Raw genomic sequence first — 57,671 nt, forward strand, 5'->3', positions numbered from 1 at the left:
GACGACTTAGATGTCGTGAGCTTTCGTTTTCAGCACGTTTAGCTAACTCAAGCTTGAACGCTCTATGATGTTTGGACATAAAAAGACCCCCAGTAATTGGAATGTCCAACTATTGGGGGTCACTTCACATTGCAGGGCTTTTAATTGGCGTATGAGGTTCTAAAGCAGCTCTCTGCCAAGAAACTTGTGCCGAGTTGGCATCAAACGCGGTTTTTCTCTCTGATTTCGTCCAGGGTTTTACAGTCTATGCAGAGTGTGGCGGTCGGACGGGCTTCCAGTCGACGGATACCGATTTCGGTACCGCAAGACTCACAAAAGCCGTAGTCACCTTTTTCCAGGTCAACCAGCGATTCGTCGATTTTCTTGATCAACTTGCGTTCACGGTCACGGGTACGCAGCTCCAGGGTAAATTCTTCTTCCTGAGTAGCACGGTCATTCGGATCCGGGAAATTGGCTGCCTCGTCCTGCATGTGATGAACAGTACGGTCAACTTCTTCACGCAGTTGGGCACGCCATGTCAGCAGAATGTGACGGAAATGCTCAACCTGAGCGTCGTTCATATATTCTTCGCCTTCTTGCTCCTGGTAAGGAGTGAACTTAGCGTCGACTTGAGTGTTTTCCATGTTAAAACCTCATACTTTCTAAAACCAAGGGCGAATCTATACCAGAACGCCCCCGCATGTGCAAAACTAAAATTTCATTTTATCTCATTTGGAACAGCAGAAATCATTAATAAGGCAATTAAAAGTGGTAATTTTTGATGGTGTTCTCATTCTGGCCGAGACTGGCCATGTCGGCTGCCAAAGCGCTCGCAACCGCGCATCAGAACAGCGCGTATAGAAGCCTGCTCGGAATGTATGCAGGTATGATAAATCGTTATCCATCACAGCCGCTAAATCAGGCATCGTTTCCTACCTCCTATGGTTCCATCATACGCCACAGAAAAAGGTTAAGATCAAGCCCGCTGGGAGCATGACTTTATCGGCTTAAAACTCAGCACTGGTGATTGCTGTTACCCAAAACGACAAACCGTAGATTTTTAAAGGAGACACATGAGCAGGCCAATCAGCAAACGGGCACAGGCGATATCGCCTTTTCATGTCATGGATATTCTGGCCCAGGCCAAAGCCCTGCAAGCGCAGGGACACGATATTATTCACATGGAAGTCGGCGAGCCTGATTTTGACACGCCTACGCCGATTATCGATGCCGGCATCAGGGCACTGCAACAGGCCAAAACCCATTACACGCCGGCGCTTGGCCTGCCTGAACTCAGACAAGCCATTGCTGATTGGTACCAGACGCATTACGACGTGACCGTCTCAGCCGAACGTATTGTCATTACCCCCGGCGCCTCCGGTGCCTTGCTGCTGGTTATGGGCGCTTTGCTGGAAAACGGCCAGAAAGTCATGCTGGCCGATCCGGGCTATCCCTGTAACCGCCATTTCGCCCGTTTTGTTGAGGGCGAGGTCAATGCCGTGCCGGTTACTGCCGAGAGCCGTTATCAACTGACCGCGCAACATGTTACTGAACACTGGGACGAGCAAACCAGCATCGCCCTGGTTGCTTCACCGTCAAACCCAACCGGCACCGTCTTAGATAAAACTGAACTTGCTGCCTTATCCGCCGCCGTAAAACAACAGCAGGGCAGTTTGATCGTCGATGAAATCTACCACGGTCTGACCTATGATGATTTCGAGGCCCCAACTGCATTAGCCGTCGATCAGGACGCTTTTGTTATCAACAGCTTCTCCAAGTTTTTCGGTATGACAGGCTGGCGACTGGGCTGGCTGGTCGTACCGGAAGGCTTTACCGAAATCATGGACCGGCTGGCACAAAACCTTTATCTCGCTGCCCCCACCATGTCGCAATATGCCGCACTGGCTGCATTTGAATCAGACACGCTGGAGATCCTCGAACATCGCCGCCAAACCCTGCAGCATCGTCGCGATGCATTATTGCCAGCGCTGGAGCAGGTGGGCTTTCGATTTGCCGTTAAACCCCAGGGGGCGTTTTACCTCTACGCCGATTGCTCAGCGCTGCTGAATGAAAAGGTCCCAGACAGTATGGCGCTGTCACGCTATCTGCTGAAAGAAGCGGGTGTGGCGGTAACACCGGGCCTGGACTTCGGCAACTTCGAAGCTGAAAAACACTGCCGGTTTGCCTACACCACTAATGAAGAACGGTTGCTGGAAGCAGCGGAGCGGATAGGGCGGGCATTACGATAATTTATTCCAATCCAGGGGACTCATGTCATTGCGAGGAGGTGCAACCGAAGCCGCAATCTATTCATATCAACCAACCAGGTCAGCCAGCTTAATTCTCCGATGCCTCATTGCTTTCTCTTAGACTACCTCCTGACCTGAATCAACATCGGACAGGTCACATCATCAGAACGGCAGGCCAGTTATGATCACGCCCTCATGCTAATCCATTCGTGTACGTTGAGCTGGGGCTGACCTTATGGCAGCCGATCGTCCCTGGCTTGACGAGTGTTAGGGGAAGAGGGTGTCTGAAAGAATTGCGTATTTTGATATTTTACGTGCGATTGCCATAGTTGGCGTGGTGGCAATCCATGCATCGGGTACAGGGCTCAGTTTCGATGTAGCCAGCATCAATTTTAATTTCACTGTGCTGTGGCGCAATTTGCTGAATTTTGCCGTGCCGTTGTTTCTAGCCATTTCCGGTTTTTTTCTGGTCAGGAAACAGTTTAAGTATACGGGCGAATATTTTGCCTTTCTAAAAAAGCAGATACCACGCGTTTATATTCCTACCCTCATCTGGTCTTTAGGCTGGTTCACTATCGCCATCGTGGTTTACAACAAGCCTGTGCTTGATGAGTTGTTTAAAGTGGTGACGTTTCAGTCAAGCGGTCCTTATTATTTTATTGCTTTAATCATTCAGTTTTACTTGCTGCTTCCTGTTCTTGGCCGTTTGGCTAATCGTAACGGTTTGCTGTTGAGCGTCTTCATCAGCATTGGCATCACCTTGGGCATATTTTATGTGCGTTATTTCACCAGAATGGAGATGCCGCTGATTTTCTATGCCGGCAATTTTCTCAGTTGGTTAATGTTTTTTGTTTTGGGCATGTATCTGGGCAGTTCGAGTATCAAATTCCCGAATCCAATATTGTTAGTGCTTATCATCACTTTCTACGTTTTATCGTGTATTGAGTCCTATGCACTGATAGCAGCTTTTCACCAGCCGGCGGAAGCAGCCACAGCAGTTAAACCCTCATCCTTTCTTTATTCGTTTTTCCTGATTATTTTCCTGTTCAGAAATCAGAACTGGATTCGGTCAACAGTGCTCAAACGGCTTGGTGATAGGTCGTTTGCGATTTATCTGATTCATCTGTTCGCGTTGCAGGCAGTTGTCATGCTGACTTCACGCCTTTATCCGCAGTTTCAGCAAATGACGGTGCTGTACCAGCTATTTTTGGTTATTGTCGTCATTGTGTCTTGTAGCCTCTACATCTCCATTTCCAATCAGCTGCTGAGCTTCAGACAAGCAAGGTTGCTGGGGTTTCGGTGATAGTCCCGCCAGGCATTCTGTCACCGCTATCTGGCAGCAACATCACCCAGAACGCAACCATTCACATCATCTTTTATAAGGCGTGATATACACATAACTGATGCGAGATGCATTTGGATTTGTGCTTCTTGCACGTTAAGTTGTGTGGATGGTTTTAAGAAACACCGACACATTACAACGCTCCTTACTGGCCATTTTTGGTATTACGATACTCAGCATCCTTGTCCTGACCTTGCTTGCATACCTTCAGGCTCGTACAGAAGAGCAGAATCGCGAGCTGGCATCACTGGGTAACCAACAGATAGTGCTGGTGCAGAGCGTTGTTCGATCTGTTGTGCAGGCCGAAGCCAGCCAGCGTGCCTATTTCCTGAGTGGTGACCCCATCTATCAGGAAGAGGTTCAGGCTACGGTGACCAAGCTCAATGATGAAATGGCCAGACTCGAACGGCTTGACTCGTTTTTACCTGTGACACCGTTCAATCACACTGCACGCCTGCTGGAACTGGTTAGCATGAGAGTCGCACAGCTGGAATCGAAACTGGCGATGAGTTTCGAGGAGGGGCTTCAGGCGGTGCGTCAATCTATTCAGAGCCAGGAAGGCAAGCAGATGATGGACGCTTTAAGGGATATTGCACAGCTTATCAATGAAGAAGAACGTCGCTTTATTGCTCAGCGGGCATCGATGGCAGAACAGAATTCGCGGCAGCGAATTCACTTGTTACTGGGCGCGGCGGTTCTCAATCTGTTGCTGTTAAGTGTGGCTTACCGCGTGGTGAGAAAAGCCACCGGGCGCAGTGCGCAATTACTGGATGAAGTACACAATAAGACCCACGAAATTGCCAGTATCAATGAGTTCAGTAGTAATCTTCAGTCCTGTTCCACTGTTTCGGAAGCGCATGAGCTTTTCCGTCACTACATGCAACGTTTGTTTCCAGAGTGCAGTGGCGCACTCTACATCATGCGTAGTTCCCGTAACCTGCTGCATATGGCCACCAGTTGGAACATTGGGGAGTCACCATTTGAAGACATGATGGAGCCCCGTGACTGCTGGGCTCTGCGGCGAGGTAAACCGCACGAAATCACTGATCTGGCCAATGAGTTGAGCTGTCGCCATCTAAACCAGGACTCAAGAGCCAGTCTGTGTATGCCGCTGGTGTCACAGAGCGAGACAATTGGCATGTTGCATCTGCGTATCGAAGACAGTGAGTTGCTGCCGGTCGTGCGCGAGCGTTCTGATGCTATGGTCCACCATATCAGTGCCGCGCTTTCAGGTATTTTCCTGCGTGAGGCATTACGCGAACACAGTATCCGTGATCCGATGACGCAGCTGTTTAATCGCCGTTATCTGGAAGAGAGCATTGCCAGAGAGCTTATTCGTGCCCGCCGATCCGGTGGGAGTTTCAGCGTGGTCATGACAGACATCGACCATTTCAAATCATTCAATGATAATTATGGTCATCAGGCTGGTGATGCGGTTATCAAAGCCTTTGCCAGCCACTTGCAGAGCCATGTCAGAGGTGAGGATGTGGTTTGTCGTTACGGTGGTGAAGAGTTTCTTATTCTGCTGACTGGTGCGACACATGAACAGGCTCTGGAGCGGGCTGAATTGCTGTGCCGCAGCACGCAAAAACTGGAAATCGATTCTGCAGTCACGTCGATTCCCTCTATCACGGCCTCCTGGGGCGTGGCGACTTTTCCAGAACATGGCGAGAGCTGGGAAGGTGTTATCAGCACGGCCGATGCAGCCCTCTATCTATCTAAACGCCATGGTCGTAATCGCGTCTCGTCTGCCATTGAACTGACGAAAGTCACAGAAAAAAACAATTCAGAAGTGGATAGTAATCAATAAGCTGATGGGTCCGGCGGAATTTTCTACCAGGCATCTGCAGCTATTGCGCGTAACGCGCTAGCCGGATCATTGCTGTCTTATTGCTGTTGCAGACAACAAACCTGACTGAGACGGGTTTAGTTCTGGATGCAAACAATCAAGCCAGTTAAGCGTAGGAAAGGTTTTCCGTCACAAGCTAAATTTCATACTTTCTTTTTGAGTTCCAGCCGGGGTGTGTGATCCCATTTACAACTGAAGAAAGGAGAAACCATTATGGAACATAATCAGCGCATGCACATGGGGTGGGGACGCTTCTCCGCCATGATTCTGACTTCAGTTGTCATCATGTTTTTCCTGATGTATCAACTGGTTTTCTCTTATGACCATGCCTTTCTGAGTCTCAACCGCCTGGTAGCATCGTTGGTGATCGGTTGTGTGATGACGATTGTCATGCTCAGTTTTATGTGGTCCATGTATCAGGGCTTGAGCAGCAAAATCCTGATTCTTGTTATTGCTGCGATTGCCGGTGCGGGCATGTTATGGGGAAACAGATCTCAACTGTTGATAGAGGATATCCACTTTATGAAATCGATGATTCCACACCATTCAATTGCCATTAACAATGCACGCAAAGCCGAGATAAGCGATCCCCGAGTACGTGAGCTGGCTGATGAAATTATCGAGGCTCAGGTAAGAGAAATTGAAGTTATGAAACGACTCATAGACGACATTGCTCAAAATGGCGAACGTGCTGGTAAGCCCCTTCCGCCACGCGCTGCGGAAGTGACCGAGGAGATGTTGCCAAAAATCAGAAAAGCGGTGGAGTAGGTATCTGAGCCTGAGACAAATTTTCCAGCTCCAGAGCTAAATCTGGCTTAACAAAAAAAGCAGCAAACAACAGGTATTGATGGTCAGTACAGACCTGGTTCAGTTAATTCAGGTTCTTTATGGGGGCGGCCACACTGGACACATCAAGATGTTGATACGCATTACCCTCGCTTGGAGTATAGTCAAACTTCAGTCATATAGACTTTGCTTGCAGGTCTTGGGTAGGGTTCAACATTGTGTGGCACATTAGTCGATACATATTATCTCCCGCCCTGGCCGTTAAGAAATTAAGCTGTTCGCAAGCTAAAATCGCAACTGTTGTGATGCTGCTGATCTTCCTGTCAGGATGCGGTACCGTAGCTCGTTCATTACCTCCTAAACATAGCTGCTGGTCTGATCAGGAGCAATTATCGGAAAGGACCCGGACATACTCTGAAATCAGTCAACAGCAACTACTGGATGTAGCAGAAAGTTTGCTAAAACTGAGCTGGAAGAGCGATGTGGAAGTCAGTAAGTCCAGGCATACACTCACAGCCAAAATTCGCAGTGATAGCTGGTTCTATCTTTTCCTTGTGGCATATTTCGGTGTTGTTGACGAATTTTGGCTAATCACTACTCGACCTGACGCCGCCGGTGTGAATGTTTGTGTGCAAATTCAGGGGCAGTATTTAACTGACACCTATGTCCTGGGGGCTGAGCCCGTTACTCATGTTGTTTATCCTGTTTCGGCGGTTAAACGGCCCCAGGGACCTTTTACGCCGCCTGCAGAGGCAATGGCGATCGACTTCGGCACAATCTGGGCGCGTATGGACTATCTTCTGGGGCTGCGATCAGATTGGTTAGCCTGTTCGTCTAACGGGCCGCATAAAAATCCGACCAGAGATCGCATGGAATTCGATCCATTTTGTCACAATTTAATAGCAAGCCCGGCGCGTCCATCACCTCCACCGCAGAGACAACCCGGTGGTAAGGAAGTAAATGACTGAAGCAATCTGCTAAATCTGTCAATAAGTGGTGTCGCTGCTTTAGACAAATTAAAAAGCTGCTGGCCGTCTGCCAGTTGAAAGCAGTATGACCAGCAGCGTATGAATAATGATAAACAACCGATCGTTTCGGTTCAGTTAACTCAGGTTCTCCACGGGTGGTCAGGTAAATCGCAAACCCCAATCGTTTCGACACCAGCGCGTGCCACCAGATTATCGTTTTCGACAGAACTGCCACTGACACCGATTGCACCCGACATGTAACCTTCTTCGTCAACAATCGGTACACCGCCGGGGAAGGTGATCAGACCGTTATTGGAATGTTCGATGCCATATAAAGGCTGACCGGGCTGCGACAGTTGACCAATTTCTCCACTTGGCATGCCGAAATACAATGCTGTCTGTGCTTTTTTTATAGCAATATCGATACTGCCAACCCAGGCATCATCCATACGATAGAAAGCTTTCAGGGCGCCGCCCGAGTCGACAATGGCAATACACATTCGGGTTTCCGTTGACTCGGCTTTCTCAAGCGCACCGTCGATCGCTTTTTTTGCTGCTTCTGATGTAACGTGCATAGAGACCTCCTTGATAAATGGCTGGATCGTTATGTCGATAACGCTGTCGAACCGGGTTAACGATCCAGCCAGGACGTACTGACTTCTGCTTCAAATCGTCAGTCTTTATCTTTTTCAGCGTTCGACACCACAGCTGACAACACACCAGTCGGTTTTGTTTTGATAGCGATCAAACTATGACAAAAACAGCTTGTCGTCAGGGCTTCACCAGGAGTCTTATGTCAAGTCACAGCCTAACGGAGGTATTGGATTTGTTTAGGCATAAGAAGACAGACACAATAAAACCAGGCTTCGCAGACTAGAGGAGGCATTGATGTTCTCGTCCTGTTGGCCCTTATTCGCACTGGTTATGCTGATTATTCTGGTCTGGCAGTTGTGCTGGTGGGGCGTGAAGATTTCATCGGCTTTGTATGCGCGCTCTGTGGTTTTGCTGACGGAGGTGAAACAGCAAAAAGGGGTTGCCGGGCTCTGGCTGAGATTCAGCGCCTCTTTTCCGGAAACCAGTCAACTTTTGCAGGCACGATTCACGACCCGGCGTTTTTCGGGGTTGATATTGACTTTGATTGTGCTGTTTATGCTCTATTTTCTGGCGCTGTTCGGTGGTTTGGTCGGAGAGTTGCTGGAAGCCGAGGAGCTGATTCAAGTTGATCACTGGATCAACGACCAACTCACGGTGATAAGAACTGATAGTGCTGTCACGACCTTTGCCTGGCTAACCGATCTGGGCGGTTCACCGGCGCTGCTGGCGGTGGCAATTGTCGCTACCGGCTTGCTCTGGGCGCATCAGCGTACCCGTCTGATCGCGCCGCTTTGGCTCACAGTGTTTGGCTCGCAATTAATGACTTATTCCGGTAAATTTTTGTTGCAGCGTCAGCGACCCGAATCAATCACCGGACTGGTCGAGGTGACGCCATCTTTTCCCAGCGGACACGCTACCAGCGCACTGGCAGTTTACGGGTTTATGGCCTACATCATCAGCAGAGATCTGAAAACAGTCCGTCAGCGGTTTGAACTGGTCTACTGGACAGCGGTATTAATAGGCCTGATAGGTTTCAGCCGCCTGTTATTGAGTGTGCATTATGCCAGTGATGTCGCGGCTGGCTTCCTGGTTGGGAGCTTCTGGTTACTGCTTGGGATAGCGGTTGCCGAGCAATCTCAAAGGGCCCGATAAAACCTGTCTCAGGCGATTTGTTTATTCGGTCAACGATAGAACTTATTAAAGACATAGGGTAAGCGTATGCAAACCAGCTCAGTTCCAGGCTGGCTGAAACCGGGCTACACACTGCTGGTCTGTATTATTGTGCCGGTGTACTGGCAGGCGTTGGGACCCAGCAATTTCCTGTGGTTTTCTGATATCGCACTCATCACGCTTGTTCCCGCTGTCTGGCTGGAAAACCGGCTGTTATCCAGCACCATGGCCGTCAGTGTTTTGTTTCTGGAGCTGGCCTGGGTGGTGGATTTTGTCAGTGGTGGTGAGTTGATAACGATCGCGGCGTATATGTTTGCTGAGGATGAGCCCTGGCTTATCAGGTTGTTGTCAGGCAGTTTTCACCTGGTTTTGCCGCCTTTATTGATTTTTTTGCTGTACCGGCTGGGCTATGACAGGCGGGCCTTGCCGTTACAGATTTTAATTGCCCTGATCGTGTTGCCGCTGACCTTTGTTCTGACAACGCCGTCAGACAATATCAACTGGGTTTACGGGCTGGGCCAGCCACAGCAATTGCTGCCACCACTGGTTTATTTATGTTTGTTTTTCCTGGCGCTTGTATTGCTGGTTTACCTGCCGTCTCACCTTGTATTAAAGCGTTTTTTCAGCGCTGATCATGTAGATAATTAGCGCCAATACCGCATCGGTTTTATCAGGCTGAAGGCTGCTTAAAGTTTCAGAGAGACGCTGGAACCCCCCTGAATTCACTGACATTATTTTCAAACCGGGAGGATGCAGGAAACCGCTGATTTCAGCTAACATCGGAAACGGTATGGGACAGCTGCTATTCAGACAGAAATCACCTGAAGTACCCAGTGCCTGGGCCAGATTGCGATGGTATGGCCCGGGTTTGTTGTGGATGCTTTCTGCTGTGGGGACCGGTTCGATTCTATTCACCCCACGTGTAGCTGCGGTTTATGAGTATCAGCTGTTTTGGCTGTTACTGCTCGTCGTTTTTTTCATGTGGATCATGATTCGCGAGATGGCGAGATTCTCTATTGCCAGCGGGAAAACCATGCTGGAGGGTATGTATACTCTGGGCGGCCCGAAGGGCTGGGCGGTCTGGTTTATTTTTGTGCCTCAGTTATTGGCAGCCAGTATCGGCATAGCCGGCCTTTCTGGCGTTGTGGGCAGCGCGCTGCAAAGTGTTTTACCGGGAAGCGGGAGTTTGTATGCTTGCCTGTTGATTGTTGTCAGTACGATCTTTGTAGCCTCAGGCAAGTATCTGATTATTGAGCGTTTCAGCCGGAGCATGGCGATTATGCTGATGGCGATGGTTATCCTGTCAGCTGTGGTGGTTTCACCGGACTTAGCCCAGCTTGCAAAGGGCCTGAAGCCTTCCTGGCCTGAGCAACCTGACCTCTATATTATTCTGCCCTGGGTGGGGACAATCCTGGCGGGTTCGATGGGCATTGTCTGGTTCGGTTACTGGACCGCTACCCGTGGATTCGGCGGTGGTCTTGAAACACTGGATCGTGATGACGAACAAGCAGACGGTTCCACCCAAACCGAGTTTGATCAAACCCGTCAGGCGAGAATTGACCGGGCCAAAAGCTGGGTTAGCGTGATGTCCGGTGCAGCGACATTGGGCGTTGTCGGCGGCTTGATTGTGATCAGTTCCTTTTTGATACTTGGCACCGAACTGCTGGCGCCGGATGGCACCGTTCCCAAGGGGGCTGATGTCGCAGTGGATTTAACCCGCCTTTTTTCAGATGTGTGGGGACAGGCCGGTGAGTATCTGTTACTGGCGGCGATTATTATTGCCCTGGGAGGCAGTGTGCTGGCCAACCAGGATGGCTGGGGGCGAAGTTTTGCCGATATCACCCTGATTCTTACCCGGCATCAGCGGGAAGCAGGGGAGCTTAACAAAGTCTTAAAAGCTATCCAGACTCTGGTTGCTAAAACAGGATTTTTATTATTTAAACGTCTGCACCTGAAAAGACTTTTCGTTGCTACCGTTACCGGGATCGTACCGATTGTGATTGTTATGTTGTTCAAAGACCCGGTCAAGGTGATGTCACTATCAGGCATTATCGCTGCGTTGCATACGCCGTTTATCGCGTTGACTGCTTTGTATGTCAACCGTACCCGACTACCGGAACAGATTAGACCCAATTTCTTCGAGACAAGCTGTATGTTCGCGGCCGGGCTGTTTTACCTGGGCTTTGCTGGGATTTTTGTCTGGGACTTGCTTGCTAACACAGGCGGAGGCAGTTAGTGATGTCAGAGCTAGCTTCAGCTAAGTCGCGCGGGCGAGGGTATTTATGACAGATGAAACAGGAATAACACTTTATGAGTGACTGGCTTCAGTTAAGCCTGTTAACGCTGATGGCGGGGATGATGATGCCTGCCGGTGCGGCGTTGGCGAGCATTGAACGTATCCAGCCGCGTTGGTTGGAGACTGAATTCAGGCATGCGGTGATTGCTTTTGGCGGCGGTGCCTTATTGGCAGCAGTGGCGCTGGTTCTTATTCCGGAAGGTATCAAGGATCTGCCTGTCATGGCTGTTTGTGTCTGTTTTGCCGGTGGTGGTCTGGCATTCATGATGCTCGACAGATTTCTGGCTGCAAAAGGCAGCTCTGCCAGTCAGTTAGCTGCGATGCTGGCCGACTTTATTCCTGAAGCAATGGCAATGGGGGCAACGTTTACTGTTTCTCCTGAGGCGGGCCTGTTGCTGGCATTGATTATCGCTTTGCAGAATCTGCCTGAAGGTTTTAATGCTTACCGGGAGTTGGCAGAATCAACGCGCAATCGACCTGTCTATCTGATCATCGCTTTTCTGTTAATGGCATTGCTTGGGCCGCTAGCCGGTCTCACCGGCCATTTTTTCCTGGCAGCGTATAAAACCGTCATTGCTGGCATTATGGTATTTGCTGCAGGCGGTATTCTTTATCTTATCTTTCAGGATATTGCACCGCAGGCCAGGTTGAAAAACCATTATGCGCCACCACTGGCTGCGCTTGGCGGTTTTCTACTGGGCTTGATTGGACATATGCTGTTAACACCCTAAAACAAACTCAGCCACAGGAGTAATCTGCGTCCTCTTCACATTGCACGTTGCCATGAATGAACGAAAGTGGTTAAAGCCTGTCACAAGCTTTTGATTAAGCTATTTATGCTGTGTTAGCTTAGTTAATTGTGTTGAAAACATGGCTGCAAGAGGTGAGGGGCCTGACAGTCGCAGCTTTCAGCCAAAGAGAGAGATAAATCCATCAATAACAACGAGAGGACAGGTGCTGTATGGTGTCTGAAGGATTAAATAACAATACCCCATCGTGGGCCAGCATCCTTGGTGTGGTGGCTATCATGCTGGGGGTTTTTCTAACTGCCGTTCATGGCAACGAAGCAATGAAACAGTCTGTAATCGTCAACAACATGCCCGCCAGCGGTGTGATGCCTGAAGCAGACTGTCCTGAAGAAGAGCTTGAAGAAGAAGGTATTACTGTCGCTGAATGTGAATATCTGATTGACCACGTCAAAGGTATTGCAATGGCCGCCCCTGACTGGTTCCCCACTGCACAAATAACACTCGCCGGTATCGGTGCTGTGCTGGCATTTCTCTCCATCATTATTGGTGGTGCACTGGTGAATTACACTCCCTGGGCTTCGAAAGCGGCTGTGGCCGTATTCAGTGGTCTGGCTGCCGTTGACCTGCTGCAGTTTGCAGCTGTGGTAAACACCGGCCCGACTCTTCGAGAAGTCTATCTGGGTGGCATTCTGCTCTGGTTTGTCCTGCATCTGATGCTAGTCGTCGGTGCACTGGCGGGCAGACACACAGAAGCTGAAGCTTAATTCTTCAATCATTGCAACGAACTATAAACGGAAGCTGTTATGCAAAGACAAGGTTTTAACAGAACGGCGGTAATCCTGCATTGGTTGCTGGCTGTTTCAATTTTCTTTTTATTCATTTCCAGTTGGTGGATGATGGGGCTACCGTTGCCATCACCGGAATTGCAGTTCCGGGCTTTCCCGTTCCAACTGCATAAAAATATCGGTATCACCCTGGTTATTATTATTCTGATGCTGCTGTATGTGCGTTTGTGCCATCGTCCGGCGCCGGTGGACTCGACGCATATGACCGGCTGGATGCATTGGCTTGCGATACTGGCACATGTGGCGATTTATGGTCTGGTGCTGGCCGTGTGTATCACTGGTTATATGTCATCAGCGCATACCCGCTGGGATACCGTGTGGTGGTGGACTATCGAGTTTCCACGTATTGCGGCACCGGATGAAGAAATGAACGAGTTCTGGGGTGAACTGCATACCTATGCAGCCTGGGCCTTGCTCGGTATCGTCGCGGTTCACGTCAGCGGAGCGATTTATCATGCTTTCCGCAACGACGGTATTGTGCGTCGTATGATGCGCTGGTAAATGTGCCAGAAATAAAGAAAAATGGGTCGCTTTGGCGGCCCATTTTTTTTGTCCGTCACAAACGCAACTGACAGCGTCGATGATGGCGAATGATAACCAGCTTTGCTGGCAATGATTTTTGGTTTCTTGCCCGGGTTTCTGGTGATGCTTGCCGGTCTGGAAGAAAAAACCGTATTCTGGTTCCAGGCAGTGGCTGATTTGTGCCGTTATCAGTGGTGTCTGATCGGTTAGAAAACGGTGAGGAACAGAATCCCGTCACATCGTCTCATACTGACACCGCCATTGAAGTACAGACGCAGCAAAGCCCGGAAAGTTGAACAGTCAGACTATCAGGAGAGCACTATATGGAGGACCCGAGAGTATTCTTCGCTGCTGAACGCACTTTGCTGGCCTGGCAGCGCACCGGCATGGTGTTGATGGCGTTTGGTTTTGTTGTCGAACGTGCCGGTTTATTGCTGAAAGTCCTGGGGAAGGTGAACCCAATTCACGATTTGACGCTGTTCTGGCTGGGTATGGTGTTTATGCTGCTCGGTGTACTGACTATTGTCATCGCGGTGTTTCAGTTCTCCCGGTTGCTACCTTCTTTCTCAGAGGTTGAGCGTCCTGCCGGCTACCGGGTGGGCATCAGTCTTGGTCTGAACCTGCTGGTCGCCATGGCCGGCCTGATTATGTTGTTGTTACTGTTATTCCTGCGTTTCTGATCGAGTCACTTGCATCGGCTGAGAGGAGAGAGGCATACTCAGTCACTCAAAATAAGACAAGGAGGAAAATATGACTATTTCTTTAACGCCGCTTATCTCGCTGATCGCCGGTATCCTGGTACTACTGATACCGCGTTTGCTCAATTATATCGTTGCTGTTTACCTGATTCTGATCGGGCTGGTTGGACTGTTTGGCGGTAACCTCAACATAACACCATAAATGTGAGATTAGTCACAAAAAGGAGCAATCAGCCTTAAGTTATGTCGAGACCGTTGACAGTGCTTGTGGCACTGAGGGTCACTTGCAAATCCAAATTATTTATAAGGAGGAAATGCATGAGACACGCCAAGCTTTTCGCTTTGATGATTCCTTTTCTGAGTCCAGCAGTCATCGTTGCCGACTCACCTTTCACTAAACCTGATGGTACCTGGGTGAACCTCAGTGGTACGGCGATAGAAACCGATGCTAACGGCTTTGTGACCGGCAATATGGAAAAAAATATTATTGATACTATGGAGCTGGAAGCTGACACGCTCGTCACTCTCGACGAACAGGCCTGATTAAAACACTTCAGTTGAATAAAAGCGCCCCGCGATCATGCCGGGGCGTTTTTTCTTTCATTCATTCCCCGCCCTTAGCAAAGGCAATATTTCACGAAGTGGCTGCTCCGGCAGACTGACCAGTGTTCTTTTGTTGTTGCCTTCTATCGCGAGCAGACTTATCAGACCGTTGAGCGCGTGACAAACAGCATCCGTTCTGACCGTCCAGGTATTAAAGTTGGTGATCATGCCGCCATGGGCGCGGTCCGGATTGGCAATATCGTAGCTGTTTTGTGGATTGTAGGCATTTTGTATCAGCCAGCGACTGGTTCGCCACATGGCTTCACGATAATGCTGACAGTCGGTGAGCTGTTGTTGTGAACAGAAGTTATACCATTCACCCATCACTTCATTAATCCAGCCGTTACCACTGGTCGTCATCGCATCCAGATAACGGCCATGGCTGAATAAATCGCTGTGACTGACAATCTGCCGCTGCAGCAAGACATCCGCGATTTCAATAATCGTTTTGCGGTAGACCGGTGCCGGATCAACTTTCGCCAGATCTATTAAAGACATCATGACCCAGCTGGATGATATCGAGTTGGCCGGGCGGTAGTCGTCGGCAACCAGCGGCCCCTGTTCAGCGACCTCGCTGAGTAACAACTCGGCAATCTTATGTGCACCATCAAGATAGTGGCTGTCGCCCGTGACCCCATAAAGCCGGGATAAAGCCGATAACACCTGACCGGTGTAAAGAAATGACTGCTTATCTTTGAGTGTCCACGCGCCATCTTTGCAGCGGGCAACCGGAATCACGTTGCCGTCATCTTTGATCATTGTCAGTAACCAGTTCCCGGCCGCTTTGGCAGCATCCAGATAAACCCGGTTTTGCGGTTCATGCTGATTCATCAGCAACAGGGTGAAAATGGTTTTAGACGTGGTGCCAACCACTATCCGGCAGGTACCTTTGCCGGTTTCGGGGTTGAATCCGTAGTCAAAACCACCGGCATGAGGCCCGGTTTTTAATTGCCGGGCCAGAAGAAAGTCGGCGATGTCAGCAAAGCGGGCTTCAATATCGGGATCAGGCTGTAATGCATTGAGTCGGATCAGTGTGTAGAGTGCGGTCGCGGAATAGGTGGTGCGCAGCAGATCTTCCGCTTCATCCTTATCAGCATTGTAGAATTTAAAAAATCCATGTAACGCCGGATCCTGCTGGCGCAGCAAATAGGCGAGGCTGGCATCAATCTGAGTTTGAATATCCTCGTTATTTAATGACCTCACCGCCACACGATGACCCAGTGATTCGACACCACGCCCTTTGTAGTCAATGATGCTGTAACGCCGTGACGGGTGATAATCGAACGCGATTTTGAAGCGGTAATTCTCGACAATGGCTGGATCAACTTTCCCACCGGCCTGCATTGTTTTCAAAGTGGCCTGTCGCAGGGTCGATGTCAGATCTTTGCCATTGGCGCTTGCTTTACCGACCAGATCGCCACGATGATAAGCGCTGACAGTAATTTGCCAGTTGGTACGTTGATAGTGGTTATCCCAGTCCCGTTCCAACTGGTTAAGCTCGGCCAGTGGTGCCTGCTGAATATGCTCTTGCGCGACGGCCCACACAAAATCGACAACCTGATCACGGAATACGTCGTGAGACACATCCGGTACAAATAACTTTCTATCAGCTAATGACGATGTTGATAACAGCAGCAGAACGCAGAACAAAAAAGGATACTTATTCATCGACGCCTCCTTGAGGAGATCAGATTCTAGCACCGCTTAAATCAGCTCATGACAGAATATTCAAAAGCGTTACAGAACCAAGTTAGCATGGGGGATTGAGGCAGCCTGTGGCTGACATCACAAAAGTCGCTATGATAGAGCCTGTCACAAGCTAGGGGTAAAAGGATGCATCCAATTGAACTACTGGGGCTATGCCTTGCTCTGATCTCTATGGCTGCGTTACCGGGATTGAGTGTGGTGATGGTCACGTCAGAAACACTGGCCAGGGGGTTACGTTCCGGTGTGTATACGGCTGCGGGCATTGTGGCCGGGGATGTTATCTGGCTCCTGCTGGCATTGTCAGGCCTGGTGACAATCTACCCATTATTGGAAAATCACTGGTTTATAGTGAGATCTATCGCCGCTGTTTTCCTTGCTTATCTCGGCATTCGGCTTATTTGGCCAAAGCAGAACAAAGCCGGTCAATCTGTATCGGCAGTTTACAGCAATGAATGGCAGGGATTTATAGCGGGACTGATGCTGACGCTGGCCGATGTTAAAGCCATTTTGTTTTATATGGCCATTTTGCCGGCTTTTGTTGAAGTGTCGAGCTTAGCCCTGTTCGATATGGTTATTCTGCTCATCATTACCATTCTCAGCGTAGCGATAAGCAAACTCGCTTATGTCGTGGCAGCAGTTAAACTGGGTGAAAAACTATCGTTCACATCACTGGACAAATTACGCTTTCTTTTTGCCATCATACTTTTTGTCATTGCTGCCTGGCTGTTGATACAAGCCTGAGCCGTAACTTTTGATTAATGTACACAGAATTGTTTATTCAATGAAACTGAAGATGAGAAAGCAGGTCAGTTAAGCGATAATATAGGTATTTATTGCAGTGTCAGTGACTATGACCGAAAATAATCAGGCCGAACTGGACGAAGTAATCTGCGATTGCAGCGGCACCACCCGCGGCAAGATTCTGAGTCTGGTTGAACAGGGCATCATCGACCCCGATACCATCTCCCGTAAAACCGGAGCGATCTCCGGTTGCGGCTCCTGTGAATGGGATATTGAATCCATTCTGGACCAGGCGATAGCCAGGCTCTAATCAGGCTTGTTTCAGATTTTCCAGATACAGTACCGTCGCACCGGCCACAGCAGCCGGAATCACCAGAAAATTCACGATCGGAATCATCGTCGCCAGCATCGTGGCACCGCCGAAACCCAGCGCCAGTCCCCGGTTGTTTCTGAGTATATTACGCTGCTGACGGAAATCCAGCTGATGGTTACCCATCGGATAATCATGATAATCCAGCGCTAAAGTCCAACTGGTGAACAACAGCCACAAGGCCGGGGCGAACAGATTAAGGCCCGGTATCCACGACAGAATAAATAAAGGAATAACCCACAGCAGCAGGTAGCTGGTCTTACGCAGCTCATTGAAGATCATTTTGGGACTGTCTTTGAGCATCTGTGACCAGGGCATATCCGGAGGGGGAGTGCCGGCCACATTCTTTTCCACCATCTCCGCCAGAATGCCGTTAAAGGGCGCAGCAAGAATATTAGCTACGACTGAAAAGGTGAAGAACACAATAATCACCAGCAACAATACAAACAGCGGCCAGATCAGCCAGGTCAGCACACTTTCCAGCCAGGTCGGCAGCCAGTCCGGCATCAGCGCATCCAGCCAGCTGCCGAAATTCGACATCCCGAACCAGATAGCAACGCTGAATAAGACTGTATTAATCAACATTGGCAGATAGGCGAACCGACGCACGCCGGGCTGATTAATAAGCGAAAATCCCTGGAGCAGATAGCGGGCGCCTCGGACAATATTCTGCATGATTACCTCTGAAATTTATGCGTGGTAAATTGCCATCAGTGCATTACAGGCCGGTGAAATGAGCCGGCCCTGTTAACAAGTCATTCCGAAAGTCTATGCCTAGTTTGCCACAGACAAATATAAGCGCCACAGGGGTTTGCGATGTTTGCTCATTAACGGAAGTCGAAAGCTTGAAAAAGTCATCATGGCTGTGAAAGCATGATGTAATCAGTTTATATCTGATCATTAGCTGTTCCGGCACCAACAGGTGCCGGAACAGCCATTAAGCGGTGTTTAGCTGGATATTAGGGCAGGTGAACCGGTGTGGGGGGGACCCAGCCTTCTTTACGGTGCTCAGCGACGACGGTCGTATAAACGCCACCACGTACATTGAAGATCCCGGTCACGCGCATAAAGCGTGGGTCGCAGGCCGCGACCAGATCGTTCAGAATTGTGTTGGTTACTTTTTCGTGGAAAGCCCCTTCATCACGATAAGACCACATATATAATTTGAATGATTTCAACTCGACGCATTTCTGATCGGGTACATAATCAAGCTTAATCGTGGCAAAATCAGGCTGGCCGGTTTTAGGGCAGAGACAGGTAAATTCAGGTGTCTCGATGTGAATGCTATAATCACGCTCGGGCGTGGCGTTATCAAAGGTTTCCAGATGTTTGCTTGGTTGAGTGGACATGGACAATCTCAAATTGAAGTTAAACGGCTATTATCTCTTAACTAAAAGATTAAATTAAGTGTTAGAAATCATCGTCCTCACTCTCATTGTCATCGTCGCCTTTATCGCGACCAGCTGGTATGCACATCAGCGCAGCCAGGAGCGGGCCAAAGCCTTCGAAAGAGAGTTGGAAATTGATGAGTCCCGCGAGGATGATTCTTTCCAGCAGCGCTTTGACGCACTTTTCGAGCAAGAGTTGCATGAAGATGACGACTCAAGCGCTGAAAAAGACAAACATCGCCTCAGCGATACCGCAGATCGCGAACCGGATTTGTTCGATGAGCCTCCGCCAACCATGGACGAGTCCGGCTCAGCGACGCAGGTCGATGAAACGCCTGAAGATAAACCCGACTGGGAAATGGTGGTGGCCTTTACTATCATGGCCCCTGAGGGGCGGGCATTCACTGGTCGTGCGGTGAAAGCAGCACTGGAAAAACATGATCTGCACTTTGGTGATATGCAGATTTTTCATAAACATGTTGCCGGTTCACGCAAACAGATCCTGTTCAGTGTCGCTAATATTCTTGACCCGGGCACCCTGTTGCCAGACAAATTTGTATCGATGACTACCCCGGGTCTGTTAATTTTCACCCGCCTTCCCGGTCCGGTGAACGGGCTGGCTCTGTTTGATGATTTGCTGGATACCGCCCGCGGCATCAATGACCAGCTTGGTGGCATTCTTTGTGATGAGTCCAGACAACCAGTCAGTGACGAAGCGCTGGAAGCCACCCGCAGCAAAATTCTCAATTATCAGATGTCAGCACAGGCAGAAAGCGACCAATTTTCGAATGACTACTTCAACTGAGAATGAGCAGCGCGCTGCAGAGTTGCGCGAGCTCATTAATCACTATAACTACCTCTATTACGTTGCTGATAACCCTGAAGTGCCGGATGCCGAATATGACCGGCTGTTTCGCGAACTGCAGGAGCTGGAACAAGCTTATCCGGAACTACTGACGGCTGATTCCCCAACCCAGCGCGTGGGCGGCGAGGTGCTGCAGAAATTTGCCGAGGTTGAGCATGCGATGCCGATGCTTTCCCTCGATAATGTTTTTGATCAGGATGAACTGACCGCCTTTGATAAACGGGTACGGGACTGGCTCAATACCGACGAACCGCAGACCTATGCGGCAGAGCCCAAACTGGATGGCCTCGCCATCAGTATCCGTTATGAAAATGGGTTACTGGTTCAGGCGGCGACGCGGGGTGATGGCAGTCGGGGAGAAGACGTCACTGCCAATGTCCGCACGATCAAGTCGGTGCCGTTGAAATTACTGGGCGATAATATCCCGGCGGTAATTGAAGTTCGTGGCGAGATTTTTATGCCTAAAGCGGGCTTTGAAAAACTTAACAAAAGCCAGCTGGAAAATAACAAAAAAGCTTTTGTGAATCCGAGAAATGCCGCAGCGGGTTCTTTGCGTCAGCTGGATTCACGCATTACCGCAAAACGTCCCCTCGATATTTATTGCTATGGCATTGGTTATCTTGAAGGTATGGAAAGACCGGAAAGCCACTCAGCGGCCATGCGCCTGATTGAAAAAATGGGTTGCCGTGTTTCACCTGAGCTCAGAACCCTGACCGGGTTGGATGCATGCCAGGATTATATCAACTGGCTGGGAGAGCGCCGCGCCTCGCTGCCGTACGATATTGATGGCGTGGTGTTCAAAGTCGACAGCACGGCATTACAGGAAAGACTGGGCTTTGTTTCCCGCGCTCCACGCTGGGCTATCGCCTATAAGTATCCGGCGCAGGAAGAAATGACGGTGGTCGAGGACATCGAAGTTCAGGTCGGCCGCACCGGCGCGTTAACACCAGTAGCAAGACTGAAGCCGGTGTTTGTGGGTGGCGTTACCGTCTCCAATGCGACCCTGCATAATGAAGATGAAATTCGCCGTAAAGATGTGCGAATCGGCGATACGGTAATTGTACGCCGCGCCGGTGATGTCATCCCGGAAATTGTGAAAGTCATTGAATCAAAACGACCCGCTAATGTCCGTGAGTTCATCATGCCGACGGCATGTCCGATTTGCGGCTCTGATGTTGAACGGGGAGATGGTGAAGCGGTATCGCGCTGTAGCGGCGGTCTGTTTTGCGCGGCACAGCGCAAAGAAGCGATCAAACATTTTGCTTCCCGCAAAGCGATGGATATTGACGGTCTCGGTGATAAGCTGGTCGAACAGATGGTCGACAGTGGCATGATTAAAAACCCGGCCGATCTGTTTCTGCTGACTGCTGAAGAAATTGCCGGTCTGGAAAGAATGGGGCAGAAGTCGGCTGAAAACCTGGTCAATGCACTGCAGAAAGCGAAGCAAACCCGTTTCCCGCGCTTTTTATATGCTTTGGGCATCCGTGAGGTCGGTGAAGCCACCGCACGTTCACTCGCGATGCATTTCAGTGATCTGGATTCATTAATGCAGGCCGATGAAGAATCCCTGGTCGAGATTGAAGATGTTGGTCCGGTCGTAGCTCATCATATCGAGACCTTTTTCCAGCAGGAACACAACCGTGAGGTCATCGAGCGTTTGCTGGAAGTTGGTGTGCAGTGGCCCCGGGAAGAACAGGCCGGTGCCAGCTCGGCGCTCAGTGGTAAAACCATTGTGCTGACCGGCACACTGGACAAAATGTCACGCAGTGAAGCAAAAGAAAAGCTGCTCGCGCTTGGGGCAAAAGTCGCCGGCAGCGTGTCGAAAAAAACCGATTATGTAGTGGCCGGGGCCGAAGCCGGTTCCAAGCTGACCAAGGCGGAATCGCTGGGTATTCCGGTTGTTGGTGAAGACACCCTGATTGAATGGTTAACACAGGAATAATTTATGACAGCTGTTGCTGATGCAATTAAGAAAGTCGCGACCGGTCCGCATTTGAGCAAGGATCTGAGCCGGGAGGAGGCCTATGCCGCCACCATGGAAATCCTGTCAGGTGAAGCCGATCCGGTAAGAGCGGCGATTTTCTTTATTGCCATGCGCATGAAACGTGAAACCAATGAGGAAAACCTCGGTATTCTGCAGGCGTTACAGGCCAAGACCGAGCAGCGGGAAGCCGAGGTTGAGGATTTATTGATTTTTGCCGATCCATTTAATGGCTTTAATCGTCATTGTCCGGTCACCGCATTTCTGCCCGCTGTGCTTGCAGCTTCTGGTCTGCCTGCTGTGTCGCAAGGGGTGTTTGAAATGGGACCCAAGTTCGGCGTGACCCATGCCCAGGTGCTGAAACTGGCCGGCTATAACAACATCATGCCGGTGCCGGAAGCGGCCAAAGCAGTGAATAATGCGGATATCGGCTGGGCATACCTCGATCAATCCGCTGCCAGCCCGCTGGTTTATGCCTTGCAGGCATTACGCACACAGATGATAAAACGGCCGAGTATCGCGACACTGGAAAAAATGGTCATGCCTGTTAAGGCCAAAACCAGAACACATCTCGCTATCGGCTTTGTGCACAAGGAATACCCCGCCATTCTGGGCTGGCTGGCGGCTGCTTTCGGTTATCATTCGGCGTTTATTGCCCGGGGGCTGGAAGGTGGTATCGTTCCGACCTTACGTGAAGCTTCCAATAATCATCGTATGCTCAATGCCGAGATGCAGGAGTGTCGCCTGGATCCCGCCGATTTTGGTATCGAGCAGGACACCCGCGGTGTTAAAGTGGATGATGATGACGTCACGGCAGAAAGAACGCTGGATGAGGGCATGCAGGCCTTGAAAGGGCAGCGCGGACCGGCCTACGACAGCCTGGTGTATGGTGCTGCAATTGCGCTGTGGCATACCGGGCTGCAGCCATCCCAGCGTCAAGCGGCAGACCATGTCCGCGACATCATTAATAGCGGTAAAGCCAAAGCACATTTTGAGGCTGCAATTCAATCATGATTTATCAACAGACTCTGACATACAACAACAGCGGTCGCGGTACCAGCAACATTAGCCGTGATGTTCAGCAACTGGTGGCTGAATCCGGTATCAAAACCGGCACCTGTCATATTTTTGTGCAGCACACCAGTGCATCCCTGATGCTCTGTGAAAATGCCGATCCTGACGTTCGCCATGACCTGGAAACTTTTATGCAACATATTGTGCCGGACGGCGATCCGATGTTTCGCCATCAGGATGAGGGCCCGGATGATATGAGTGCCCATGTCAGAACAGTACTGACCAATCCGGATCTGACAGTACCAGTCAGTGGTGGGCAGTGCGATCTTGGTGTCTGGCAGGGGATTTATCTGTGGGAGCACCGGACCCATCCCCAGCGCCGCCGCGTGATCGTCACGGTGCAGGGCGAATAATCATGAGTGAATTCGACAAGGGTGCTGATGATAATAACTGGCCGCAGGACTGGGATGATGAGAAAAGTAAAACCCAGGTCAAAAAGGAACTACAGGCTTTAAGAGATCTTGGCAAGGAATTGATATCATTGCCAAAAAAGGATATGGATAAGCTCGATTTACCGGAAGATCTGCGTGAGGCGATCCGGGATGCACAGTCAATGAGCAAGGGCGCGCTTAAACGCCAGACCGGTTTTATCGGTGGTCTGATTGCAGCTACGGATCATGAATCGATTGAAAGGCAACTGGCGCAGTTAAAACAGCCGCATCAGGGACAAGTGAAGCAGTTTCATCAGCTGGAAAGCTGGCGTGACCGTTTGCTGGCCGGCGATGATGATGTTTATGGCGAGCTGATCGCTGAGTTTGAGGCTTTTGATGTGCAGCATGTCAGACAGCTGGTCAGGAATGCGGTACGGGAAGCCAGGCAGGACAAGCCGCCGAAATCGGCCAGACAGGTGTTCCAGTATCTGCAGGAGCTACAGCAAAATCATTGACGCGGCAGTTCAATCACGAAGCTCGCGCCGCCAAGGCGTGAGCGTTCCAGATTGATATTGCCCTCATAAGCGACAATGATATCGCTGACAATGGCCAGTCCAAGACCCTGGCCCTCGGCCTGGGTATCAATTCGGTGGCCACGTTTAATCACAAACCCCTCGGCCCGAGCAGGGATGCCACTGCCATCGTCCTCGACACGGATCCGGACATTACCGTTCAATGTGGTGACAATGATATGTACCTGTTTTTTACAGTATTTGTAGGCGTTTTCCAGCAGGTTGCCGAGTAACTCATACATATCACCTTCATCGGCATGAATATAGGCATCCCGCTCAATTTCGCACTGAGCGCGGATCTGCTTGCTCTGATAGACTTTATCCAGGCTGCCGATGATTTTATAGATAATTTCGCCAAGCGATACCGGTGCCAGCAGGCTGCTCTTGCCTTCGGTCGACGCGCGCTGTAACTGGTAATCCACCAGGGTACTGATGCGATCCAGTTGTTCATAACCGGTTTTACGCAGTTGCTGCATGCTGTCACTGTTTTCCAGCTCACCACGAAATACCGATAGCGGTGTTTTGAGGCTATGTGCCAGATCGGCCAGTGAGTTTTTATAGCGTTGCCGGCGTGATTCCTCGTGGTCGAGCAGGGCATTGATTCGATAGGTGAGCTGTTGCAGCTCTTTGGGATATTCATCGTTGAGACGGCGGTGTTCACCGGTCTCAATTGCATGTAAATCTATTGCCACATCATGCAGTGGGCGCAAACTCCAGCGCAGGATAATCCACTGTGCGATCAGCAGCATCAGACCGGTACCGCCCAGCCAATACCAGAGACTGCGCTGAAAGCTGGCAGTCTGTTCCTGTAATGCCTGCATATCTTCAGCGACATTGATGGTATAGGCGATTTCCTCACCGTTGTCAGTCTCCCAGACAATGCCAAACGCCAGATTCAACAAAGTCATGCCGGTTTCCATTTCAACGATATGGTATTCCTCGTTGGACGGCCCCGGATTGAATGGCAGTGCCAGAAAATGTCCGATCGCGGAAGGTGATTGCCAGACAATGTCACCCTCATTGGTGATTTGTGCATACAGGCCCGAGTTGGGAATGGAAAACTTGGGTTCCGCCAGATCTGCTGACATCACCAGTTCACCCTGTTGATTCAGTTCGGCTGCGGTCAGCAGGGTGTAGACATAGTTTTTGAGGCGTTTCTTCTGCTCGTGTTCAGCGCTGCTTTCGAAAGCATTGTTAAGGCTTACCGCAGACAGGCCCAGAAAAGCGGTCAGCACCAGGCTGACCGCGATCAACAGCCGGTTGGATAAGGAGAGTTTATTGACCACGGGGCAGATTCAGCCGGTAGCCGCGACCACGCAGGGTCTCAATCGGGTTCAATTGTTTTTCCGGATCCAGTTTACTGCGCAGGCGTTTCACAAACACCTCAATCACATTACTGTCACGGTCCTGATCCAGTTCGTAAATATGATCGGTCAGTTCCGTTTTGGAAATAACTTCCCCGGCATGCAGCATGAGGTAATGCAACAGGCGATATTCGTAAGCAGTGAGGTCAATTGCTGCGTCGTTCTTGGTCACTTGCTGGGTGCCGGGATTGAGACAGATGGGGCCGCAGCAGATTGTTGAGTTGGCCCAGCCAGAAGCGCGTCTCGCCAGTGCATTCAGCCGGGCCAGCAGTTCTTCAAAATGGAAGGGTTTCACCAGGTAATCGTCGGCGCCGGATTCCAGCCCCTCAACCTTATCCTGCCAGCGGCCGCGGGCGGTAAGAATCAGTATCGGATAATCCAGCCCTTTCTGGCGGAGTTGCTGAATGACTTCGATACCGGAGAGTTTGGGCAGGCCCAGATCGATGATTGCAACATCGTAGGCATATTCACTACCCATAAACAGCCCCTCTTCACCGTCGGCTACGGCATCTACAGTCAGGTTCTGGTCATTAAGCTGACGCGTGATTTGCTCACGCAGATGGATTTCGTCTTCTATCAGTAGAACGCGCATGCTGTCTCAGGGTAGGGTGTGGCCGCTGTCGCGGTCAATGCGGTGAACTTTGACTTTACCGTTGTTATGGAGCACTTTGACACGAAAAATCACGCTGTCGCCTTGATGCTGTTCATCCACCGACAGGATCTTGCCGCCGGTTTCAATTTTAGCCAGCTCCGCTGCAGTATGTTTGGTCAGCGGCAATGCTATTTCATTGATGATATTGCCCGGTTGCTGTTCATAGGGGACATGATCATCAGCATGAACAACGGGACTCAACAACAATGAAATCAGAAGCAGAGAGCGGAACATAAACATGGATTTACCTTATCACTAACAGCAGTATTTTTAACAGCATCTGCTGGTAAAGCAAGTCCTGGCAGCCGCAAAACGGCTGCCGGGACCAAAGCTTATTTCATTTTTTCAGGCTTTACTTCGCCAATCGCACCATCAGCCCGAGCTTTCAGATAGCTATAAATCTTGTCCCGGCCCTGCATCACGGTAGCGTTGGATTGCCAGGCTGGCATCATGCCAATCTGGCCGGTTTTGCCCTCAGCGACAGTGTTCATAAATTCTTCATAGCTGATTTTATTAAGGCTTTCCGCCAGATTAGGGCCGGCCAGCCCCTGACCATAGGTACCATGACAGCGGGCACACCAGTTACGGTATAGCTTGAAACCGTTATAAGTGTCGGCATCCAGCTTATTGCCGTTGGTCACGGTATAGGGGCGGGGGCCGGCAGCCTGTGCAGGCAATGTAGCGATGTAGGAAAAGGCGATGCCCAATGTCATCGCAAGCATCAGTTTTTTCATAGTCATCACCTTAATAATAGGAACGACGGGGTTCAACGTGGACATCTACGGGGATGAATTTGCCAGGGGGCTGATCCATCACGGTGGTATAGATTCTGCCCTGGTATCGATAGCTGACTTCATAGCCGTCGATTCGTTGCTCACGATACTGTCTGTCAATCACACGGCACTGTTCCTGGTAACCATAATCGACATCATGATATCGGTTTCCCATGTCACGACCCACGGACCCGCCGAGCAGGGTGCCGGCAATGGTCATGGCAGTATTGCCGCTGCCACCACCAAACTGGTTGCCGATGACACCACCGATAATGCCGCCGGCAATGGTGTTGGTGTATGACTGATGACCACTGCGATGGCGGCGGGGCTCATCCCAGCATTCACGTTCGGGACGGTTGACCGTGACAGTGCGGTAAATCGGCTCAACATGTGTTACACGGGCTTTCTCGCTACGGCCATAATCCCGATATTCACCATCATAACCATAACGATCATTATGATCAGCCATCACGTTGGCAGAGGTCAGCGTGAAAGCCGAAGCCAGAACCATGGTTTTTATGATTTTTTTCATTACAGCTCTCCTCTTTTGTCAGCTGTCGCAGGCAGATTAGCAAGCGATAACTGAACCAGAACTGAATGATTATGGTTTTCAATAGCCGTTTTTTTGTTAAGTTGTGAACTATCTCACAGGTTTATTCGTGTCACATATGATTTACTGTGCCGACCTGTGATGTAGTTCACAATTACGAAAATAGCGAAGTGTTTAGTCTGGAGTATCGTTGAACCCCCAAATCAGCATGAATAGGGATGTCCGTGCCGTTGAGTCAGTTGGGATCGATCCTATGCGCCTGCAGATCCTGTTGCAGCAGGGTGGCATTGCTATTGTTACCAATCTGATTGTCAGCTCTCTTACCGCAATGGTTCTCTATCCCAAAGTTAATCAGGGGTTGTTGCTAGGATGGTGGACTATCTCAATAGTTGTGAATAGCTGTCGACTCTGGCACTGGTATAAGCTGCGAAATAAAAATCCAGAAAAGCTGGACGCTGACTCGATTCGTCGTTGTGAAACTCAATATGCTGCTGCCTTGTTTGTCAGTGGTGTCATCTGGGGGACATTAGGCGGCTTTTTCAGCACTGACCTGCCGTTAACACAACAAATTACAATACCGCTGGTCATCTGTGGCATGTCCGCGGGCGCTTTCTTTTCCTATCTGAGCAGTCTCAGAAGTTTCCATGCATTTGTTCTGCCTATGCTGCTGGCAGTCAGCTTCAGTATCTTCAGTGCCGGTCTCTATACTGTCGCGCTGATAACGCTGGTTTATCTCGTAGCGATTATGCTGCTGGCACGCAATCTCAATCGCAAGATGCTGGAAAGCCTCAGATTGCGTCAGGAAAACCGGGCCTTAGTCAGTCATTTATCAGATATCAACCAGGCTCAGTCAGATCTAGTCAACGAGCTACGAGCCAAAGAAACCTTTTTACTGCACACTTTTGAAGATGCCGGTGTACCTATGCTGTTAATGGATAACAGCTTCCTGATCATGGATGTAAACAAGGCCGGGTGTGAATTATTTGGTTATGATAAAAAAACCTTAAAGGGAAGGAATGCCAAAGAACTGCTGCATCCGGATGATTCTTCAGAAATCACACCACAATTCAAAAAGCTGCTTGCTGGTGAAATCAAACAATACCGGATCACCCGTCGCTGTATCAGTCGGCAGGGCAGAACTTTATGGCTGAACTCAACCATTTCTGCCGTCAGAAACGACAATAATGAGATTGAGTATGTGGTGATTCAGGCTCAGGATATTACCGAACAGTATCTGCTCAGTGAGGATTTGCAGCATCAGGCATTACATGATGCATTAACGGGTTTACCCAATCGACGCGCGCTTGAAAAACAACTGCAGGCAACCCTCTCTCAGCAAAGTGATACGGAGCATGTGTTGTGCTATCTGGATCTGGACCAGTTCAAGGTTATCAACGATACCTGCGGTCATATCGCCGGTGATGCGCTGCTCAAGCAAATGAGTCAGCTGCTGCGCGAGGGGCTCGGTGAACAGGATATGCTGGCGCGTTTCAGTGGTGATGAATTTGCTGTGCTGATGACAGACTGCTCACTGCAACGGGCGCAGTCTGTGCTGGAAAGCCTGCTGGAGACAATCCGTACATTCAGCTTCGAGTACGAAAATTACACATTCAAAATCACGGCCTGCATTGGTCTGGTCGCGATTAATAAAAACAGTTCCCTGGTTGAACTGCTGAAACAGGCCGATAGCGCCTGCTATGCTGCCAAGGAAGCAGGACGCGACAGATTACATCTGTTCAGTGATACCGATACCGACATGGTGCAACGTACCGGTGAAATGCGTTGGGTAGCTCGCATTCAGCAGGCATTGAGTGATAACCGTCTGGTGCTCTACAGCCAGCCAATTCAGGCTGCGCTCAGAAGGAATGAGGGGCTGCCACACTGCGAGCTTTTAATAAGAATGCTGGATGATGATGGCAAAATCATTTCACCGGGCCAGTTTCTGCCAGCAGCAGAGCGATACAACCTGGCTGCAGCGATTGATATGTGGACAGTTGAACATGTGTTATCGCGACTGTCAGCCGCCAAATCAGCAGGACGGGACATCAGCGGCATCTATGCGATTAATTTGTCCGGCCAGTCCTTAGGCGACGGTCGTTTCTACGAACGTATTATTCAATTAATTGTGGATGCCAGGCTCAGTGAAGACAATGCGGTATTATGCTTTGAGGTGACCGAAACCGCAGCCATCACCAATATGCGCTCAGCACTGCACTTCATTAATGAACTCAGACAGATAGGCTGTCAGTTCGCACTGGATGATTTCGGCAGTGGCCTGTCATCTTTTGCCTATTTGAAACAGTTGCCGATTGATTACCTGAAAATTGATGGCATGTTTGTCAGAGACTGTGTGCATAACACGGTGAATCTGGAAATTGTTAATTCCATCAACGGTATTGGTCAGGTCCTTGGCCTGAAGACCGTGGCTGAATTTGTCGAAGACGAGACCACCCTGATTAGTCTGCAACATATCGGTGTCGATTTTGTGCAGGGTTATTTGATTGCAGCGCCGGTTCCCTGGGAAGTCTAGATCAGCACTGCTGCCATTGCTTTTCCAGGCGTTTAGGGCTGACCGGATAGGCGGTTTTCAACTCCTGGGCAAACACCGAGATCCGGAATTCCTCCAGCATCCAGCGATACTCAAAAAAAGCCGGGGTTTCTATCTTATTCACTTTGCTGATGAATTTCTGCCAGTGTGGTTTGACTTCTGCCATGCGCTGCCGGTCCTTGGCTGGATCGGTAAGTAGTTTATCCAGCCGGATGCCGGCTGCCTGACAATAAACCGGTAGCCGTTTTAATGCTTCATCCGGGGTGTCATGAACAAAACCCTGATAAACAAGAAAGCTGAGCTGTTCCTTGATGTCATTGACAGCATTAATCGCTGCAAGGGGAATGTTGCCACCAAGCCGCTTGGCGATGGCATGATACTCAGCCAATGGTGCTGCAATATTCGAAGCCAGATCTGAGGCTGTTTTAATTAAATCGCCACGGCGGTGATTGAGCCTTTGCTCGAATTCCTCACGGCTGTGGATAGCCGGTTGCTCAAGAATAAAACAGCGATCAAACGCCACATTGATCAAATCGGTTTTGAGTTGCTCACAGGGCGTCAGCTTGCTGTTGGTCTTGTCCCCATAAGGGGAGGGCGGCACATTGGCATAATGCAGACACATTTCCTTTATGCCAGGCAGGTTTTTCTGCAGGTATTTAACAGCATCGGCCTGTGCCAGCATAAACAGACGTCGCAGACCCAGCCGGGTCAGTTGATGGGCCTGAGAGGGCGTATCCATCAGGGTCAGATCAACACTGTCTCCCTTGTCGACCAGTGCCGGGTAGGCGGTCATCTCCAACCCGTTCTGTTCCAGTGTGATCTGTTCCGGCAAGTCATTAAATGACCAGCTGGTCAGCCCGGTTTTTTCATAATCACTGTCCGGGATCTGGCGGAAACTGGCAGCCGCTTCCCGCGCCCAGTCCTCTTTCAGGCGATTCAGATCACGGCTCTCGTCCAGTAATTTGCCGTCATCATCGATCAGTCTGAAGTTCATCTGCAGGTAAAGTGGTAGTTCTTCCGTGCGCCAGTCTTTTTCATCAATTTCGACACCGGTCAGCTTGCGCAGGCGCTCACTCAAGGCTAGCAGCAAGGCACCAGACTCAGGCGATAAATCTTTCAGACAATCATCGGCGTATTTCGGCACCGGAATAAAATGTCGGCGCAAAGACTTAGGCAGGGCTTTGAGCAGGAAAATGATTTTATCCCGCAGTAGTCCCGGCACCAGCCATTCGTAGCGCTCGGCACTGGTCTGATTCAGCAGTGACAGTGGAATGGTCTGAGTAATCCCATCGTGCTGTTTGCCCGGTTCGAAATGATATTCCAGTTTGAGCGGTACCCGGTTAACCAGCATCTGGTCCGGGTAATAATCGGCCGTGACCTGTTCGGCCTGATGCTGCATCAGTTGCGCTTTATTCAGAAACAGCAAATGGGGGTCTGTTTTTTCGGCTTGTTTACGCCATTTTTCAAAACCGGCGCCGTTAATGATGTCATGTGGAATCCGGCTGCGATAAAAATCAAACAGAATCTCTTCATCCACGAGCACATCACGGCGGCGGGATTTCTGTTCCAGCAGTTCGACTTCCTCAATCAGACGCTGATTATGACGGAAGAAAGGGGCGCGGCAATCCCAGTCACCATTGACCAGGGCTTCACGGATAAAAATCTGGTTGGCGAGATCAGGATCCAGCGGCCCATAGTGAACCCGGCGACGGTTGACGATGGGGAGTCCGTACAGGGAAACGGACTCAAAAGCGACCACCTGGGCCGGTTTCTTTTCCCAATGTGGATCACTGTATTGGCGCTTAACCAGGCTGCCGGCGACAGGTTCGATCCATTCCGGTTCGATCTTGGCATTGATACGGGCATAGAGCTTACCGGTTTCCACCAGTTCGGCCGCCATCAGCCATTTCGGCCCTTTTTTATGCAGTGCAGAGCCGGGGAAAATCCCCAGTTTCAAATTACGGGCGCCGGTGTATTCGTACTTGTCAGTTTTGACTGCAATATGGCTGAGCAGACCACTCAACAAGGCTTGATGAATCGAGTCGTAGCCCGCCTCCTGACTGTTGAATTTCAGTTTGAGTTCAGCCAGCTGAACATGCAGTTGCTGATGAATATCATGCCATTCCCGCAATCGAAGAAAGGAGAGGAAGTTTTCTTTGCAGTATTTGCGCAGCTTGTTCTGGCTCAGGTGTTTTTTCTTGTCATGGTACAAAGCCCAAAGCTTGAGAAAACCGATGAAATCAGAACGTTCATCTTTGTATTTTGAATGCGCTTCATCGGCCGCCTGCTGCTTATCCATGGGCCGCTCACGCGGATCCTGAATGCTGAGTGCACTGGCAATGACCAGGACTTCGGTCAGGCTGCCAAGTTCACCGGCTTTGAGCAGCATGCGGGCAATTCGCGGATCGATGGGAAGTTTTGCCAGTTGACGGCCGATCTCGGTAATGCGTCGTTGCCTGTCGACGGCGCCGAGCTCGTCAAGCAGACGGTAACCATCATTAATCATTTTCTGTGGCGGCGGATTAATGAAGGGGAATTTAGCCGGGTCGCCCAGCTTGAGGGCTGACATCTGCAAAATGACCGAGGCCAGATTGGTGCGCAGAATTTCCGGATCGGTAAAGGCTGGCCGTGTTTCGAAGTCCTCTTCATCATAGAGCCGGATACAGATACCGGCCGCAACCCGGCCGCAACGACCGGCGCGCTGATTGGCGCTGGATTGTGAGATTTTCTCAATCGGCAGCCGCTGTACTTTATTGCGGACGCTATAGCGGCTGATACGGGCATTACCGGGATCAACGACGTAGCGGATGCCGGGGACCGTCAGAGAAGTCTCAGCCACATTGGTTGAGAGAATAATGCGGCGCTGTCCACCGGTTTTAAACACCCGATTCTGCTCGGCAGCCGATTGCCGGGCGAACAAAGGCAGAATTTCAGTTTGCGGCGGATGATGTTTTCGTAAGGCTTCCGATACATCACGGATATCTCGCTCGCCGGCAAGGAATATCAGCACATCCCCCGGCCCCTCGCGACATAGTTCATCCACGGCAGCAACAATGCCTGACACCATATCGTAGTCGGGTGATTCTTCATCCGGCGTCTGCAGAGGCCGATAACGAATATCAACGGGGTAGGTTCGGCCGCTGACTTCTATCACCGGCGCATTATCAAAATGCCTGGAAAAGCGCTCGGTATCTATTGTGGCGGAGGTGATAATGACCTTGAGGTCAGGGCGTTTTGGCAGCAGCTGCTTGATATAGCCGAGCAGAAAATCGATGTTGAGGCTGCGTTCATGAGCCTCATCAATGATCAGCGTGTCGTACTGGTTGAGAAACTTGTCGTTCTGGGTTTCGGCCAGCAGGATGCCATCAGTCATCAGCTTGACGTAGCTGCGTTCAGCATTGACGTGATCGTGGAAACGGACTTTGTAGCCTACCGTCTGACCAATCTCAGAATTCAGTTCTTCGGCAATGCGAGTGGCCACAGTGCGTGCAGCAATCCGGCGGGGCTGAGTGTGGCCAATCAGGCCGTTAACCCCACGACCCAGCTCCAGACAGATTTTGGGTAGTTGCGTGGTCTTACCTGAACCGGTTTCACCGCAGAGGATGATGACCTGATTATCTGCGATTGCCTGTTTGATTTCCTTGCGTCGCTCGATAACCGGCAGATCGGCTTCGAAGCTGGGCTTGGGAATATTTTGGCGTCGCTTTTCCGCGCGCTCGACAGAGGCAATGACCTGCTGCGCCAAACCGGCAAGCTTATCCTGATTCTGTTCTTTTTTCAGTCTGTGCCAGCGCTGAGTCAGGCGGTGCCTGTCGCTCAGCATCGTTGACTGCAGCAGTTTGTCGAGGTCGGGTGTTGAGATACTCACAGCATCAATGCAAAAGCATCTATTTTACAGCTTCCAGACCAGTGACGCAGTATATCTGAAATCATTTTTACTGATATCTTCCTCGGTGGCAGAGTCGTATTCATTCAACAAGCCCAGTTTCAGCGCGACACCGACGAAGCTGTTCAGATCCAGCACCCAGTCAAATGAGGTCAGATTCCGGTATTCAGCGGTATCACGCAGGCTGGGATAGAAGGTATTGGCAAACTCAACATGTTGATATTCATTCATATCCCATTGCGTTTCAATGCCAATCAGTCCTTCTGGTGTGAACTCTTCACGTTCTCCGCCAAAGGTCTGATTGAAACCCAGACCGGTACGACCCAGCAGCAGCCAGTCATCTGTTTTGACAAATTCATAACCGACACCGCCGTTGGCATTGACCCTCAGGTCCCAGTCCTTGAATTCATCCCAGTCCAGGCGACCGCCGGCGAAATGGAACCAGGGGGTTTGCGGCCGCAGCCAGTCACGGTTAATGGAGGTATAGAAACTGTGATCGGATAATTCATCTTCTGATTTTGCCCTGAAATAAGCGGTGTTGTGGGATATACGGGTAAAGTCACTGGTGTAATCGGCAGTAAACCCGATATTGACTTGGTGGTTTCTGGATTTACCTGCACTGCCGGCGATACCCAGATCTACCCGGCGTTTCCAGTTGGTGAGCAACCCTGTACCAAAGAGTCCGTGATCAGTGGGTTTCCGGCTTGTATTTCGGGGGGCGGGCGCAGCGGCAATTTGTTTGGCCTGCGACTGGCTGACGACCTGTTCAACAGTCAAGACCTGATTCTTATCAAGTTTGATTTCACCCAGTACAGGATGAACAACGGTAAAATGGGTTTCAGTCTCACTCTTCAGCTCAGCAGTCAGTTCATCTCCATTGACCAGTTCAATTCTGGACTGGGCTGCCTGCAGCGGCGAGCTGAGCAGACCGAAGCTGAAGAGAGAGGCTAATGCGATTGCAGAAAGCTGGTTAACAGACACGGTTAAGTTCCTGTAAAAAAATAAAAAAGGCAGCACCATAGGGTGCTGCCCGCGCATTATACAGGGGAGATTTTGAAAAAAATCAGCAGTCGTTATTATTTATTTCGCCATCGGGCATGATTGTGTTGCAGTAGATTATGCCGCGAAGCTGAGCGCCTTCAAGATTGGCGCCGGTGAGATCGGCGTCACGCAGATCAGCAAAAATCATCTGACTTCCGGCGAGGTTGGTGTTTTTCAGATTAGCGCCATTGAGTTCAGCATAATCCAGCAGCGAGCCGGATATGTCAGCACCTTCAAGATTGGCACCCTGCATACGGGAATGAGTAAACCAGACACCCACCAGTTTAGCGTGACTGAGATCGATGTTTTTGAGATTGGCTTCGCTCATGTCAGCGCCACTTAAATCTTCACCACTCAGCTCAGCCTCACTGAGGTTACAGAAATTACACTGGCGGGTTTCCAGCAGACGATCCAGATACACCTTTTCGTAGGCAACGGCAGTGCCGGTAATGATAAGGCCAATGATAAAAAGCGCTTTATTCATGGTTTTCTCCAGCTACGCTGCGGGCCATTTCCCGCGGAAAAATTGTTGATTTAATGGACGGCGCTGACGCGGCTTAAGTTCCCGCTCCATTTGTTCTTCTGTCAGGCTGTCCAGCGGAGCGGGGTGGCCGATGGCAATCATAGACCAAAGCTGAATATTCTCAGGGATGTTAAAAGCCGCACGCATTTTGTCAGGATCATAGCCACCCATCTGATGACTCATTAATCCCAGCGAAGTTGCCTGTAGACACAGGCTGAGACTCGCAGCGCCGGTATCATGTCCGACCCAGGGATTCTTTTTGTCTTTCTCACGAAACTGAGTGGCAGATGCTGCCAGGATCAGCAGCGGAGCATTCTGGGCCCAGGTCTGGTTGCCGGGTGCCAGCGAATCAAAGGCTTTGGCCCACGCGGCCTTGTCAGTGAACCTGTTACATATCAGATAACGCCAAGGTTCCTCACCCGAGCAGGAGGGGGCCCAGCGCGCCGCTTCGGTGAGCGCAATAATGTGTTCTTCGCTGACCGCCAGGTCAGGGTCGTACGCCCGGCCGCTCCAGCGTTCTGCAAGAATGAGTTCAATGGGTTGTTCTGTCTCAGCCGGTTTTTGAATCATGCCGCTACCTGGGTAATTGAATGGAAGGTTCTTTGGCAGGACGGTAGAAACCACCGATATTGCCGATAACCAGCACCAGATCAGCACCGGTTCGTTGGGCAATCTCATCCAATATCGCTTTGCGTTCCGCGCGCTCCTGACCGCTAATACGGACTTTAATGAGTTCGTGATGTTCCAGGGCATTGTCGATTTCCGCGACAACAGTGTCTGTGAGACCGCTGTTACCCAGCATCACCACCGGTTTGAGAGAGTGCGCCAAACCTTTGAGGTAGCGTTTTTGTTTATCCGTGACTGCCATGAAGTGCGTTACCTGTTTAAAATATGCGGAGTATAACAGGAACCCAATATGGCTAAACAACACAAGTTTACGGTCACCGCGGCACGGGGCATGTTGCCGCTGCTGGCTGATGAACTCAAGCAACTCGGTATCAAGCAAAGCAAGCAGGAACAGGGCAATATCCGTTTCACCGGCACGCTGGAAGACGCCTATAAAGTCTGTTTGTGGTCCCGGGTCGCGATTCGCGTGTTAATGCCAGTCGCCACTGTCCGCGCGGAAACGCCTGAGCAACTCTATGACGCTGTCACCGCTTTACCGTGGGAAGATCACCTGGAAGCGGAAGACAGCACCCTGGCTGTCGACTTCAATAGTTTCCGTTCCAAGATCAAACACAATCAATACGGTGCGCAGAAAGTCAAAGATGCAATTGTGGATCGTTTCCGATCATTGACCGGCGTTCGTCCATCGGTGGATCTGCAACAGCCGGATATCCGCGTTAATGTCTACCTGCGCCATAATCAGGCGACAGTCAGCATTGATTTATCCGGTGAGAGCCTTCATCGGCGTGGCTATCGCGTCCGCAATACCCAGGCACCTCTGAAAGAACATCTCGCCGCCGCTATTTTACTCAGTGCCGAGTGGCCCAAACTGGCAAGACAAGGCTGGGCTCTGGTGGATCCGATGTGTGGTTCCGGTACCTTTTTGATCGAAGCGGCAATGATGGCAGCCGATATCGCGCCCGGCATTCTGCGCGATTACTTCGGTTTCAGCTATTGGAAACAGCATGACCGTGAAGCCTGGAAAAAACTGAAAGCTGATGCAGAACGTCGGCGTCAGGCCGGATTATCCAGACTGCCTTTGATAACAGGCGGTGATGCCGATCCTCAGGCAGTCGAAGCGGCGCAGGCCAATATTGCTGAAGCCGGCCTGAGTGACTGGATTCAGGTCGCTGAAAGAAGGCTGCTGGACTGGCCGGCGGAACGCCAATCTTTGCCTGCTGCAGGTCTGCTGGTCTGTAATCCGCCTTACGGTGAACGGATGGGAGAATCCGCGTCGCTGTATCGGATCTATGAGAGTCTGGGCGATATCATGCGTGAGTCATTGCCTGGCTGGCGCAGTGCTGTGATTACCGATAATCCGCAACTGGGTAAATTTACCGGCCTGACCCTGTTCGACAGTGTGCCTTTTGATAACGGCCCAATTGAATGTGAAGTCTTATTCTTCCGTGCCTGTAAGCCGGTTGCCAGTGCTGGTCAGCCCCAAACCGCGCCTGACCCGATCATCAGCGACAGCGCTCCGGAACCTGACCAGATTGAAATCAGTGAGCAGGGCGATATGTTTGCCAATCGACTCAAGAAAAATCTCAAGCATCTGGCGAAATGGGCACGAAAGAACGCAGTCAGTTGCTATCGCATCTATGATGCCGATTTGCCTGACTATGCACTGGCTATCGATCTTTATGATGATCAGGTGCATGTTCAGGAGTACGCGCCACCCAAGCAGATAGATCCGCAAAAAGCGGTTGAGCGCCTCAAGGAAGCAATGCAGATTATTCCTGATGTGCTGGAATTACCGGCTACCCATGTCAGCCTCAAAGTCAGGCAGAAACAACGTGGTTTGAATCAATATGAAGCCCAGGCCGCTCAGAACAAACGCTTTCAGGTGGAGGAAAACGGCCTGAAATTCTGGGTCAACCTGAAGGATTATCTCGATACCGGCCTGTTCCTGGATCATCGTGATACACGCCAGATGTTGATGCAGATGGCTTCTGGTAAAGCCGTTCTCAACTTGTTCTGTTACACCGGTTCCGCCACCGTCTATGCCGCTGCGGGCGGCGCCAGCAGTACAACCAATGTTGATATGTCCAATACCTACTTAAAGTGGGCACAGGACAATATGCAGTTGAATGGTTTTGACGGTGAGCAGCACCACTTTATCCGCGCCAACTGCTTGGAGTGGTTACAAGCGGCGCAGCAGGGAGCACAGCGGTTTGACCTGATCTTTCTGGACCCGCCGACTTTTTCCAATTCCACTCGGATGGAAGGCGTGTTCGATATCCAGCGTGATCATGTCTCCCTGATTCAGATGGCAGCCAATTTGCTGAAACCTGCAGGCCAACTGGTATTTTCCACCAATCGCCGTGATTTTAAAATGGCGGTTGAGAACATGGAGGGACTGGCATTAAAAGATATCAGTAGTGAAACCATTCCACGGGATTTTGAACGCAACAAAAAAATCCATCAATGCTGGCTGGTGACCAAAAACGGCTGAATGATCTTCACAAAAATTTCCCGTCAGATTCACATTAAATTGTCATCTTCACTGCGCATAATGCTCCCGAATTCAACAAAAGGGAGCTCAACATGTCACCAGTACAAAGTCATTTTAAGTCTTTGCAAGAGTGGGAAATGTTCGGACCGGATCTGGGGGATGAATACTTTCCCAAATTCACGACGCCGACCCAGTCCTATGAGCAGTGGTTACAGGAAAATCCGGAAGGTTACGTCAATCAGTAAAGTAACTAGGCTGAGAACTCTTTCAGCGTGGCTTTGATATCTTGCCAGAGCTGTGCGTAAGCACGGCTTACCGGTGAGGCCCTGTCGAAAGAGGGTAGTGGTGCGCGATAGTCTCCCATACGCTCAACAGCAGCTGCATAGGGAATGGGTGTCGGTAAGCCATTTTTCAACATTTTGGGGGGATGAGTCAGCATCACCCGGTGCAGACTGCGGCGTCGATCGACCATGGTGAAAAAGGCATGTAACCGTTTGGGTTTGAGTTTGTTCTGCTTGAAGAACTCATGGGTCTGTTCGAAAGTCCGAAGCGACAAGTGGGTAGGAATAATCGGGACGTAAAGCGAATCCGCAGTTTCAAATATCTGCTCGGTCAGCAGGGAAAAGCTGGGCGGGCAGTCGAGCACCACCAGCGCATAATTTTCACCAAATGGCTCTACCAGCTTGGCAATCAGATTCCGTTTACCCTGATCGCTTTGAGAAATCAGTTGCTGATCCAGGTGACGCAGGGAAAAATCTGACGGAATCACATCCAGATGTTCATAATCGGTCGGCCTGACCAGATCACCAATCGGTGTTTTACCACTTAGAATTTTTTTGGGACGGGTTTTTTCTTTGGCTTTGGTATTCAGCAGCCAACTCGCCGCCCCCTGCGGATCCAGATCCCATAGCAGGGTGGGAATGCCCTCATTAGCGGCATGCCAGGCAATATTCACAGCGGAGGTGGTTTTGCCGACACCGCCTTTGAGGTTAAAAAATGCAATCGTTTCCACAATAGGCTCAGTATGTCTTGGCCATTTTTTCAAGTAAAGCCAGTTGTGCTGCGATGGCAGGTTCTGACTCCGTTTTTTCAACCCGCTGGTAGCGGCCATCGGCATTGAGGATCCAGGCCTGGCTGTTATCTGCCAGATAGGTTTCCAAATCGTCGAGAATACGTTCACGCAGCTTCTTCGACTCGATCGGGAAGCAGGTTTCAACCCGGCGCAGCAGGTTGCGTTTCATCAAATCAGCACTGCCCGCCCAGAGTTCGGGGCTGCCGCCATTTTCGAAATAAAATACACGGGTGTGTTCCAGAAAACGGCCGATGATACTGCGGACATGAATATTTTCGGACAGGCCTTTGATGCCAGGACGCAGGCAGCAAATCCCGCGCACGATAAGATCCACTTTGACGCCTGCCATAGATGCCCGGTACAGCGCCTGGATCATTTCCTGCTCTACAACGGCATTCACCTTGATGATAATGCGGGCTGGTTTGCCGGATTCGGCATGGTTGATTTCACGCTCGATTTTTTTCAGCAGGCCGTCATGCAGGGTAAACGGCGCATGCAGCAATTTATGCATCTGCGGGATTTTACCCAGGCTGGTGAGTTGAATAAACAGATTATTTACGTCTTCCCCGATCTGTTTATCCGAGGTCATTAAACCGTAATCGGTATAGACTCGCGCGGTGCCTCGATGATAGTTACCGGTACCGAGATGAACATAACGCCGCAATTTGCTGTTTTCCCGGCGCAGTATCAACAGCATTTTGGCGTGGGTTTTATAGCCGACAATACCGTAAACCACATGAGCACCGGCTTCCTGCAGGCGTGCCGCCAAAGCGACATTGGCTTCTTCATCAAAGCGGGCTCGCAGTTCGATAACCACCGTGACCTCCTTGCCGGTTTGTGCTGCGGTTACCAGCGCATCGACGATAGGCGACTTGGCGCCGGTGCGGTACAGCGTTTGTTTGATGGCTAAGACACTGCTGTCAGCGGCGGCCTGACGCAATAAATCAATGACCGGTGTGAAGGACTGGTAAGGGTGATGCAGCAACATATCCTGCTTACGCAGTATCGTAAAGATATCGACATCCGGCGTCAGTCCTTCCGGCCGGCCCTGGGTGAATGGTTTAAACTTGAGATCAGGCCGATCAACCAGCGAGCACACGGCCTGAATACGGCTCAGGTTTACCGGACCGTTAACCAGATAAACGTTATCCCGCTCCATTGCGCATTCATTACGCAGAAACTCGACCATATCCTCCGGACAGTTGTGGGCAATTTCCAGTCGCACCTCATCGCCGTAGTTACGTTGTGTCAGTTCATCGGCAATGGTCGCCAGCAAGTCGCTGGTCTCTTCGGTATCAATCGCAAGATCACTATTCCGGGTCACACGAAACTGGTAACAGCCTTTGACCTTCATGCCGAAAAACAGATCTTCGGCAAAAGCATGAATAATTGAGGACAGGAACACGAATTTGTATTCGCCGGGCTGGCACAGCTCCTGCGGGAATTGAATCACACGGGGCAGGGCCCGGGGCGCCTGCAGAATCGCATAACCGCGATCGCGGCCGAACGCATCTTTACCGACCAGCGAAACGATAAAGTTCAAACTCTTGTTAAGCAGGCGGGGGAAGGGATGAGCGGAATCGAGCCCCATTGGGCTTAAAATCGGCAGTATTTCTTCCTGGAAATAATGCTGCAACCATTTGGTGTGTTCGTCATTCCATTGTGAGCGGGGCAGAACGCGAATGGACTCTGCCTCGAGTTCCGGCAGTAACACTTCGTTCAGTATCCGGTATTGCTCTTCGACCAGTTCATGGGCACGCTGGCTGATTAGCTTCAGACACTCCTGCGCGGTCACTTGGTCGGCTTCGATATAGGGATCGCCGATTTCAATCTGCTGAATCAACCCGGCTACGCGCACTTCAAAAAATTCATCCAGATTGGTGCTGGAGATACACAGATAATTGAGTCGTTCCAGCAAGGGCAGACTGCTGTCGAGCGCCTGTTGCAGGACACGCCAGTTAAACTCCAGCAAACTGAGTTCGCGATTGATATAAAGCTCAGGGTTGTTGAGATCGATGGGCTGTTCTTGTTTCATATTTCCTTCTGGCGCATTTTGGGCGCAATGATCCTTAGTAACTTAATAGGTATTTATGACAGCAATATGACGCCAGGGTTACCAGCGGTATTTGTCATACATTTCCGGGTTAGCCCAGTAACGGCTGTTGAGCCAGTCACGCTTGGGCTGATAGTTTTCAATCGCGTAAGTAAACACCTGCAATCCATCCTCAGTGCCGGCCAGATGCCGGAAACCCATGGCCAGATAGTCAGTCAGACGCCAGCCTTTATCATCGGCAATAGCGGGATGGCTTATCAGAATGACATGGGGCGCGAGACGATTTTTAATCATGCCCAGCCACTGCTGAGCCGCCGCTTTATCCATCGATTCGGTCAGGTGACTGATAACAGCAAGGTCGACAGGCCGCGTGTCACGCAACTGATCCTGGCTGAATGGTGTCTTCAGATGCTGCAATTTAGTATCATTACCTATTTGAAGACACATTGCCGCCGTGTCACCGGCAGTCAGAATCGATCTGGGGTTGAACTGACTGACAAAGGGCGCGAGCAGGCTGGATAGGGCAACTGAATTGGTCATGACGGATCAGGATAAAACATCTGTTGAGTTCTGGAAACATAAACGCTTGAGCCAGATGACTCACGAGGAGTGGGAAAGTTTGTGCGATGGCTGTGCACGCTGCTGTCTGCATAAGCTGGAAGATGAAGACGATGGCCGCATGTATTACACGCGAGCCGCCTGTTCACTGCTGGATATTCATGGTTGCCGCTGCAAAGACTACGACAATCGGCAGTCCATTATTCCCGATTGCATCCAGCTCAGCATAAAAAATGCGCATTATTTTGACTGGCTGCCTTCCACCTGTGCTTATCGATTACTGGCTGAAGGTGAGCCCCTGCCGGACTGGCATCCGCTGATTACCGGTGATCCGGACAGTGTTCACAAAGCCGGTATTTCGGTGCGCGAGTTTGCACAGCCTGAATCTGAAGTAGAAGAATTGAATGAAGCCGTTATTCAACTCAGTCATGAACCTGATCCTGATGCATGACGCCTGAAGAAAGCCGCGAGTTTACCGCACGACTTGAGCAGGCTGCCATTCTGCTGCTGGAGTTGGAGATTTACCGTAAACCCGATGATCTGGCGCGTCGTTTCGGTCTACCCGTACCGGTGGTACGTTACTGGTGGCGTCACACCGATCAGGAAACCCATCCGGTCGATCAAACACAGCTTTCACCGCGTGAAGTAAAAACGATCCGCAAGGCTACCCAGACGCTGGAAGGCTGGGAAAAAATCAAACGTTATCGCCCGCCATGCGGTGCTAAATTACCCGGTGGCAAGCGCTGTAAACGCTCGGTAGCTATTCGCCCGCCGGAGGCCTGGGGACTGGGCGCGCTGGCAAGTCGCTGCCGTCTACATGGCGGCCTGTCAAAACGGGCAATAAAAAAATTAAACAAGGATGAGGACGAGATGTAGTCTGGTAGACAAACAGTCTTCCAGCATCGGGTCGAATACCGACGTTCTCAAACGGCTTGCCAGCCGTTTCCACGAGGCAGAAACCGGCACCTTCTTTACCACTACCGCCGATAATAAAGCCTGTCATGTTCTGCTCGACAAAGATCGCATTACCGCTTTGTGTTAGTTAAAGAATGCGAGGTGAAGCCGTGATTTCAGAGTTTCCCCTTATCAAATACCGAATGGTTTTCGTTTCAGCACGATGTCAATATGCCACTGTCTGCGCGGCCATTTGTTGAAAACAGTATAAATGTGCTTGTCCCGCTTGGAAGACATCATCTTGAACAGCAATCAGTCTCAGGCAAACGCATGTGACGGGCATCGCAGTCGAAACTGTAAACACGGTTCCACCGCTGAAAAAGGCCAGCGATGCTGGGCCAGCCAAAATAACGTTCCATAGGTATCGTGACCGGCCACCTGAGGACTGACAAAGATCGAACCACAGGCTTAAAATCGGTATCATAGCGGTCACTTTCCAGCGATAGATTTGTTATGGCTCATTCAAGCAATGTATTCAACCAGGGGCTGTGCGCCTTTCTGGACCAGTCCCCAACGCCTTATCATGCGGTAGCGACGATGAAGTCGCTGCTGGAAGCACAGGGATTCAAGTCCCTGTCTGAGCGTGACAGCTGGGGCCAGCTGACGGCCGGTCGTTATTATGTCACCCGCAATGACGCGTCGATTATTGCTTTTACGCTGACCGGTACCGAACTGACTGAAACCGGTATAAACATGGTTGGCGCGCATACTGACAGTCCTTGCCTCAAAGTCAAACCCAAGCCCGAGAAAGTCCAGCAGACCTTACTGCAACTGGGGGTGGAAGTTTACGGTGGGGCCTTGCTTAACCCCTGGTTTGACCGCGACTTGTCGATGGCGGGGAAGGTCAGTGTTGAAACTGAAGAAGGTCGCATCGAGCAGGCACTGATCAATTTTGAATGCCCGGTTGCTGTGATCCCGAGCCTCGCGATTCATCTGGACCGCGAAGCCAATCAGAGCCGCAGCGTCAACCCGCAGCAGCATTTGCCACCGGTCCTGTGTCAACTGGAAGAGGGTGACACACTCGACTTCCGCGCCTTGCTGGAAAAACAATGTCAGCAACAATATCCGGATCGGCATATCGGTAAGGTACTGGACTATGAAATCTGTCTGTATGACACACAGAAAGCGTCAGTCACAGGCCTGTATGGCGACTTTATCAGCAGCGCCCGACTGGATAACCTGCTGAGCTGCTATGTAGGACTGCAGTCTTTGCTGGCTGCCGGTGACAGCCGTCCGGCTCTACTGGTCTGTAATGATCACGAAGAAGTCGGCAGTCAGTCCAGCAGTGGTGCACAGGGCAACTTTCTGCAATCGGTTTTGCAGCGGTTGAGCGAGACGCCGGAAAATTATCAAAGGATGATTGACCGTTCGATGATGATTTCCGCCGATAATGCCCATGCCATTCATCCAAACTATCCGGACAAGCACGATGCCGAACATGGCCCGATTCTGAACCGGGGACCGGTGATTAAAACCAATGCCAATCAACGCTATGCCACCAGCAGCGAGACCAGTGCGATATTTCGCCAGCTTTGCAACCAGCACGATGTGCCGGTACAGGACTTTGTAGTCCGCACGGACATGGCCTGTGGCAGTACGATTGGTCCGATTACCGCATCCAATATCGGCATTCGCACCCTCGATATCGGTGTGCCGACCTACGCCATGCATTCGATTCGGGAGATGGCTGGCAGTCGTGATGCCGAGTGGCTACACAGCGCTTTAACCGCTTTTTACAAAATCACTGTTTAATCAAAAAGGAAACCTTTATTTATGGCTGAAAATGTAGATGAACTGACCGTTGAATATTTCGAAGGCGAGACCATGACAGTCAAAGAACTGGACAAGGTCGTTCTGACTAAAGGCGCCTGGGCGACAGTCATGTTTCGCTATCAGGACCTGGACCGCAAAACCGGCGATTTCGGTCCGGATAAATACACCATCCGGCGCTATCAGAAGCGTAACGGTGAATACAGCCAGCGTTCCAAGTTCAATATTTCCAGTCGCGATCAGGCATCGCAAATTGTTGATGCACTCACCAAATGGATCAATGAATAAGAGTCTGATTACCAACCTGCTCGCCGCTGTTGTCGTGACCGGCGGCTTGCTGGCACCAGCCCCTTATCGCGAGCCCATACTCAATACCGGCCTGTTTGCCCTGGCCGGCGGTGTGACCAACTGGCTCGCCATTCATATGCTGTTTGAAAAAGTGCCGGGGCTGTATGGTTCCGGCATTATTTCAGCCCGCTTTGAAGATTTTAAGGCCGGTATTCATGATCTGGTGATGTCGCAGTTTTTCAGCAAGGATAACGTTGATCGCTTTATGGCCGAGCTGATTAAGGATAATGCCCAGCACCGGCTGGACTTCAGCGATGTGATTGAACAGACCGACCTGGCCCCGGCTTATGACAGCCTGGTCGACACCATTCTGGAATCCTCTTATGGCAGCATGTTGTCGATGTTCGGCGGCAAGAAATCGCTGGCAACGCTGAAACAGCCGTTTATCGACAAAATGCGGGTGGCACTGGATAACATGGCGCACAGTGATTCATTCCAGGCCAGTGTGAAAGCCAAGCTCAGCAGTAATCCTGTGTTTGATGATATTCACGGTCAGATCGAATTGATCGTTCAGTCGCGGCTCAATGAGCTGACACCGCCGATGGTCAAAGATATTATTCAGCGCATGATTCGTGAACACCTGGGCTGGCTGGTTGTCTGGGGCGGCGTGTTTGGCGGCCTGATCGGGCTGGCAACCAGCTTCCTGCCGCTGTAATGAACCCGGCTTGCCCCCTGTGTCGGGCAGAGACACGGCTGTTTTATGACTTTAAACAACGCTTTTACTACCAATGCACTGGCTGTCAGGCGATTATGAAGGATCCGGCCAGCTGGCCGGGCAGGGAGGAGGAAAAGCGTCGTTATCTTGAGCATCTGAATGAGGCTGGGGATTTACGTTTTCAGCGCTTTGTATCACCCATCACTGAAAGCGTTAGACAGCATTTCACGCCACAACATCAGGGCCTGGATTTCGGTGCCGGGCACGCCCCTGTTATTACACATGTCCTGGCCGGGCAAGGCTATGATATCGCAGCTTATGATCCGCTGTTTTTCGATAGACCGGCCTTATTAGAAAAGCAATATGACTATATCTGCAGCTGTGAGGTCATTGAACATTTCCACCGGCCGGCGGCGAGTTTTGCTTTACTGAGTCAGTTGCTTAAACCGTCCGGTATGCTGCTATGCATGACCGAGCTTTATCACGAGACTATCGATTTTCATCGCTGGAATTACAAAAACGACCCGACACACGTATTCATTTACCACATTAAGACAATCAGATATGTAGCTGATAAATATGGTTTTTCAAGTTTTTATATTGATGGACGGTTAGTGGTTTTCAGGCGCTGAACTGTTGTTTGATAGCGTCTTTTTCCGAGGCCGGCAGGGACAGGGTCAAGCTCACTTTATCAGTAAATTGCTGGTCGATAATTTCACCGTGAATCTGTTTTAATTGATATTCGAGCATCTGTAATTGCGGATAGTCGATATCCAGTTTCAGTGTCGCCATTTCCACCCAGGGAACAATGGTTGCCGCGGCAATTGCCTCTTTGGCTGCTGTAGCATAAGCTCGTGTCAGCCCGCCGGTGCCCAGCTTGATACCACCGAAATAACGCACCACCCCGACCACCACGTTGATTAAATTTTCACCCTCCAGCGGCGCAAGAATCGGCCTTCCCGCGGTGCCAGATGGCTCACCGGCATCATGAAAGCGTTCGGTCAGAAAGCCTTCTGGCTGGCGAATCCGCCAGGCAAAGGCAAGATGATTGGCATTGGGGTGCTGGCGTGCCAGCTGACCCAGCTTTCTCAGCGCTTCATCTTCAGATTGGCAAGGCAAAATCACCCCGATAAAGCGTGATTTTTTGATTTCATACTCGGCTTCCGCAGCGCGGTGAATCGTGTTGAACTTGGATGCCATGGCCTGTAGCTATAGGAAAAAAACAGTCAACAATTTAACATATCGCTCCACACCACGCGTTTTAACGCATGCAGGAGACGATTATGAAAGCCATCCAAGTGGAACATCAGCCTGATCAGTCACGCCTCACGGAACTCGGGGTTTACGCCTGGCCCATCTGGGAAAAAGCAGCATCAGAATTTCCCTGGCATTATGATGAAAAAGAAACCGCCTACATCCTGGAGGGCGAGGTGATCGTGACCGCAGACGACGGCAGTGAATCGGTGGAAATCAAAGCCGGTGATCTCGTCATCTTTGCTGCCGGTCTGAGCTGCCGCTGGCAGATCAAGCAGGACCTGCGTAAACATTATCAATTCGGCTAAAAGCCCGGGAAAAACATTGTCAGAAATAGAATTTATCATTGGCCAGCGCTGGGTCAGTAACAGCGAAGCAGAACTCGGATTAGGCATCATCAAGGACAGTAGTGGCCGCAGCATCGAAGTGTTCTTCCCGGCGGTCGCAGAAAGCCGCTTTTATGCGGCTGATAATGCGCCTTTGAGCCGTGTGATTTACTCAGAAGGCGAACAGGTCAAAACCCGCGAACAATTGAGCTTTACCATTTCCGCCGTGCAGCCGCTCAATGGCTGCCTGATATATCAGGGTGAAACCAGTGACGGTGAAGCTGTGAGCTTCCATGAAATGGATTTAGACAGCCGGGTGCATTTCAACCAGCCGCAGGATCGCCTGTTTGCCGGCCAGGTAGATAAAAACAGTCAATTCGAGCTCCGTGCCAAGGCACTTGCTTACCAGCATGAGTTATTCAGTTCACCGGTATTCGGCCTGCTCGGTGCCCGGGTGCAACTGTTACCGCATCAGTTATATATCGCCCAGCAGGTCTCGCAACGACATGCACCGCGGGTGTTACTGGCTGATGAGGTGGGATTGGGTAAAACCATTGAAGCCGGCCTCATCATGCATCAGAAGATTCTGAGCGGTGAAGTCAAACGCGCATTGGTGATTGTGCCTGACGCCTTGTTGCATCAATGGCTGGTCGAAATGCTGCGCCGATTTAACCTGCGTTTCAGTCTGATTGATGTCGATCGGCATCTCACACTGGTTGAACTTGACGAAGGTAATCCTTTTGACAGTGCCCAGCTGGTTTTATGTGGTCTTAATGATCTGCTTGATAACCCGGTGATGCAGGAGGATCTGCTGGCTGCGCACTGGGATATGCTGATAGTGGATGAAGCACATCACCTTTACTGGGAACCTGGGAACAGCAGCCCGGCCTATCAGTTAATTGAAAAGCTGGCAGCGCGAGTTGCTGCATTGTTGTTACTGACCGCCACACCGGAACAACTGGGCATCGACAGTCATTTTGCCCGCCTGCGTCTGCTGGATCCTGAACGTTTTCATGACCTTGAAGCCTTCAGACAGCAGGAAGCTGCCTATGAGCCGGTTTCGACACTGATTGATAAGCTTGATTCACTTGATGCGTCAGACCGAAGCGCCATTGATAAATTGATAGTTGATTTGCGACCTTATCTGTCAGAAGTTCTGATCGCGGCACTGCAGCGCGAGAATGAATTTGAAAGTTCAGTACAGCAAGCCATCAGAGACCTGCTTGATCAACATGGCACCGGTCGGGTTCTGTTCCGCAACAGCCGAGAGGTGGTGAAAGGTTTTCCCAAGCGGATGCTGCATAGCTACCCACTTGCTGCAGATAGCAGACTCATTGGTAGTGAAGCGATCAGGCCGGAAACCGTGTTTGGACATGACTGGCTGAACGAAGACAGCCGGATTGCCTGGCTGCTTGATTTTCTCAAAGCCCGCCGTGGTGAGAAAATCCTGCTGATTTGCGCCAGTGCCGATACGGCGACCCAGCTCGACAGCTATCTCAGTGTGCACCAGGGCGTTCGCAGTGCGGCTTTCCATGAAAATCTGAGCCTGATAAACCGTGACCGCGCCGCGGCCTATTTTGCCGAGGAAGAGGATGGGGCGCAGCTGCTGGTCTGCTCAGAGATTGGCAGTGAAGGGCGTAACTTCCAATTCTGTCATCATCTGGTGTTGCTGGATTTACCCCGTCATCCGGATCTGCTGGAGCAACGTATCGGTCGTCTTGATCGCATCGGTCAGCAGCATGATGTCGACATTCATGTGCCTTATTACCAGGGAAGTGCCCAGGAAGTGCTGCTTAACTGGTATCACCAGGGTATGAATGCCTTCGAACAGGTCTTTGCTGCCGGTGATGCGGTTAACAAGGCGACACAGGATCAACTGTCAAACTGCCTCAATAATCCAGCAGATGCAAAAGCCCTGACCGGACTGATTGATTTGACCCGCAGCACAGCGGAAAAAGCCAGACAATCCCTGCAATCAGGTCGCAATCGTCTGCTGGAGCGGAACTCCTTTGATGCAGATGCCGCCCAGCACATTATTGCAGAACTGGAAGAAGCTACCCGTGGGCTGGAACTGGCTGATTTTATGGATGATGTGTTCGATGCTTTCGGCGTTGATCAACAGCCGCACAGCAGCGACAGTGTGATTATCGAGCCGGGCAATCATATGGTGTACCCATTCCCGGAACTGCCGGAAGAAGGGCTGACAGCGACATATCAGCGCCATCGTGCACTGGGCCGTGAAGATATGGCCTTTCTGACCTGGGAGCATCCGATGGTCTTGGGCGCCATGGATCTGGTAATGAATACCGAGATCGGGAACAGTGCGTTCTGCACCCTGGAAACCAATGAATTCAGTCCTGGCACTTTATTGCTGGAAGCTATTTTTAAGGTGCAGGCTATCGGCAGCTTGCAGACCTATGTTGATCGTTTTCTGCCACAGCGTTACTTCCGTATTTTGGTCGACGCTGAAGGGCGTCAGCATCAGGATCAGCTGCCGGACAGACAGTTTAATAAGCTGGCCGGGCGGATCCCTCGTGCGACTTCGCAGGAATTGATCCGCCATGCCCGGCCACGACTGGAAAAGCTGATCCAGCAGGCCCAGCGTGCGGCTATCGAACCGGGTGAAAGGCTGAGGTGTGATGCTTTGGCTGTCATGCAGCAGGAAATGACAACGGAGACTGCCCGTCTGCAAGCATTGTCTGAAAAGAATCCGGCCATTCGTCAGGATGAACTGGACGCCATGGCTGCACTCACTGAAGCGCTGGCGAATACGATACAATCAGCCGAATTAAGCCTGGATGCGGTCCGGGTCGCGATAGTCACTGAACCAAACTAAACACGGATAGTCATTTCCTTCTCTAGACGGTCGCTGGGAGCATAAGTTGTTAAAAAAAATCGCGTTACCCCTCCTTATCATTGGCCTCGCTATTCTGGCGTTCATGCTGCTCAAAGCCAGCGAGCCCGAAACGCCGGCAATGGAAAAGAAGCAAAAAGCCTGGCTGGTTGAAGCGGTTAAGGTTGAGTATCAGCGGGTTGCGCCGGAAGTGACTATCTATGGCAGAGTGGAGACCCCGCGTGATGCCAGCCTGAAGTCCGCGTTGGAAGCCGATGTTATTGAAGTCAATGTGCTGGAAGGCGACAGGGTGACAGCCGGGCAAACGCTGATCAAACTGGATGACATCGATATTCAGCTCGCACTGCAGCAGCGTCAGGCTGATGTTCAAGAAGCCCAGGCACAGATTGATAGTGAGAATCAACGCTTCCAGCGTGATAAAGCCTTACTGGCCAACCAGAAACAGTTACTGGAGCTGGCCGACAAGGCGGTACAACGTGCGCGCAAACTGGAGCAGACCCGGCTGGCTTCGCAGGCCTCGCTGGATGATGCCCTGGCAGCCTACGAACAGCAGGCCTTAGCGCTGAAACAACTGCAGTTTGATATCGACAATCACACAGTCAGACTGGCCCAGTTACAGGCAGCCAAGCAACGTGCTGAAGCCCTGTTGGCCCAGGCTGAGGTCAATCTCAGCCGCACCGGAATCAGGGCACCCTTTGATGGCCGGGTGGCCGGGCTCACGGTCGCTTTGGGAGACCGGGTCAGGCCTGGTGATACCCTGCTGACAGTCTATGATCTGGATAATCTCGAAGTCAGGGCGCAGATCCCGGGGCGTTATATTGCGCAGGTACGCCAGATGCTGCAGCAAGGCAAACAGCTGGAAGCCAGTGCCCAAGTGGATGGTCAGCTTATGCGGCTGACGCTGAACCGTTTGTCCGGCGAAGTCAGAGAAGACAGTGGCGGGATTGATGGCTTATTCCGTATTGAGAACAATATGGCGCCGCTGCCATTGGGCACCTTTGTCGAATTACAGCTGCAGCTTGCCGAACAGGAAAATGTGATTGAAATTCCGTTCAGTGCGCTTTACGGCATGGACCGTGTATACCTTATTGAGGATGGACACCTGCAGTCAGTGTCTATCCAGCGTATCGGCGAGGTGGAACGGGAAAACGGCAAAAACAGTCTGCTAATCCGCAGTACTTCGCTAGCACCGGGCGATCTGATTGCGGCAACACAACTGCCTAATGCGATCACCGGTCTGCGGGTTGAGGTTGCTGACTGATGGAGAGCCATCGCAACGATTTTATCGGCATATTCGCCCAGCATCGGGTTGCCGCCAATCTGCTGATGATCATGATGCTGGTTGCCGGTGTCTTATCGCTGAACCGGCTTAATACCCAGTTTTTCCCCAATTTCGCGCTCGATATCATCACCGTCAGCATCACCTGGCGGGGTGCCAGTGCCGAGGACGTGGAAGAATCGCTGACCACCCGCGTCGAGCAGGAACTGCGTACTATCGACTATGTCGACAAGATGACCTCGACGTCATCTTATGGAGCTTCTCTGGTAACGCTGGAGTTCGAAGAAGATGCGGATATGGGCCGGGCACTGGATCAGGTCAAGGATCATGTGGCCCGCCTGCGTAATCTGCCGACCGATTCGGAAACCCCTGAAATCAGTCTGGTGACCCGTTATGACACCGTGGCCAGGCTCTTGATAACCAGTGACGGCGAATTGGATGAACTTCGAGATCTGGCGCATCAAATTGAGCATGAATTACTGGACCGCGGTATTTCCAGGGTCAATATCACCGGCCTGCCGGAAGAAGAAATCGCTATCCAACTCAGTACTCATGAACTGGAAGCGCTGGGGCTCAGTTTTAACGAAGTCGGTGAGCGAGTCGGCGAGCAGAGTCAGGATCTACCAGCCGGTGAGGTAGGGAATGATGAGACCGCCCGGCAGCTTCGCAGCCAGGGACAAAAACGCGACGTTTATGCGTTCAGCGAGTTACTGCTGAAAGCCGATTATGCCGGCGGTCTGGTGATGCTTGATGATGTCGCGGAGATCGAGCGGCGGCCGATGCGTAATCAGGTCAAGGTGTTTTATCAGGGCCAGCCTGCGGTCGAAATTGAACTGCAGCGTACTGAAAATGCCGATGCACTGAAATCCGCGGAAATCATGAAACAGTGGCTGGATGACAGCCGCCATGAAATGCCCGAGGGCGTCAAAATCAGGGTGTTTGATGCTACCTGGGAACTGATTGAAGAACGGATTAACCTGCTGCTGCATAATGGTCTCGGCGGCTTGATACTGGTGCTGGGCGTGCTGTTTCTGTTCCTGCATGGCCGTGTGGCTTTCTGGGTCGCGGTGGGCATACCGGTGTCATTCATGGCGGCGCTGTCAGTGCTTTATTTACTTGGCGGCAGTATCAATATGATCAGTCTGTTCGGACTCATCATGTCGCTGGGGATTATCGTCGATGATGCCATTGTGGTGGGTGAAGATGCCTTATCACATTATCAAAGCGGCGAACGGTCGCTGACCGCGGCCGAAGGCGGTGCCAGACGGATGCTGGCGCCAGTGGTGTCCTCATCGCTGACGACGATTTCAGCGTTTCTGCCTTTGATGATGATAAGCGGCGTTATCGGCAATATTCTGTTCGATATTCCCTTTGTCGTAATCTGTGTGATTATCGCTTCCCTGATTGAGAGTTTTCTCATACTTCCCGGTCACTTGCGGCATTCTTTTCATACCATGCATCATGCTGAACCCGGGCGCCTTCGCCATTACCTCGACAGTCAGTTTCACCGCTTTCGTGATCATGTTTTCAAACCGCTGGTCACTTATGCCGTGAATTTTCGCGGGGTCACCATCGCGGCCGCGCTGGCTTTGTTAATTCTGGCCATCGGTCTGCTCGCCAGTGGCCGGATTCTGTTCAACTTTTTTCCGTCGCCTGAAGGAACGACCATTGTGGCCAATGCCCGATTTATTGCTGGTACACCGGGCGAACATGTGGAACGTTTCCTGGCGCATGTGAATGAGGCCCTGGAAGAAACAGCACAGGAAATGGGCCCTGAGTTAATGGATCTGTCCGTGACACGGTTGAGCACGGCCAGTGCTGCCAACCCGAATGCAACTTCCCAGGTTGATGAGCGTTTCGGCTCGATCCAGCTGGAAATGATTTCGCCGGATCAGCGCGATATTCGCAATAAAGATTTTATTAACGTCTGGCGTGAAAAAATTCATTTGCCTCCGGGCATAGAGACTTTCACTATCAGTGAGCGTCGTGGCGGACCGCCTGGCAGCGATATTGATATCAGGCTGACCGGTGCGCCGGCGGACACTCTCAAAGCTGCGTCTCAGGAGATTGCTGAGAAGCTCAAGACCTATCCCGGCGTCAGTGCCATTGAGGATGATATGCCTTATGGTCAGGAACAGTTGATTTACCGGATCAAAGGCCAGGGTGAAGTGCTGGGACTGACTCTCAATAATGTCGGACGCCAGCTGCGGGCCGCCTTTGACGGCCAGCTGGTGCAGATTTTCCAGGATGGTGATGATGAAGTCGAAGTGCGGGTAATGTTGCCCGAAAATGAACGCAATACACTGGCCACGCTGGAGAACTTTATGGTCCGCCTGCCTAACGGCGGTAGTGCACCACTGTCCAGCGTAGTCGAATTTGAAGCCCGCAGAGGATTTGATGTACTGCGGCACACCGATACCCAGCTTGCAATTCATACCACGGCCACGGTCGATGCCACAGTCAATAATAATAATGAGATCCTGGCTGATATGCAGCAGACATTTCTGCCTGAGTTGACCTCACGTTATGGGGTCAAAGTTGCCTATGAGGGCCGTGCCGAAGAACAGGCAGAGACGATTGGCGATATGGTGCAGGGCGTCTTTCTTGCTTTTGTCCTGATTTATCTGGTGCTGGCCTGGGTATTTGCCTCTTATGGCTGGCCTTTGGTGGTGATGTCGGCGATTCCATTCGGACTTATCGGTGCCTTGTTCGGTCACTGGCTGCTGAATATCGATCTGACCATATTATCGCTGTTCGGCATCTTCGGTCTGTCCGGAATCGTGGTCAATGACTCCATTATCCTGGTGACTTTCTTCAAACACTTGCGCGAGTCAGGTATGGGCACCCAGCAGGCGATCATAGAAGCGGCCAGCCAGCGGTTGCGTGCGGTATTACTGACCTCATTAACGACCATCGGCGGCCTGACGCCACTGCTATTTGAGACTTCTCTTCAGGCCCAGTTCCTGATTCCGATGGCGGTATCGATTTCTTTCGGTCTGATGTTTGCAACGGCGCTGGTGTTACTGGTTATACCGGCCATGTTATCTGTACATGAGAGTGCTGCGGACAAAATCAGTGGTAAGCTTGTGCCACAAAAAAGTTAGTCTGGCTAAGTTTAGTTTGTATTAAGCTTATGCCTTAATAGTACCTATTTGGCGTGATAGTAAGGGGCCTGCATGTCTTATTTGAAACACCTGGTTGCCAGTCTCCTGGTCTCAAATTCCCTTGTCGTTGCTGCAGGAGAGCTGCCAGCGGACTACGCTGATAGCATTACCCTCAGCACTGTGGCCGAGCAGGTTTACCAGCGCTTGCCGGGGAAAGAGGCAGAAAGCAAGTTCAGCCAGTTACAGCAAGCCAATGATGTGTTGGGCAATGCCTTATTTGCAGAACCTGCCACTGCCAATCTTGATCATTTTAATGATGCCATCGGTAGCGGAGAAGGTATGCAGGAATGGGAGGGCAGTGTCGATATGCCGCTCTGGTTGCCGGGTCAGCAACAGGCTCAGCAGGCGCTGTCCAGCAAAATTATGGCGCAATTGCCGGCTTACCAGAACCGGCTACGACTGCAGGCATCCGGCGAAGTCAGGGAACTCATCTGGCAGGTCAAACTGGCTGAAGCAAGGCTTGAGCAGGCAACACAGGTCTGGGAAACAGCCAAAAAACTCGAACAGGATGTCGCATCCAGAGTTAAAGCCGGTGATCTGGCCGCCAATGAGGCGTTGCTTGCCAGCAGCAACACACTGGAAGCCCGTAGCCAAATGATTGCCGCTGAGTCAGAACTGTCACAACAACTCAAAACATACACCTTAGTGACCGGTCTCCAGTCATTGCCGGCTGAAGTGACTGAAGTCTTGCAGTCACAGCCACAGGTGCCGGCCGATCATCCAGCCCTTTTAATGCAGGATCAGGTCATTGCCAGACTGCAGGCAGAAATGAATATCGCCAGGTTTGAGGGCAGCGTTAATCCCAGTGTATCTGTCGGCGTGCGTCGCGAACGCGGGGATGACAGTGAAAGCTTTAACAACAGTCTGGGACTTGGGTTCAGCATGCCCCTTGATAACAAGCGATACAGTCAGCTTGCTGTGGCTGAAAGTGCCGCTGCCCTCGCTGATGCCCAGGTGGCCAGACAGGAGACTGAACGTCAGTTAAATAAAAATCTGCTCGCCAGCCAGGAGAGTTTATCTGCGGTAAACAAGCAACTGAAACTGGCAGCTGAACAGGACCGGACCACCCATCAGTATTACCAGATGCAAAAGCGCGCCTTTGATCTGGGAGAAATCAATCTTATCGACTTACTCCGCAGCCAGGTTCTGGCTAATGAAAGCCGCAGTCGTAAACGTGAGCTGGAAGTATTGGTTGAGCAGAAAAAAGCAGCTGTCAATCAGGCACTGGGCGTGACACTCTAAACTTTCAACAAGTCATTGCTTACTTAATTTTTCGTTAAGACAACCACGCTACTCTGTGCCTGAAAATGTCACAGACTGGAGTGGTGTATGGAAGCAGTTTCTTTCGATAATGTCCTGTCCGATACCGGGCGTAATCATCGGCAGACGGCCAACTGGGGTTTATTACCCCTGTACTCGCTCAAACTGCATACGCCTGACAGTCACAACCGGGCCGCAGTAGAGCAGTTTATCTACCAGCGTTTCGCCCACCAGTATGCGGCCAATATCAGTGTGTTTCTTCCCATGCTCTTGTCAGCTGCAGATAACAAGGGCATCACCGCTGCATTGGGCTTCCAGCCAGCAAATTTACACCGATTATTTCTCGAGTTTTATCTGGATTGTGATATTGAAACCACGCTGGGGCTGGTCACCGGTGGCGCGGTTGAGCGCCAGCGTATCGTTGAAATCGGTAACCTGGCTTCCGGCAGACAGCGAGCGACGCAATCCCTGTTTCTTTTACTGGCTCAGATTCTGTACGAATCCGGCTATGAATGGGTGGTCTTTACAGCCAACAGTGCTGTTAAAGCCTGGCTCTCCAGATTACAGATACCCGCCTTTGTACTGAATGACGCTGATCCGAAGCGGCTGCCGGATAAAGGGGCGAACTGGGGCAGTTACTACGATGACAAGCCCGTGGTTCTGGCTGCCAATATTGATCGTAGCTTCAGCACCATGAACAGCCACCCGCTGATGTCGCACCTGCGCGATCAATATGCCAACGAGATTGAGCGCTTCTCCGCCCGGCTGCCGCAATGAGCCTGATCGTCCGGCAATTACGTGACTTGGCAGCTGCAAAGCCTGAGGCTGGCGCTATCACGGACACACAGCAGCGTCTGACCCGGGTCGAATTGACAGGCGCAGTGACGCTGCTTGCTGAGTTGCTCAAGCCTTATCAGGGGCAGGTAGTGGCTTTGCTTGCAGACAATCAAATTGATTGGGTGGTGACGGATTTGGCTTGCCTTGAAGCCGGGGTGATATTGCTGCCTTTACCTGCTTTTTTCAGTGCCACGCAACAGCAGCATGCGCTGGCGCAAAGCGGTGCTGTAGCGCTGATTGGTTCTGCGGATAGTTTCCAGGGAGACCCCCTCACAAGCCACCTCAAGATTAAGTCTGTCCAGTCATCAGTACCGGCAAAATTACCTGACGATACGGTTAAAATCACTTTCACTTCCGGATCTACCGGTCAACCTAAAGGGGTATGTCTGAGCGAGGCAAACCAGCTCAGTGTCGCCAATGCGCTGTTGCAACGCACCGGACTGAAAAGTCCGCGGCATCTCTGCGTTTTGCCGCTACCGACCTTACTCGAGAACATTGCGGGTGTGTATGCCCCGTTACTCAGTGGTGGCGAAGTCATTTTGCTGCCAGCCAATGATCTTGGCTTTAACGGCGCCAGTGAGTTTGATGTGCAGAAACTGGCTGCTGTGCTGGAAAGCGTTCAGCCTGACAGCGTGATTTTATTGCCTGGCATCTTGTCCGCATTGGTTGCCTTTATCAAGCATGGCTGGCAGGCACCAGACAGTTTGAAATTTGTTGCTGTCGGCGGCAGCCGGGTCGGTAGTGGTTTACTGGAAGCCGCTGAAGCAGTGAATCTGCCTGTGTATGAGGGTTATGGCTTGTCAGAATGCAGTTCTGTCGTCAGTCTCAACAGCCCGAAATACAATCAACAGGGGAGTGCGGGTATGCCGCTGCCGCATATCGAAGTCTCTGTTGAAGACGAGGAAATATGCGTGTCCGGAAATGCCTTCCTGGGTTATGTCAATGATCCTGAAAGCTGGTATCAGAAGCAGGTCAGAACCGGTGATATCGGCGCCATTGATGACGCAGGATATCTGCATATTCTGGGGCGTCGCAAAAACCTGCTGATCAACAGTTTCGGACGCAATATCAACCCGGAATGGATTGAAAGTGAAATCCTGGCCAACCCGGCCA

The 57,671-nt window shown here is 51.0% G+C and carries 58 protein-coding genes (1 of these 58 running past the window's edge); 39 read left to right on the forward strand and 19 right to left on the reverse strand.

The features are described 5' to 3' along the window. Window positions 1-200 precede the first annotated feature (200 nt). Window positions 201-623, reverse strand: a complete 423-nt coding sequence (dksA, locus tag FH755_RS07820; protein ID WP_292440282.1) for an RNA polymerase-binding protein DksA — start codon at window positions 621-623, stop codon at window positions 201-203. Window positions 624-1,052: 429 nt separating this feature from the next. Between dksA and FH755_RS07825 the strand changes: the two genes are divergently transcribed. The 5 genes from FH755_RS07825 (at window position 1,053) to FH755_RS07845 (ending at window position 7,173) form a co-directional block, all read left to right on the forward strand. Beyond that, on the forward strand, window positions 1,053-2,228 hold the full coding sequence (locus FH755_RS07825) for a pyridoxal phosphate-dependent aminotransferase (RefSeq protein ID WP_292440285.1): 1,176 nt from the start codon (window positions 1,053-1,055) through the stop codon (window positions 2,226-2,228). Between the two features lie 280 nt (window positions 2,229-2,508). Next, the gene (locus FH755_RS07830) at window positions 2,509-3,531 is read left to right on the forward strand and encodes an acyltransferase (RefSeq protein WP_292440287.1); all 1,023 of its coding nucleotides are present in this window, start codon (window positions 2,509-2,511) and stop codon (window positions 3,529-3,531) included. A gap of 148 nt (window positions 3,532-3,679) precedes the next feature. Next, entirely contained in the window at window positions 3,680-5,380 is a 1,701-nt protein-coding gene (locus tag FH755_RS07835) for a diguanylate cyclase (RefSeq protein ID WP_292440290.1), read from the forward strand. 252 nt (window positions 5,381-5,632) lie between these two features. After that, on the forward strand, window positions 5,633-6,187 hold the full coding sequence (locus tag FH755_RS07840) for a DUF305 domain-containing protein (protein WP_292440292.1): 555 nt from the start codon (window positions 5,633-5,635) through the stop codon (window positions 6,185-6,187). 320 nt (window positions 6,188-6,507) lie between these two features. Beyond that, window positions 6,508-7,173: a hypothetical protein gene (locus tag FH755_RS07845; RefSeq protein WP_292440295.1), complete on the forward strand. Its 666-nt coding sequence runs from the start codon at window positions 6,508-6,510 to the stop codon at window positions 7,171-7,173. Window positions 7,174-7,313: 140 nt separating this feature from the next. Here the strand turns inward: FH755_RS07845 and FH755_RS07850 are convergent, their stop codons facing one another. Further along, complete coding sequence (locus tag FH755_RS07850) at window positions 7,314-7,748, reverse strand: heme-binding protein (RefSeq protein ID WP_292440297.1); 435 nt, start codon at window positions 7,746-7,748, stop codon at window positions 7,314-7,316. Between the two features lie 313 nt (window positions 7,749-8,061). Between FH755_RS07850 and FH755_RS07855 the strand changes: the two genes are divergently transcribed. From FH755_RS07855 to FH755_RS07900, 10 genes are all read left to right on the forward strand, one after another. After that, a complete protein-coding gene (locus FH755_RS07855) occupies window positions 8,062-8,919 on the forward strand; it encodes a phosphatase PAP2 family protein (RefSeq protein WP_292440300.1) in 858 nt (285 codons plus the stop codon). A gap of 66 nt (window positions 8,920-8,985) precedes the next feature. Continuing rightward, window positions 8,986-9,585, forward strand: a complete 600-nt coding sequence (locus FH755_RS07860; protein WP_292440302.1) for a hypothetical protein — start codon at window positions 8,986-8,988, stop codon at window positions 9,583-9,585. 142 nt (window positions 9,586-9,727) lie between these two features. Beyond that, window positions 9,728-11,173 carry an Nramp family divalent metal transporter gene (locus FH755_RS07865; RefSeq protein ID WP_292440303.1) on the forward strand — a complete coding sequence of 482 codons (1,446 nt, stop codon included), beginning with the start codon at window positions 9,728-9,730 and terminating at the stop codon, window positions 11,171-11,173. Between the two features lie 74 nt (window positions 11,174-11,247). Beyond that, window positions 11,248-11,964, forward strand: a complete 717-nt coding sequence (locus tag FH755_RS07870) for a divalent cation transporter (protein ID WP_292440305.1) — start codon at window positions 11,248-11,250, stop codon at window positions 11,962-11,964. Window positions 11,965-12,194: 230 nt separating this feature from the next. Continuing rightward, a complete protein-coding gene (locus FH755_RS07875) occupies window positions 12,195-12,746 on the forward strand; it encodes a hypothetical protein (protein ID WP_292440308.1) in 552 nt (183 codons plus the stop codon). A gap of 39 nt (window positions 12,747-12,785) precedes the next feature. Further along, the gene (locus FH755_RS07880) at window positions 12,786-13,328 is read left to right on the forward strand and encodes a cytochrome b/b6 domain-containing protein (RefSeq protein WP_292440310.1); all 543 of its coding nucleotides are present in this window, start codon (window positions 12,786-12,788) and stop codon (window positions 13,326-13,328) included. A 102-nt stretch (window positions 13,329-13,430) separates the two neighbouring features. Next, complete coding sequence (locus FH755_RS07885) at window positions 13,431-13,559, forward strand: hypothetical protein (protein ID WP_292440313.1); 129 nt, start codon at window positions 13,431-13,433, stop codon at window positions 13,557-13,559. Window positions 13,560-13,672: 113 nt separating this feature from the next. Then, a complete protein-coding gene (locus FH755_RS07890; protein ID WP_292440316.1) occupies window positions 13,673-14,029 on the forward strand; it encodes a DUF202 domain-containing protein in 357 nt (118 codons plus the stop codon). A gap of 70 nt (window positions 14,030-14,099) precedes the next feature. Continuing rightward, window positions 14,100-14,249, forward strand: coding sequence for a DUF3096 domain-containing protein (locus FH755_RS07895; protein ID WP_292440319.1), 150 nt, complete (start codon window positions 14,100-14,102; stop codon window positions 14,247-14,249). A 116-nt stretch (window positions 14,250-14,365) separates the two neighbouring features. Continuing rightward, window positions 14,366-14,590, forward strand: coding sequence for a hypothetical protein (locus tag FH755_RS07900; protein WP_292440322.1), 225 nt, complete (start codon window positions 14,366-14,368; stop codon window positions 14,588-14,590). Between the two features lie 57 nt (window positions 14,591-14,647). On the opposite strand, the gene FH755_RS07905 is transcribed toward FH755_RS07900, so the two are convergent. Further along, window positions 14,648-16,318 carry a glycoside hydrolase family 76 protein gene (locus FH755_RS07905; protein WP_292440324.1) on the reverse strand — a complete coding sequence of 557 codons (1,671 nt, stop codon included), beginning with the start codon at window positions 16,316-16,318 and terminating at the stop codon, window positions 14,648-14,650. Between the two features lie 165 nt (window positions 16,319-16,483). Here FH755_RS07905 and FH755_RS07910 point away from each other — a divergent pair, with 165 nt between their 5' ends. Together FH755_RS07910 and FH755_RS07915 are read left to right on the forward strand one after the other, a co-directional pair. Further along, window positions 16,484-17,098 carry a LysE family translocator gene (locus tag FH755_RS07910; RefSeq protein WP_292440326.1) on the forward strand — a complete coding sequence of 205 codons (615 nt, stop codon included), beginning with the start codon at window positions 16,484-16,486 and terminating at the stop codon, window positions 17,096-17,098. Between the two features lie 109 nt (window positions 17,099-17,207). After that, window positions 17,208-17,408: a (2Fe-2S)-binding protein gene (locus tag FH755_RS07915; protein ID WP_292440329.1), complete on the forward strand. Its 201-nt coding sequence runs from the start codon at window positions 17,208-17,210 to the stop codon at window positions 17,406-17,408. Here the strand turns inward: FH755_RS07915 and cysZ are convergent, their stop codons facing one another. Together cysZ and queF are read right to left on the reverse strand one after the other, a co-directional pair. Continuing rightward, window positions 17,409-18,143: a sulfate transporter CysZ gene (gene cysZ, locus FH755_RS07920; RefSeq protein WP_292440332.1), complete on the reverse strand. Its 735-nt coding sequence runs from the start codon at window positions 18,141-18,143 to the stop codon at window positions 17,409-17,411. A gap of 284 nt (window positions 18,144-18,427) precedes the next feature. Further along, window positions 18,428-18,817: a preQ(1) synthase gene (queF, locus tag FH755_RS07925; protein ID WP_292440334.1), complete on the reverse strand. Its 390-nt coding sequence runs from the start codon at window positions 18,815-18,817 to the stop codon at window positions 18,428-18,430. A gap of 58 nt (window positions 18,818-18,875) precedes the next feature. Here queF and FH755_RS07930 point away from each other — a divergent pair, with 58 nt between their 5' ends. Genes FH755_RS07930 through yjgA form a run of 5 tightly spaced genes read left to right on the forward strand, consistent with a single transcriptional unit; the run spans window position 18,876 to window position 23,662 of the window. Beyond that, window positions 18,876-19,661 carry a cell division protein ZipA C-terminal FtsZ-binding domain-containing protein gene (locus FH755_RS07930; RefSeq protein ID WP_292440336.1) on the forward strand — a complete coding sequence of 262 codons (786 nt, stop codon included), beginning with the start codon at window positions 18,876-18,878 and terminating at the stop codon, window positions 19,659-19,661. Beyond that, window positions 19,645-21,663 carry an NAD-dependent DNA ligase LigA gene (gene ligA, locus FH755_RS07935; RefSeq protein ID WP_292440339.1) on the forward strand — a complete coding sequence of 673 codons (2,019 nt, stop codon included), beginning with the start codon at window positions 19,645-19,647 and terminating at the stop codon, window positions 21,661-21,663. Before FH755_RS07930 ends, ligA begins: the two co-directional genes overlap by 17 nt. A 3-nt stretch (window positions 21,664-21,666) precedes the next feature. Next, window positions 21,667-22,716 carry a glycosyl transferase gene (locus FH755_RS07940; RefSeq protein WP_292440341.1) on the forward strand — a complete coding sequence of 350 codons (1,050 nt, stop codon included), beginning with the start codon at window positions 21,667-21,669 and terminating at the stop codon, window positions 22,714-22,716. Continuing rightward, window positions 22,713-23,129, forward strand: a complete 417-nt coding sequence (locus tag FH755_RS07945; protein WP_292440342.1) for a secondary thiamine-phosphate synthase enzyme YjbQ — start codon at window positions 22,713-22,715, stop codon at window positions 23,127-23,129. The genes FH755_RS07940 and FH755_RS07945 overlap by 4 nt, the downstream gene beginning before the upstream one ends. Window positions 23,130-23,131: 2 nt before the next feature. Beyond that, window positions 23,132-23,662: a ribosome biogenesis factor YjgA gene (gene yjgA / locus FH755_RS07950; protein WP_292440344.1), complete on the forward strand. Its 531-nt coding sequence runs from the start codon at window positions 23,132-23,134 to the stop codon at window positions 23,660-23,662. On the opposite strand, the gene FH755_RS07955 is transcribed toward yjgA, so the two are convergent. The 5 genes from FH755_RS07955 to FH755_RS07975 form a co-directional block, all read right to left on the reverse strand. Continuing rightward, window positions 23,656-25,005, reverse strand: coding sequence for an ATP-binding protein (locus tag FH755_RS07955; RefSeq protein ID WP_292440346.1), 1,350 nt, complete (start codon window positions 25,003-25,005; stop codon window positions 23,656-23,658). The genes yjgA and FH755_RS07955 overlap by 7 nt on opposite strands. Continuing rightward, window positions 24,995-25,675 carry a response regulator transcription factor gene (locus FH755_RS07960; protein ID WP_292440348.1) on the reverse strand — a complete coding sequence of 227 codons (681 nt, stop codon included), beginning with the start codon at window positions 25,673-25,675 and terminating at the stop codon, window positions 24,995-24,997. Before FH755_RS07960 ends, FH755_RS07955 begins: the two co-directional genes overlap by 11 nt. Window positions 25,676-25,681: 6 nt before the next feature. Beyond that, the gene (locus tag FH755_RS07965; RefSeq protein WP_292440350.1) at window positions 25,682-25,975 is read right to left on the reverse strand and encodes a hypothetical protein; all 294 of its coding nucleotides are present in this window, start codon (window positions 25,973-25,975) and stop codon (window positions 25,682-25,684) included. Between the two features lie 92 nt (window positions 25,976-26,067). Then, window positions 26,068-26,469 carry a cytochrome c gene (locus FH755_RS07970; RefSeq protein WP_292440351.1) on the reverse strand — a complete coding sequence of 134 codons (402 nt, stop codon included), beginning with the start codon at window positions 26,467-26,469 and terminating at the stop codon, window positions 26,068-26,070. A gap of 10 nt (window positions 26,470-26,479) precedes the next feature. Continuing rightward, the gene (locus tag FH755_RS07975; protein ID WP_292440353.1) at window positions 26,480-27,040 is read right to left on the reverse strand and encodes a glycine zipper 2TM domain-containing protein; all 561 of its coding nucleotides are present in this window, start codon (window positions 27,038-27,040) and stop codon (window positions 26,480-26,482) included. Window positions 27,041-27,311: 271 nt separating this feature from the next. Between FH755_RS07975 and FH755_RS07980 the strand changes: the two genes are divergently transcribed. After that, window positions 27,312-29,588, forward strand: coding sequence for an EAL domain-containing protein (locus tag FH755_RS07980; RefSeq protein WP_292440354.1), 2,277 nt, complete (start codon window positions 27,312-27,314; stop codon window positions 29,586-29,588). A gap of 1 nt (window position 29,589) precedes the next feature. On the opposite strand, the gene hrpA is transcribed toward FH755_RS07980, so the two are convergent. The 5 genes from hrpA to yhbY form a co-directional block, all read right to left on the reverse strand. Further along, window positions 29,590-33,474, reverse strand: coding sequence for an ATP-dependent RNA helicase HrpA (gene hrpA / locus FH755_RS07985; protein ID WP_292440357.1), 3,885 nt, complete (start codon window positions 33,472-33,474; stop codon window positions 29,590-29,592). Between the two features lie 24 nt (window positions 33,475-33,498). Then, the gene (locus FH755_RS07990; protein WP_292440359.1) at window positions 33,499-34,473 is read right to left on the reverse strand and encodes a DUF481 domain-containing protein; all 975 of its coding nucleotides are present in this window, start codon (window positions 34,471-34,473) and stop codon (window positions 33,499-33,501) included. Window positions 34,474-34,555: 82 nt separating this feature from the next. Then, window positions 34,556-35,017 (reverse strand): pentapeptide repeat-containing protein, encoded by a 462-nt coding sequence (locus FH755_RS07995; RefSeq protein ID WP_292440361.1) that lies wholly within the window; start codon window positions 35,015-35,017, stop codon window positions 34,556-34,558. A gap of 12 nt (window positions 35,018-35,029) precedes the next feature. Next, on the reverse strand, window positions 35,030-35,626 hold the full coding sequence (locus tag FH755_RS08000; protein ID WP_292440362.1) for a nitroreductase family protein: 597 nt from the start codon (window positions 35,624-35,626) through the stop codon (window positions 35,030-35,032). A 4-nt stretch (window positions 35,627-35,630) separates the two neighbouring features. Beyond that, the gene (yhbY, locus tag FH755_RS08005; RefSeq protein WP_292440363.1) at window positions 35,631-35,924 is read right to left on the reverse strand and encodes a ribosome assembly RNA-binding protein YhbY; all 294 of its coding nucleotides are present in this window, start codon (window positions 35,922-35,924) and stop codon (window positions 35,631-35,633) included. A gap of 48 nt (window positions 35,925-35,972) precedes the next feature. On the opposite strand from yhbY, the gene rlmKL reads away from it, so the two are divergent. Further along, window positions 35,973-38,174 (forward strand): bifunctional 23S rRNA (guanine(2069)-N(7))-methyltransferase RlmK/23S rRNA (guanine(2445)-N(2))-methyltransferase RlmL, encoded by a 2,202-nt coding sequence (gene rlmKL, locus FH755_RS08010; RefSeq protein WP_292440364.1) that lies wholly within the window; start codon window positions 35,973-35,975, stop codon window positions 38,172-38,174. 92 nt (window positions 38,175-38,266) lie between these two features. Further along, entirely contained in the window at window positions 38,267-38,419 is a 153-nt protein-coding gene (locus FH755_RS08015) for a hypothetical protein (protein WP_292440365.1), read from the forward strand. Window positions 38,420-38,424: 5 nt separating this feature from the next. On the opposite strand, the gene FH755_RS08020 is transcribed toward FH755_RS08015, so the two are convergent. From FH755_RS08020 to FH755_RS08030, 3 genes are all read right to left on the reverse strand, one after another. Next, the gene (locus tag FH755_RS08020) at window positions 38,425-39,186 is read right to left on the reverse strand and encodes an AAA family ATPase (RefSeq protein ID WP_292440366.1); all 762 of its coding nucleotides are present in this window, start codon (window positions 39,184-39,186) and stop codon (window positions 38,425-38,427) included. A 7-nt stretch (window positions 39,187-39,193) separates the two neighbouring features. Then, window positions 39,194-41,281 (reverse strand): polyphosphate kinase 1, encoded by a 2,088-nt coding sequence (gene ppk1, locus FH755_RS08025; protein WP_292440367.1) that lies wholly within the window; start codon window positions 41,279-41,281, stop codon window positions 39,194-39,196. 78 nt (window positions 41,282-41,359) lie between these two features. Beyond that, a complete protein-coding gene (locus tag FH755_RS08030; RefSeq protein WP_292440368.1) occupies window positions 41,360-41,839 on the reverse strand; it encodes a DUF6231 family protein in 480 nt (159 codons plus the stop codon). On the opposite strand from FH755_RS08030, the gene FH755_RS08035 reads away from it, so the two are divergent. The 7 genes from FH755_RS08035 to FH755_RS08065 all read left to right on the forward strand — a co-directional run bounded on the left by FH755_RS08035 (window position 41,838) and on the right by FH755_RS08065 (window position 46,216). Next, entirely contained in the window at window positions 41,838-42,308 is a 471-nt protein-coding gene (locus tag FH755_RS08035) for a YcgN family cysteine cluster protein (RefSeq protein WP_292440370.1), read from the forward strand. The two genes, FH755_RS08030 and FH755_RS08035, sit on opposite strands and share 2 nt — an antisense overlap. Beyond that, window positions 42,305-42,733, forward strand: coding sequence for a hypothetical protein (locus FH755_RS08040; RefSeq protein ID WP_292440373.1), 429 nt, complete (start codon window positions 42,305-42,307; stop codon window positions 42,731-42,733). Before FH755_RS08035 ends, FH755_RS08040 begins: the two co-directional genes overlap by 4 nt. Beyond that, window positions 42,717-42,899 (forward strand): hypothetical protein, encoded by a 183-nt coding sequence (locus FH755_RS08045; protein WP_292440375.1) that lies wholly within the window; start codon window positions 42,717-42,719, stop codon window positions 42,897-42,899. Before FH755_RS08040 ends, FH755_RS08045 begins: the two co-directional genes overlap by 17 nt. A gap of 365 nt (window positions 42,900-43,264) precedes the next feature. Further along, window positions 43,265-44,563 carry a M18 family aminopeptidase gene (locus tag FH755_RS08050; protein WP_292440377.1) on the forward strand — a complete coding sequence of 433 codons (1,299 nt, stop codon included), beginning with the start codon at window positions 43,265-43,267 and terminating at the stop codon, window positions 44,561-44,563. A gap of 21 nt (window positions 44,564-44,584) precedes the next feature. Beyond that, window positions 44,585-44,869, forward strand: a complete 285-nt coding sequence (locus tag FH755_RS08055) for a hypothetical protein (protein ID WP_292440379.1) — start codon at window positions 44,585-44,587, stop codon at window positions 44,867-44,869. Next, on the forward strand, window positions 44,862-45,584 hold the full coding sequence (locus tag FH755_RS08060) for a DUF445 domain-containing protein (RefSeq protein ID WP_292440381.1): 723 nt from the start codon (window positions 44,862-44,864) through the stop codon (window positions 45,582-45,584). The genes FH755_RS08055 and FH755_RS08060 overlap by 8 nt, the downstream gene beginning before the upstream one ends. A gap of 95 nt (window positions 45,585-45,679) precedes the next feature. Continuing rightward, complete coding sequence (locus FH755_RS08065; protein ID WP_292440383.1) at window positions 45,680-46,216, forward strand: methyltransferase domain-containing protein; 537 nt, start codon at window positions 45,680-45,682, stop codon at window positions 46,214-46,216. Here the strand turns inward: FH755_RS08065 and FH755_RS08070 are convergent. Further along, window positions 46,206-46,784 carry a YigZ family protein gene (locus FH755_RS08070; protein ID WP_292440385.1) on the reverse strand — a complete coding sequence of 193 codons (579 nt, stop codon included), beginning with the start codon at window positions 46,782-46,784 and terminating at the stop codon, window positions 46,206-46,208. The two genes, FH755_RS08065 and FH755_RS08070, sit on opposite strands and share 11 nt — an antisense overlap. 83 nt (window positions 46,785-46,867) lie before the next feature. Between FH755_RS08070 and FH755_RS08075 the strand changes: the two genes are divergently transcribed. From FH755_RS08075 to FH755_RS08105, 7 genes are all read left to right on the forward strand, one after another. Further along, window positions 46,868-47,146, forward strand: coding sequence for a cupin domain-containing protein (locus FH755_RS08075; protein ID WP_292440387.1), 279 nt, complete (start codon window positions 46,868-46,870; stop codon window positions 47,144-47,146). 16 nt (window positions 47,147-47,162) lie between these two features. After that, window positions 47,163-50,000, forward strand: a complete 2,838-nt coding sequence (rapA, locus tag FH755_RS08080; RefSeq protein ID WP_292440389.1) for an RNA polymerase-associated protein RapA — start codon at window positions 47,163-47,165, stop codon at window positions 49,998-50,000. Window positions 50,001-50,046: 46 nt separating this feature from the next. Continuing rightward, window positions 50,047-51,279, forward strand: a complete 1,233-nt coding sequence (locus FH755_RS08085) for an efflux RND transporter periplasmic adaptor subunit (protein ID WP_292440391.1) — start codon at window positions 50,047-50,049, stop codon at window positions 51,277-51,279. Next, window positions 51,279-54,401, forward strand: coding sequence for an efflux RND transporter permease subunit (locus FH755_RS08090; protein WP_292440393.1), 3,123 nt, complete (start codon window positions 51,279-51,281; stop codon window positions 54,399-54,401). The genes FH755_RS08085 and FH755_RS08090 overlap by 1 nt, the downstream gene beginning before the upstream one ends. Before the next feature lie 72 nt (window positions 54,402-54,473). Next, window positions 54,474-55,703 (forward strand): TolC family protein, encoded by a 1,230-nt coding sequence (locus FH755_RS08095; RefSeq protein WP_292440395.1) that lies wholly within the window; start codon window positions 54,474-54,476, stop codon window positions 55,701-55,703. 87 nt (window positions 55,704-55,790) lie between these two features. Further along, on the forward strand, window positions 55,791-56,498 hold the full coding sequence (locus FH755_RS08100) for a thermostable hemolysin (RefSeq protein WP_292440397.1): 708 nt from the start codon (window positions 55,791-55,793) through the stop codon (window positions 56,496-56,498). Then, window positions 56,495-57,671, forward strand: the 5' portion of a protein-coding gene (locus tag FH755_RS08105) for an AMP-binding protein (RefSeq protein ID WP_292440399.1). It continues 272 nt past the right edge of the window; 1,177 of the gene's 1,449 nt are visible here — the first part of the coding sequence; the start codon lies at window positions 56,495-56,497; its stop codon lies beyond the right edge, outside the window. Before FH755_RS08100 ends, FH755_RS08105 begins: the two co-directional genes overlap by 4 nt.

The sequence above is a fragment of the Methylophaga sp. genome (assembly GCF_009711715.1).
GTDB lineage: Bacteria > Pseudomonadota > Gammaproteobacteria > Nitrosococcales > Methylophagaceae > Methylophaga.

Coding starts and splice junctions, on each gene's coding strand:
- dksA (WP_292440282.1), bottom strand. CDS start 623: ATGGAAAACACTCAAGTCGACGCTAAGTTCACTCCTTACCAGGAGCAA.
- FH755_RS07825 (WP_292440285.1), top strand. CDS start 1,053: ATGAGCAGGCCAATCAGCAAACGGGCACAGGCGATATCGCCTTTTCAT.
- FH755_RS07835 (WP_292440290.1), top strand. CDS start 3,680: ATGGTTTTAAGAAACACCGACACATTACAACGCTCCTTACTGGCCATT.
- FH755_RS07840 (WP_292440292.1), top strand. CDS start 5,633: ATGGAACATAATCAGCGCATGCACATGGGGTGGGGACGCTTCTCCGCC.
- FH755_RS07850 (WP_292440297.1), bottom strand. CDS start 7,748: ATGCACGTTACATCAGAAGCAGCAAAAAAAGCGATCGACGGTGCGCTT.
- FH755_RS07855 (WP_292440300.1), top strand. CDS start 8,062: ATGTTCTCGTCCTGTTGGCCCTTATTCGCACTGGTTATGCTGATTATT.
- FH755_RS07860 (WP_292440302.1), top strand. CDS start 8,986: ATGCAAACCAGCTCAGTTCCAGGCTGGCTGAAACCGGGCTACACACTG.
- FH755_RS07865 (WP_292440303.1), top strand. CDS start 9,728: ATGGGACAGCTGCTATTCAGACAGAAATCACCTGAAGTACCCAGTGCC.
- FH755_RS07870 (WP_292440305.1), top strand. CDS start 11,248: ATGAGTGACTGGCTTCAGTTAAGCCTGTTAACGCTGATGGCGGGGATG.
- FH755_RS07875 (WP_292440308.1), top strand. CDS start 12,195: ATGGTGTCTGAAGGATTAAATAACAATACCCCATCGTGGGCCAGCATC.
- FH755_RS07880 (WP_292440310.1), top strand. CDS start 12,786: ATGCAAAGACAAGGTTTTAACAGAACGGCGGTAATCCTGCATTGGTTG.
- FH755_RS07890 (WP_292440316.1), top strand. CDS start 13,673: ATGGAGGACCCGAGAGTATTCTTCGCTGCTGAACGCACTTTGCTGGCC.
- FH755_RS07895 (WP_292440319.1), top strand. CDS start 14,100: ATGACTATTTCTTTAACGCCGCTTATCTCGCTGATCGCCGGTATCCTG.
- FH755_RS07900 (WP_292440322.1), top strand. CDS start 14,366: ATGAGACACGCCAAGCTTTTCGCTTTGATGATTCCTTTTCTGAGTCCA.
- FH755_RS07905 (WP_292440324.1), bottom strand. CDS start 16,318: ATGAATAAGTATCCTTTTTTGTTCTGCGTTCTGCTGCTGTTATCAACA.
- FH755_RS07910 (WP_292440326.1), top strand. CDS start 16,484: ATGCATCCAATTGAACTACTGGGGCTATGCCTTGCTCTGATCTCTATG.
- FH755_RS07915 (WP_292440329.1), top strand. CDS start 17,208: ATGACCGAAAATAATCAGGCCGAACTGGACGAAGTAATCTGCGATTGC.
- cysZ (WP_292440332.1), bottom strand. CDS start 18,143: ATGCAGAATATTGTCCGAGGCGCCCGCTATCTGCTCCAGGGATTTTCG.
- queF (WP_292440334.1), bottom strand. CDS start 18,817: ATGTCCACTCAACCAAGCAAACATCTGGAAACCTTTGATAACGCCACG.
- ligA (WP_292440339.1), top strand. CDS start 19,645: ATGACTACTTCAACTGAGAATGAGCAGCGCGCTGCAGAGTTGCGCGAG.
- FH755_RS07940 (WP_292440341.1), top strand. CDS start 21,667: ATGACAGCTGTTGCTGATGCAATTAAGAAAGTCGCGACCGGTCCGCAT.
- FH755_RS07945 (WP_292440342.1), top strand. CDS start 22,713: ATGATTTATCAACAGACTCTGACATACAACAACAGCGGTCGCGGTACC.
- yjgA (WP_292440344.1), top strand. CDS start 23,132: ATGAGTGAATTCGACAAGGGTGCTGATGATAATAACTGGCCGCAGGAC.
- FH755_RS07960 (WP_292440348.1), bottom strand. CDS start 25,675: ATGCGCGTTCTACTGATAGAAGACGAAATCCATCTGCGTGAGCAAATC.
- FH755_RS07965 (WP_292440350.1), bottom strand. CDS start 25,975: ATGTTTATGTTCCGCTCTCTGCTTCTGATTTCATTGTTGTTGAGTCCC.
- FH755_RS07970 (WP_292440351.1), bottom strand. CDS start 26,469: ATGAAAAAACTGATGCTTGCGATGACATTGGGCATCGCCTTTTCCTAC.
- FH755_RS07975 (WP_292440353.1), bottom strand. CDS start 27,040: ATGAAAAAAATCATAAAAACCATGGTTCTGGCTTCGGCTTTCACGCTG.
- FH755_RS07980 (WP_292440354.1), top strand. CDS start 27,312: ATGCGCCTGCAGATCCTGTTGCAGCAGGGTGGCATTGCTATTGTTACC.
- FH755_RS07995 (WP_292440361.1), bottom strand. CDS start 35,017: ATGAATAAAGCGCTTTTTATCATTGGCCTTATCATTACCGGCACTGCC.
- FH755_RS08000 (WP_292440362.1), bottom strand. CDS start 35,626: ATGATTCAAAAACCGGCTGAGACAGAACAACCCATTGAACTCATTCTT.
- yhbY (WP_292440363.1), bottom strand. CDS start 35,924: ATGGCAGTCACGGATAAACAAAAACGCTACCTCAAAGGTTTGGCGCAC.
- rlmKL (WP_292440364.1), top strand. CDS start 35,973: ATGGCTAAACAACACAAGTTTACGGTCACCGCGGCACGGGGCATGTTG.
- FH755_RS08015 (WP_292440365.1), top strand. CDS start 38,267: ATGTCACCAGTACAAAGTCATTTTAAGTCTTTGCAAGAGTGGGAAATG.
- ppk1 (WP_292440367.1), bottom strand. CDS start 41,281: ATGAAACAAGAACAGCCCATCGATCTCAACAACCCTGAGCTTTATATC.
- FH755_RS08035 (WP_292440370.1), top strand. CDS start 41,838: ATGACGGATCAGGATAAAACATCTGTTGAGTTCTGGAAACATAAACGC.
- FH755_RS08030 (WP_292440368.1), bottom strand. CDS start 41,839: ATGACCAATTCAGTTGCCCTATCCAGCCTGCTCGCGCCCTTTGTCAGT.
- FH755_RS08040 (WP_292440373.1), top strand. CDS start 42,305: ATGACGCCTGAAGAAAGCCGCGAGTTTACCGCACGACTTGAGCAGGCT.
- FH755_RS08045 (WP_292440375.1), top strand. CDS start 42,717: ATGAGGACGAGATGTAGTCTGGTAGACAAACAGTCTTCCAGCATCGGG.
- FH755_RS08050 (WP_292440377.1), top strand. CDS start 43,265: ATGGCTCATTCAAGCAATGTATTCAACCAGGGGCTGTGCGCCTTTCTG.
- FH755_RS08055 (WP_292440379.1), top strand. CDS start 44,585: ATGGCTGAAAATGTAGATGAACTGACCGTTGAATATTTCGAAGGCGAG.
- FH755_RS08060 (WP_292440381.1), top strand. CDS start 44,862: ATGAATAAGAGTCTGATTACCAACCTGCTCGCCGCTGTTGTCGTGACC.
- FH755_RS08065 (WP_292440383.1), top strand. CDS start 45,680: ATGAAGGATCCGGCCAGCTGGCCGGGCAGGGAGGAGGAAAAGCGTCGT.
- FH755_RS08070 (WP_292440385.1), bottom strand. CDS start 46,784: ATGGCATCCAAGTTCAACACGATTCACCGCGCTGCGGAAGCCGAGTAT.
- FH755_RS08075 (WP_292440387.1), top strand. CDS start 46,868: ATGAAAGCCATCCAAGTGGAACATCAGCCTGATCAGTCACGCCTCACG.
- FH755_RS08090 (WP_292440393.1), top strand. CDS start 51,279: ATGGAGAGCCATCGCAACGATTTTATCGGCATATTCGCCCAGCATCGG.
- FH755_RS08095 (WP_292440395.1), top strand. CDS start 54,474: ATGTCTTATTTGAAACACCTGGTTGCCAGTCTCCTGGTCTCAAATTCC.
- FH755_RS08100 (WP_292440397.1), top strand. CDS start 55,791: ATGGAAGCAGTTTCTTTCGATAATGTCCTGTCCGATACCGGGCGTAAT.